52 protein-coding genes and 1 pseudogene (2 of these 53 running past the window's edge) are annotated in these 56,541 nt (G+C 72.2%); 25 read left to right on the top strand and 28 right to left on the bottom strand.

Annotation, left to right across the window (positions count from 1 at the left end):
• Nucleotides 1-401: the 5' portion of an SsgA family sporulation/cell division regulator gene (locus Phou_RS00505; protein WP_173164868.1), read on the bottom strand. The gene continues 4 nt to the left of window position 1, outside the view; 401 of the gene's 405 nt are visible here — the first part of the coding sequence; the start codon lies at nt 399-401; the stop codon falls past the left edge of the window.
• Between the two features lie 153 nt (nt 402-554).
• Between Phou_RS00505 and Phou_RS00510 the strand changes: the two genes are divergently transcribed.
• From Phou_RS00510 to Phou_RS00525, 4 genes are all read left to right on the top strand, one after another.
• On the top strand, nt 555-1,874 hold the full coding sequence (locus Phou_RS00510) for a radical SAM protein (protein ID WP_173052527.1): 1,320 nt from the start codon (nt 555-557) through the stop codon (nt 1,872-1,874).
• On the top strand, nt 1,871-2,497 hold the full coding sequence (locus tag Phou_RS00515; RefSeq protein WP_173052529.1) for a ThuA domain-containing protein: 627 nt from the start codon (nt 1,871-1,873) through the stop codon (nt 2,495-2,497). The genes Phou_RS00510 and Phou_RS00515 overlap by 4 nt, the downstream gene beginning before the upstream one ends.
• A 901-nt stretch (nt 2,498-3,398) precedes the next feature.
• Nucleotides 3,399-4,823: a M28 family peptidase gene (locus tag Phou_RS00520; RefSeq protein WP_173052531.1), complete on the top strand. Its 1,425-nt coding sequence runs from the start codon at nt 3,399-3,401 to the stop codon at nt 4,821-4,823.
• Between the two features lie 362 nt (nt 4,824-5,185).
• On the top strand, nt 5,186-5,740 hold the full coding sequence (locus Phou_RS00525) for a response regulator transcription factor (protein ID WP_173052533.1): 555 nt from the start codon (nt 5,186-5,188) through the stop codon (nt 5,738-5,740).
• A gap of 117 nt (nt 5,741-5,857) precedes the next feature.
• Here the strand turns inward: Phou_RS00525 and Phou_RS00530 are convergent, their stop codons facing one another.
• The 9 genes from Phou_RS00530 to Phou_RS00570 all read right to left on the bottom strand — a co-directional run bounded on the left by Phou_RS00530 (nt 5,858) and on the right by Phou_RS00570 (nt 17,417).
• Nucleotides 5,858-7,549 carry an ATP-binding cassette domain-containing protein gene (locus tag Phou_RS00530; RefSeq protein WP_173052535.1) on the bottom strand — a complete coding sequence of 564 codons (1,692 nt, stop codon included), beginning with the start codon at nt 7,547-7,549 and terminating at the stop codon, nt 5,858-5,860.
• A gap of 31 nt (nt 7,550-7,580) precedes the next feature.
• Nucleotides 7,581-9,239 carry an ABC transporter ATP-binding protein gene (locus Phou_RS00535; protein WP_246273097.1) on the bottom strand — a complete coding sequence of 553 codons (1,659 nt, stop codon included), beginning with the start codon at nt 9,237-9,239 and terminating at the stop codon, nt 7,581-7,583.
• 80 nt (nt 9,240-9,319) lie between these two features.
• The gene (locus tag Phou_RS00540; RefSeq protein ID WP_173052539.1) at nt 9,320-9,472 is read right to left on the bottom strand and encodes a SapB/AmfS family lanthipeptide; all 153 of its coding nucleotides are present in this window, start codon (nt 9,470-9,472) and stop codon (nt 9,320-9,322) included.
• A 17-nt stretch (nt 9,473-9,489) separates the two neighbouring features.
• A complete protein-coding gene (lanKC, locus tag Phou_RS00545) occupies nt 9,490-12,219 on the bottom strand; it encodes a class III lanthionine synthetase LanKC (protein ID WP_173052541.1) in 2,730 nt (909 codons plus the stop codon).
• A 171-nt stretch (nt 12,220-12,390) separates the two neighbouring features.
• The gene (locus Phou_RS00550) at nt 12,391-12,972 is read right to left on the bottom strand and encodes a response regulator transcription factor (RefSeq protein WP_173052543.1); all 582 of its coding nucleotides are present in this window, start codon (nt 12,970-12,972) and stop codon (nt 12,391-12,393) included.
• 158 nt (nt 12,973-13,130) lie between these two features.
• Nucleotides 13,131-14,756, bottom strand: a complete 1,626-nt coding sequence (locus Phou_RS00555) for an FtsX-like permease family protein (RefSeq protein WP_173052545.1) — start codon at nt 14,754-14,756, stop codon at nt 13,131-13,133.
• Complete coding sequence (locus Phou_RS00560; RefSeq protein ID WP_173052547.1) at nt 14,753-15,697, bottom strand: ABC transporter permease; 945 nt, start codon at nt 15,695-15,697, stop codon at nt 14,753-14,755. Before Phou_RS00560 ends, Phou_RS00555 begins: the two co-directional genes overlap by 4 nt.
• Nucleotides 15,697-16,452, bottom strand: coding sequence for an ABC transporter ATP-binding protein (locus Phou_RS00565; protein WP_173052549.1), 756 nt, complete (start codon nt 16,450-16,452; stop codon nt 15,697-15,699). The genes Phou_RS00560 and Phou_RS00565 overlap by 1 nt, the downstream gene beginning before the upstream one ends.
• A 110-nt stretch (nt 16,453-16,562) precedes the next feature.
• A complete protein-coding gene (locus Phou_RS00570) occupies nt 16,563-17,417 on the bottom strand; it encodes an LLM class F420-dependent oxidoreductase (protein ID WP_173052551.1) in 855 nt (284 codons plus the stop codon).
• A 143-nt stretch (nt 17,418-17,560) separates the two neighbouring features.
• Here Phou_RS00570 and Phou_RS00575 point away from each other — a divergent pair, with 143 nt between their 5' ends.
• Nucleotides 17,561-18,490, top strand: coding sequence for a DUF559 domain-containing protein (locus Phou_RS00575; protein WP_173052554.1), 930 nt, complete (start codon nt 17,561-17,563; stop codon nt 18,488-18,490).
• Nucleotides 18,491-18,696: 206 nt separating this feature from the next.
• Here the strand turns inward: Phou_RS00575 and Phou_RS00580 are convergent, their stop codons facing one another.
• Nucleotides 18,697-19,047, bottom strand: coding sequence for a DUF1801 domain-containing protein (locus Phou_RS00580; RefSeq protein WP_173052556.1), 351 nt, complete (start codon nt 19,045-19,047; stop codon nt 18,697-18,699).
• A gap of 82 nt (nt 19,048-19,129) precedes the next feature.
• On the opposite strand from Phou_RS00580, the gene Phou_RS00585 reads away from it, so the two are divergent.
• Both Phou_RS00585 and Phou_RS00590 read left to right on the top strand, forming a co-directional pair.
• Complete coding sequence (locus tag Phou_RS00585; protein WP_246273099.1) at nt 19,130-19,672, top strand: DUF1203 domain-containing protein; 543 nt, start codon at nt 19,130-19,132, stop codon at nt 19,670-19,672.
• Nucleotides 19,669-20,790, top strand: a complete 1,122-nt coding sequence (locus Phou_RS00590; RefSeq protein WP_173052558.1) for a glycoside hydrolase family 113 protein — start codon at nt 19,669-19,671, stop codon at nt 20,788-20,790. Before Phou_RS00585 ends, Phou_RS00590 begins: the two co-directional genes overlap by 4 nt.
• Here the strand turns inward: Phou_RS00590 and Phou_RS00595 are convergent.
• A complete protein-coding gene (locus Phou_RS00595; RefSeq protein WP_173052560.1) occupies nt 20,774-21,565 on the bottom strand; it encodes a PPOX class F420-dependent oxidoreductase in 792 nt (263 codons plus the stop codon). The two genes, Phou_RS00590 and Phou_RS00595, sit on opposite strands and share 17 nt — an antisense overlap.
• Before the next feature lie 67 nt (nt 21,566-21,632).
• Here Phou_RS00595 and Phou_RS00600 point away from each other — a divergent pair, with 67 nt between their 5' ends.
• Nucleotides 21,633-22,436 (top strand): SAM-dependent methyltransferase, encoded by an 804-nt coding sequence (locus Phou_RS00600; protein ID WP_173052562.1) that lies wholly within the window; start codon nt 21,633-21,635, stop codon nt 22,434-22,436.
• Nucleotides 22,437-22,460: 24 nt separating this feature from the next.
• Entirely contained in the window at nt 22,461-23,210 is a 750-nt protein-coding gene (locus tag Phou_RS00605) for a zf-HC2 domain-containing protein (RefSeq protein ID WP_173052564.1), read from the top strand.
• A gap of 166 nt (nt 23,211-23,376) precedes the next feature.
• On the opposite strand, the gene Phou_RS00610 is transcribed toward Phou_RS00605, so the two are convergent.
• Complete coding sequence (locus tag Phou_RS00610) at nt 23,377-24,696, bottom strand: glycoside hydrolase family 18 protein (RefSeq protein ID WP_173052565.1); 1,320 nt, start codon at nt 24,694-24,696, stop codon at nt 23,377-23,379.
• Between the two features lie 126 nt (nt 24,697-24,822).
• Here Phou_RS00610 and Phou_RS00615 point away from each other — a divergent pair, with 126 nt between their 5' ends.
• From Phou_RS00615 to Phou_RS00630, 4 genes are read left to right on the top strand one after another with little or no spacing between them, the layout of a single operon-like run.
• On the top strand, nt 24,823-26,163 hold the full coding sequence (locus tag Phou_RS00615) for an ABC transporter substrate-binding protein (protein WP_173052567.1): 1,341 nt from the start codon (nt 24,823-24,825) through the stop codon (nt 26,161-26,163).
• Entirely contained in the window at nt 26,163-27,011 is an 849-nt protein-coding gene (locus Phou_RS00620; protein WP_173052569.1) for a carbohydrate ABC transporter permease, read from the top strand. Before Phou_RS00615 ends, Phou_RS00620 begins: the two co-directional genes overlap by 1 nt.
• Nucleotides 27,008-27,823 (top strand): carbohydrate ABC transporter permease, encoded by an 816-nt coding sequence (locus tag Phou_RS00625; protein ID WP_173052571.1) that lies wholly within the window; start codon nt 27,008-27,010, stop codon nt 27,821-27,823. The genes Phou_RS00620 and Phou_RS00625 overlap by 4 nt, the downstream gene beginning before the upstream one ends.
• Nucleotides 27,820-28,893, top strand: coding sequence for an ABC transporter ATP-binding protein (locus tag Phou_RS00630; RefSeq protein ID WP_173052573.1), 1,074 nt, complete (start codon nt 27,820-27,822; stop codon nt 28,891-28,893). The genes Phou_RS00625 and Phou_RS00630 overlap by 4 nt, the downstream gene beginning before the upstream one ends.
• Nucleotides 28,894-28,906: 13 nt before the next feature.
• Here Phou_RS00630 and Phou_RS00635 read toward each other — a convergent pair whose 3' ends face one another.
• Nucleotides 28,907-29,551, bottom strand: a complete 645-nt coding sequence (locus tag Phou_RS00635) for a TetR/AcrR family transcriptional regulator (RefSeq protein WP_178134947.1) — start codon at nt 29,549-29,551, stop codon at nt 28,907-28,909.
• 97 nt (nt 29,552-29,648) lie between these two features.
• Between Phou_RS00635 and Phou_RS00640 the strand changes: the two genes are divergently transcribed.
• The 4 genes from Phou_RS00640 to Phou_RS00655 all read left to right on the top strand — a co-directional run bounded on the left by Phou_RS00640 (nt 29,649) and on the right by Phou_RS00655 (nt 32,658).
• A complete protein-coding gene (locus Phou_RS00640; RefSeq protein WP_178134948.1) occupies nt 29,649-30,611 on the top strand; it encodes a hypothetical protein in 963 nt (320 codons plus the stop codon).
• 237 nt (nt 30,612-30,848) lie between these two features.
• On the top strand, nt 30,849-31,574 hold the full coding sequence (locus Phou_RS00645) for a GntR family transcriptional regulator (RefSeq protein WP_218578571.1): 726 nt from the start codon (nt 30,849-30,851) through the stop codon (nt 31,572-31,574).
• Nucleotides 31,575-31,883, top strand: a complete 309-nt coding sequence (locus Phou_RS00650) for a cupin domain-containing protein (protein ID WP_173052577.1) — start codon at nt 31,575-31,577, stop codon at nt 31,881-31,883.
• Nucleotides 31,884-32,376: 493 nt separating this feature from the next.
• Nucleotides 32,377-32,658 carry a hypothetical protein gene (locus Phou_RS00655; protein ID WP_173052579.1) on the top strand — a complete coding sequence of 94 codons (282 nt, stop codon included), beginning with the start codon at nt 32,377-32,379 and terminating at the stop codon, nt 32,656-32,658.
• A 39-nt stretch (nt 32,659-32,697) separates the two neighbouring features.
• Here Phou_RS00655 and Phou_RS00660 read toward each other — a convergent pair whose 3' ends face one another.
• Nucleotides 32,698-33,261, bottom strand: a complete 564-nt coding sequence (locus Phou_RS00660) for a carboxymuconolactone decarboxylase family protein (protein ID WP_246273100.1) — start codon at nt 33,259-33,261, stop codon at nt 32,698-32,700.
• 177 nt (nt 33,262-33,438) lie between these two features.
• Here Phou_RS00660 and Phou_RS00665 point away from each other — a divergent pair, with 177 nt between their 5' ends.
• Nucleotides 33,439-33,834, top strand: coding sequence for an MmcQ/YjbR family DNA-binding protein (locus tag Phou_RS00665; protein WP_173052583.1), 396 nt, complete (start codon nt 33,439-33,441; stop codon nt 33,832-33,834).
• Here the strand turns inward: Phou_RS00665 and Phou_RS00670 are convergent.
• Genes Phou_RS00670 through Phou_RS00680 form a run of 3 tightly spaced genes read right to left on the bottom strand, consistent with a single transcriptional unit; the run spans nt 33,813 to nt 35,158 of the window.
• The gene (locus tag Phou_RS00670; protein WP_173052585.1) at nt 33,813-34,451 is read right to left on the bottom strand and encodes an SRPBCC family protein; all 639 of its coding nucleotides are present in this window, start codon (nt 34,449-34,451) and stop codon (nt 33,813-33,815) included. The genes Phou_RS00665 and Phou_RS00670 overlap by 22 nt on opposite strands.
• 34 nt (nt 34,452-34,485) lie before the next feature.
• Entirely contained in the window at nt 34,486-34,857 is a 372-nt protein-coding gene (locus tag Phou_RS00675; protein WP_173052587.1) for a VOC family protein, read from the bottom strand.
• Between the two features lie 25 nt (nt 34,858-34,882).
• Complete coding sequence (locus Phou_RS00680; RefSeq protein ID WP_173052589.1) at nt 34,883-35,158, bottom strand: hypothetical protein; 276 nt, start codon at nt 35,156-35,158, stop codon at nt 34,883-34,885.
• Between the two features lie 252 nt (nt 35,159-35,410).
• Between Phou_RS00680 and Phou_RS00685 the strand changes: the two genes are divergently transcribed.
• The 3 genes from Phou_RS00685 to Phou_RS52020 all read left to right on the top strand — a co-directional run bounded on the left by Phou_RS00685 (nt 35,411) and on the right by Phou_RS52020 (nt 40,720).
• The gene (locus Phou_RS00685; RefSeq protein ID WP_173052591.1) at nt 35,411-37,348 is read left to right on the top strand and encodes a pre-peptidase C-terminal domain-containing protein; all 1,938 of its coding nucleotides are present in this window, start codon (nt 35,411-35,413) and stop codon (nt 37,346-37,348) included.
• 631 nt (nt 37,349-37,979) lie between these two features.
• Nucleotides 37,980-39,677 carry an ATP-binding protein gene (locus Phou_RS52015; RefSeq protein WP_246273101.1) on the top strand — a complete coding sequence of 566 codons (1,698 nt, stop codon included), beginning with the start codon at nt 37,980-37,982 and terminating at the stop codon, nt 39,675-39,677.
• The gene (locus Phou_RS52020) at nt 39,656-40,720 is read left to right on the top strand and encodes a helix-turn-helix transcriptional regulator (protein ID WP_246273102.1); all 1,065 of its coding nucleotides are present in this window, start codon (nt 39,656-39,658) and stop codon (nt 40,718-40,720) included. Before Phou_RS52015 ends, Phou_RS52020 begins: the two co-directional genes overlap by 22 nt.
• Here the strand turns inward: Phou_RS52020 and Phou_RS00700 are convergent.
• Together Phou_RS00700 and Phou_RS00705 are read right to left on the bottom strand one after the other, a co-directional pair.
• Complete coding sequence (locus Phou_RS00700) at nt 40,622-42,007, bottom strand: YibE/F family protein (RefSeq protein WP_246273103.1); 1,386 nt, start codon at nt 42,005-42,007, stop codon at nt 40,622-40,624. The two genes, Phou_RS52020 and Phou_RS00700, sit on opposite strands and share 99 nt — an antisense overlap.
• Nucleotides 42,008-43,111: 1,104 nt before the next feature.
• On the bottom strand, nt 43,112-43,609 hold the full coding sequence (locus tag Phou_RS00705; protein ID WP_173052595.1) for a DinB family protein: 498 nt from the start codon (nt 43,607-43,609) through the stop codon (nt 43,112-43,114).
• Between the two features lie 128 nt (nt 43,610-43,737).
• Here Phou_RS00705 and Phou_RS00710 point away from each other — a divergent pair, with 128 nt between their 5' ends.
• Nucleotides 43,738-45,537, top strand: coding sequence for a VanW family protein (locus Phou_RS00710; RefSeq protein ID WP_173052597.1), 1,800 nt, complete (start codon nt 43,738-43,740; stop codon nt 45,535-45,537).
• 74 nt (nt 45,538-45,611) lie between these two features.
• Entirely contained in the window at nt 45,612-47,804 is a 2,193-nt protein-coding gene (locus tag Phou_RS00715) for a M6 family metallopeptidase (RefSeq protein ID WP_173052599.1), read from the top strand.
• Here the strand turns inward: Phou_RS00715 and Phou_RS00720 are convergent, their stop codons facing one another.
• Nucleotides 47,805-48,221, bottom strand: coding sequence for a winged helix-turn-helix transcriptional regulator (locus tag Phou_RS00720; protein WP_246273104.1), 417 nt, complete (start codon nt 48,219-48,221; stop codon nt 47,805-47,807).
• Nucleotides 48,222-48,398: 177 nt separating this feature from the next.
• Here Phou_RS00720 and Phou_RS00725 point away from each other — a divergent pair.
• Nucleotides 48,399-49,717 (top strand): annotated as a pseudogene (locus Phou_RS00725) (MFS transporter).
• Here the strand turns inward: Phou_RS00725 and Phou_RS52025 are convergent.
• The 3 genes from Phou_RS52025 to Phou_RS00735 are packed head-to-tail and all read right to left on the bottom strand — an operon-like array spanning nt 49,707 to nt 51,219.
• Nucleotides 49,707-50,222, bottom strand: a complete 516-nt coding sequence (locus tag Phou_RS52025; protein ID WP_246273105.1) for a zinc-binding dehydrogenase — start codon at nt 50,220-50,222, stop codon at nt 49,707-49,709. The pseudogene Phou_RS00725 and the gene Phou_RS52025 sit on opposite strands and share 11 nt — an antisense overlap.
• The gene (locus tag Phou_RS52030) at nt 50,174-50,668 is read right to left on the bottom strand and encodes an alcohol dehydrogenase catalytic domain-containing protein (RefSeq protein ID WP_246273106.1); all 495 of its coding nucleotides are present in this window, start codon (nt 50,666-50,668) and stop codon (nt 50,174-50,176) included. Before Phou_RS52030 ends, Phou_RS52025 begins: the two co-directional genes overlap by 49 nt.
• A gap of 5 nt (nt 50,669-50,673) precedes the next feature.
• Nucleotides 50,674-51,219 (bottom strand): NADPH-dependent FMN reductase, encoded by a 546-nt coding sequence (locus Phou_RS00735; RefSeq protein ID WP_173052601.1) that lies wholly within the window; start codon nt 51,217-51,219, stop codon nt 50,674-50,676.
• Between the two features lie 170 nt (nt 51,220-51,389).
• Here Phou_RS00735 and Phou_RS00740 point away from each other — a divergent pair, with 170 nt between their 5' ends.
• A complete protein-coding gene (locus Phou_RS00740) occupies nt 51,390-51,887 on the top strand; it encodes a phosphotransferase (RefSeq protein ID WP_486357955.1) in 498 nt (165 codons plus the stop codon).
• Here the strand turns inward: Phou_RS00740 and Phou_RS00745 are convergent.
• The 4 genes in view from Phou_RS00745 to Phou_RS00760 are tightly spaced (at most 53 nt apart) and all read right to left on the bottom strand, a layout consistent with a single transcriptional unit that may run on beyond the window.
• Complete coding sequence (locus Phou_RS00745; protein ID WP_173052603.1) at nt 51,839-53,059, bottom strand: DNA polymerase domain-containing protein; 1,221 nt, start codon at nt 53,057-53,059, stop codon at nt 51,839-51,841. The genes Phou_RS00740 and Phou_RS00745 overlap by 49 nt on opposite strands.
• A 12-nt stretch (nt 53,060-53,071) precedes the next feature.
• Nucleotides 53,072-53,812, bottom strand: coding sequence for a TapB family protein (locus tag Phou_RS00750; protein WP_173052606.1), 741 nt, complete (start codon nt 53,810-53,812; stop codon nt 53,072-53,074).
• Nucleotides 53,813-53,854: 42 nt separating this feature from the next.
• Complete coding sequence (locus Phou_RS00755; RefSeq protein ID WP_173052608.1) at nt 53,855-55,117, bottom strand: SGNH/GDSL hydrolase family protein; 1,263 nt, start codon at nt 55,115-55,117, stop codon at nt 53,855-53,857.
• 53 nt (nt 55,118-55,170) lie between these two features.
• A protein-coding gene (locus Phou_RS00760) for an AAA family ATPase (protein ID WP_173052610.1) crosses the window boundary here: on the bottom strand, nt 55,171-56,541 show its 3' portion. It continues 1,215 nt past the right edge of the window; the window shows 1,371 of its 2,586 coding nt (coding positions 1,216-2,586); its start codon lies off the right edge, out of view — the gene reads right to left on this strand; the stop codon is at nt 55,171-55,173.

Genomic DNA, 56,541 nt, shown 5'->3' on the forward strand with positions numbered 1-56,541 from the left:
GCGAGGAGCGAGCGCAGCTCGGCGTCCAGGTCGACGTGACCCGCCTCGCTGCCGCGCGGCACGATCGCCAGCATGTCTGCCGCGAACCGGCACAGCGGCAGCCGCGGCAGGTCTATGCCGAGCACGTCGCGCCCATTGCGCAGCACGACGCTCACCACCGTGCCGCCGGGCTGGAGCCCGACCAGCACGTCGCCCTGCCCCGCCGTGCCGGTGAGGCCGGCGATCAGCAGGTCACGCGCAAACACCCAGCACGATGCGGCTGTGGCGTCGGCACTGACGATCAGATGGACCGCGTACGGATCGTCCGCCGCATAGCCGAGCCCGACGCTGACCCTGCCGTCCACCGTCGCCGAGTACGCATGGCCCTCCAGGAGCTGCCATGCCGAGCGCTTCGTCGCCAACCCATCCTCCTCGTCGAAGACCTTATATGTACGTTGGCAACCGCGCTTCGGTTGAATCCGAAAAGACACCTGGGTAAAGCACAGCGTGATCGGGGGCACACGCGGGGCGGATGATCGCACGGGCATGCCGGGCGAGGTGGCAGTCTTGGGGTCATGCGGACGCGCACGGATCTTGTCGAAGACCTCATGGGTAGGTTCCCGCACATCCCGCGGGAGGCGGTGCTCAAGGAAGATCTGCTCCGCGGGGGCATGGCCTTCGATGACTCGGTGCTCACCGACGGCGACGGCGGCGAGGTCAAGCCGAAGTCGTACTTCATCTTCTCCTTCGACCACCGCACCCTCCCCGAGCTTGGCGCGGCCGCACTGCGCCGCCCGCCGGAGGAGGTCGTGCTCACCGGCGGGCCGTACGGACTGCGTCGCACCGTCGTGTCCGTGCGGGTCAATCCCGACAGCCCGTACCGAGTGATGGCGGGTGACGACGGCGTGGCGCGCCTCCACCTCGACGGGCGGCCCATCGCGGACGTCGGGTTGCCTCCGATGCCGGACTACTACCGCCACACGCTGGCGAACGGCAAGTCGGTCATGGAGGTCGCGCCCACGATCCAGTGGGGCTACCTGATTTATCTGACGGTGTTCCGGGTGTGCCAGTACTTCGGCGCCAAGGAAGAGTGCCAGTACTGCGACATCAACCACAACTGGCGGCAGCACAAGGCGGCGGGGCGCCCCTACACGGGCGTCAAGCCGGTCGACGAGGTGCTCGAGGCGCTGGCGATCATCGACCGGTACGACACGGCCGGCACCTCGCACGCGTACACGCTCACCGGCGGCAGCGTGACGTCCAAGGTGGACGGCCTGGCGGAGGCCGACTTCTACGGGCGGTACGCGAAGGCGATCGAGGAGCGCTTCCCCGGCCGGTGGATCGGCAAGGTGGTGGCGCAGGCGCTGCCCCGGGCCGATGTGCAGCGCTTCCGCGACTACGGCGTGCAGATCTACCACCCCAACTACGAGGTGTGGGACAAGCGCCTCTTCGAGCTCTACTGCCCCGGCAAGGAGCGCTACGTGGGCCGCGAGGAGTGGCACCGCCGCATCCTCGAGTCGGCCGAGGTCTTCGGGCCGCGCAACGTGATCCCCAACTTCGTGGCCGGCATCGAGATGGCCGAGCCCTTCGGCTTCACGACCGTGGACGAGGCGATTGACTCCACGACGGAGGGCCTGCAGTACTTCATGTCCCGCGGCATCCTCCCCCGCTTCACCACGTGGTGTCCGGAACCGACCACGCCGCTCGGCCGCACAAACCCGCAGGGCGCGCCGTTGGAGTACCACATCCGGCTGCTGGAGGCGTACCGCGCGACGATGGAGGCCAACGGCCTTTCCAGCCCGCCGGGGTACGGCCCGCCCGGCGCCGGGAACGCGGTGTTCTCGGTGAGCTCGTTCATGGACACGCTGCCCGCCGACGCGCCCGTCTCGGCGTGACCGTCCTGGTCTTCTCGCGGACGACGGGCTACCGGCACGAGTCGATCCCGGCCGGCGTGCAGGCCATGCGCGAGCTGCACCCCGCCGTGGTGGCCACGGAGGAGCCGGGAGCGCTGGAGGACCTCGCCGGCGTCGACGCCGTCGTCTTCATGAACACCAACGGCGAGGTGCTCACCGACGCCGGCCGCGCGGCGCTGGAGGCGTACGTGCGGGGCGGCGGCGGCTTCCTCGGCGTGCACTCGGCGGCCGCGACCGAGTACGGCTGGCCGTTCTATGGCGAGCTCGTCGGGGCGTGGTTCGACAAGCACCCGGCCGTGCAGCCCGCGACGATCGTCGTGTCCGATCCTGATCACCCGGCGACGGCGCATCTGCCGGCGCGGTGGGAGTGTGTCGACGAGTGGTACGACTTCCGCTCCCGCCCCGCCGCTCGTGTGCTGTTGCGGGTGGACGAGGCCACGTACGACGGCGGTGGGATGGGCGCGGACCACCCGCTGGCCTGGTGCCACGAGCGGTTCGGCGGGCGGTCGTTTTATACGGCGCTGGGGCATACGGCGGAGTCGTATGTGGAGCCGGCTTTCCGTGAGCACCTGTCGAACGCGCTCCGCTGGGTGACCGGCCACTAATCTATGGCTCGCCGGGTTCCCCGGCGAACCAGGCCCTGCCAGGCGCAGGGTTTCTGGGTCCGCCCGCCCAGCGGGCAGGCCCAGAAACGTTAGTGGTCACCGCAATAGGCGGTTCGTCTGCGATCAGGGTGGGCGGGGTTCTCGCCCGTCGCGGTGGCCCTTGTCCACGGCGAGCGCCTCGCGTTTCGTCGACCTTGGGGTTGGTCAGGCGGAGGCCCCGGAACCGCCACGGTGCCATCGGTGATCCTCAGCTGAATACCGACGCCCGGCCGTCAGTGTCCTCGACTTTCGGAGTTCTTCGTCGTCTGGAGTCCTTTCACGGCCGGGTGAGCCTTCTCCACGAGTCCGACCCCCAGTTAGATGTGAGCTGCCGCTATACCCACGGTAGGCGCCTCACGCTCCGCGGTCGCCCAGCTCAAACCAGGAGCCCGCTCCAGCAGATCTTGGCAAGTTGGCGTCGAAATAATGCGCAAACTCACCAAGATCTCGACGCTCACACCGCCTGCACCTGATCGACAGTCACAGACCGCGACGAGAGCAGCCTCCCGCACTCCCGCCTCGAAAAGATCTCCAGAAGCGCAGGTAGTGGAAGATCAGACAGCTGGATCTTGCATCCTGCCTGGTCAATGCCATAGCCCGTAAACCGGCTAACGCGGCGGAGACACCGCGAGCCGGGAAGACACGGAAGCTGTCGCAGGGAAGCAAACCCAACTCCGAAAGTCGAGGCGTTGAAATGGCGCCACAACTCCACTAGATCTCGAAGGTTGTGCCACTCACCGACGGTGACAGAGCGGCGGATCCCGGCAGCGCAGGTCGGGAAGGTCGGCGCGCGAGCCCGACGGTCTAACGCGGCCGCGACGGACCGTCATGATCAGCGCAAACCGGCATAGCATATCCAGACATGGGCATTGATGAGAGAACATCTCGACGGGCCTTCATGGCGTCCGCGTCCGCGGCCGCTGCTGTGCCGCTGATCGTCGGCGCGGCTCCGGCGTCGGCCGGCGGGCACGGGACACCACCCGGGCCGGGCCGCCCCATCCACCCCCAACGGCCGAGCCGCGCGCTGCGGGCGCTGCTCGACGACATCGACCGCCGCCGGATCGAGGCCACCGTGCGCCGCCTCGTCGCGTTCGGCACCCGGCACACCCTCTCCAGCCAGGACGACCCGGTCCGCGGGATCGGCGCCGCCCGCGACTGGATCTTCGACCAGCTCAGCGGGTACGCGGCGGCCTCCGGCGGGCGCATGACCGTGGAGAAGCAGTCGTACACGCAGGAGCCGGGACCGCGCATCCCGGTGCCGACCGTGATCTCCAATGTGGTGGCCACGCTGCGCGGCACCGCGTCGCCCGAGCGGGTGTACGTGATCTCCGGGCACTACGACTCCCGCGTCACCGACGTCCTCAACGCGACCGCCGACGCGCCCGGCGCCAACGACGACGCCTCCGGCGTGGCGGTGGTGATGGAGCTCGCGCGGCTCTTCGCCACGCGGCCGCCGGCGGCGACGCTGGTGTTCACCGCAGTGGCCGGCGAGGAGCAGGGCCTGTTCGGCTCGGGGTTCCAGGCCCGCCAGTACAAGGCGGCCGGCGCCGACGTGCAGGGCATGTTCAGCAACGACATCGTCGGCTCCAGCCTCGCCGACGACGGCACCCGCGACCCGCGCACGGTGCGGCTCTTCGCCGAGGGCGTCCCGACAGCTGAGACGCCGGCCGAGGCTTCGGTGCGCCAATCGGTCGGAGGCGAAAACGATTCGCCATCGCGCCAGCTCGCGCGCTTCGTGCAGGACGTCGCAGAAAACGACGCGACTGGAATGAATGTGCGCATTATCTATCGCCGTGACCGCTATTTGCGTGGAAGCGACCACATCTCGTACCTCCAGCAGGGTTACCCCGCGGCCCGCTTCACCGAGCCGAACGAAGATTTTCGCCACCAACATCAGGATGTGCGGGTCGAGGACGGCGTGCAGTTCGGCGACCTGCCCGAGTTCTGCGACTTCGGGTTCATCACGCGGGTCGCCAAGGTCAACGGCGCCGCATTGTGGTCGCTGGCCAACGGCCCGGGCACACCCAAGAGCGTCAACATCCTCACCGCCGCGCTCACCAACGACACGACTTTGCGCTGGCAGCGTGGCACGGACCCGGATCTGGCCGGGTACGAGGTGGTGTGGCGGGAGACCACCGCTCCGGAGTGGACACACGTGATTCCGGTCGGCGACGTCACCACGGCCACGATCGACTTGTCGAAGGACAACGTTTTCTTCGGCGTACGGGCGGTGGACCGCGATGGTCTGCGCAGTCCGGTCGCTTTCCCCACCCCCGCATCAAGCTGATTGGGCGGTTCCCGCCTATTCGGTCAGTTCAGGTTCTTCGGTGCTTTCCGGCCGCGCGAAATGCGCGGCCGGACCCATTTCTCCCTCACGCCGAGAATCATGTTTCCGACAGTCCACACTCTTCGTTGCGGGAACCCAGTGGAGATCATTGACGCCCGTTAAGATGACGCGCAATTCACCGCCGTGTTACGTATCGATTGCTATCTGTACGCAATGGACGCGGTGATGAGCGCGGCAGCGTGGCCGCGCCCATGCGGTGAGGTGGCGTCCTTTGGCGCCGCAGGCGCGAGCGAGGTGGCTGGTTGATCCGGGTCCTGCTGGGCCAGAGGGGCCGTTTGGTCCGCGAGGCACTGTCCGCTGTCATGACGGCCGAAGACGATCTCGAGGTCGTGGCTGAGCTCTCCCGCTCCGACGAGGTGCTCCCGATCGCCCGCCGGGACCATCCGCACGTCGCGGTGCTCGACATCGCCCTGCCCGGTCCTGTCGCGGTCACCGAGCTGTGCCCGACCCTCTGCGACGCGGTGCCCACCTGCGGCGTCCTGATCCTGCTCGACCGCCAGGCCGGCGCCGGAGTGGGCCGCTCGCTGGCCCGCCTCGCACCGCGCGTGGGCTTCCTCGGCGCCGAGACCTCGCCCTACGACCTTGTCGAGAGCGTACGCCAGCTGGCCCGGGGCGAGCCCGTGCTGGACGCCGAGGTCGCGGTCGCCGCACTCACCGCCAGCGAAAACCCGCTGACCGACCGCGAGTGCGAGGTGCTCCGCATGGCGCTCGACGGGGCACCGGCCAAGGAGATCGCGCAGAAGCTTTACCTCAGCGCCGGCACCGTCCGCAACTACCTGTCCCGCATCCTCGCCAAGACCGGCGCCCGCACCCGCATCGAGGCGATCCGCATCGCCCAGGACGCCGGCTGGATCTGATCTCGACCCATCAAAGATCCATTGAGCTACCGCGACGTCCGCCGTGGTCCGGACCGTTGCTCCCGCGGCCTCACCCTCCGCGTTTGGTCGCGCCAAGTGCAAACCCACTGCCGCGCCTCAGGGGGTGGGGGCCGGAGCGTCGGCGGCGGACCAGTGGCCGACCAGCTCGCGGTACAGCGGCGAGCTTTCCAGCAGGCCCTCGTGGTCGCCCAGCGCGGCACCCGTGCCGTCCAGGACCAGCACCCGCCGCGCCCTGAACGCCGAGCTGATCCGGTGGGCGATCACGACCAGCGTGCCCTCGCGGGCGGCGAACGCCTCCTCGGCCACCCGCTCCGCCGCCGGGTCGAGGTGGCAGGTGGCCTCGTCGAGCACCGCGACGGGTGCGGGTGAGAGGTAGGCGCGCACGAGCGCCAGCTGCTGGCGCTCCCCCGCCGAGAGCTCGGCCGGGCGCAGGTCGGCGTCCAGCCCGCCAAGGCGGGACACCAGCGCCGCCGCGCCGACGGCCTCGGCCGCGGCGAGGACGGTGGGATCGGGCACGTCGGGGCGCAGGTAGGTGAGGTTGTCGCGGACGGTGCCGGCGAACGCGTACGCCTCCTGCGGGATCAGGACCCGCGCCGACTCCGGCACCTCGACCGCGGCGCACCCGCCGACCAGCACGGTGCCGGCGTCCGGGCGGAGCAGGCCGCACACCAGGCCCGCGAGCGTGGACTTGCCGATGCCGCTGGGGCCGACGACCGCCAGGTGATCGCCTTCGGGCAGGTCGAGGTCGAGGCCGCGGAGCACGGGTTCGGCGTGCGGCCCGTACGCGAAGGTGACCCCGCGCAGCGCCACCGCGTAGCCGAGCGGGATGGCCGGCCGGGGTGGTGGGGCGGGCTGGTCGGCGGCGTCCAGGATCCGTCCGAGCGTCACCACGAAGCGCAGCCCGCTGCCGCCCAGGCCGGAGAAGAGGCGGGCGAGGGCGGGCTGGAGTCCGAACAGGACGTACGTCAGTCCACCCAGGACGGCGCCGGCGGTCACGCCCCCGTCGACAAGCCACGGTCCGGCGGCCAGCACGGCGACCAGGGGCAGCCACCCGCCGACCGCGAAGCACAGCGTGCGGAGCACGGCCAGCCACGCGAGGCCCCGCTCGGCCGCGGCCTGCTCGGCGATCGGCCCGGCGACCATGCGGGCGGCGTGCTCCTCGGCGCCGCGGGCGGCGATGTCGCGGGTGGCGGCGAGCACGGTACCGGCGGCGGTGGCGACCCGCTCGTCGGCCCGCACGGCGGCGCGGTAGCGGCCGGCGGCCACCCCGAGCGTGGCCAGGAACAGCGCGCAGCCCAGCAGGAACGGCGGCAGGATCAGCAGCGCGACCTGCGGCGCGATGGTGAGCAGGCCGGCCGTGGCGCCGACGACCGTGACGAGGAAGCCGCGGCAGACGACGATCAGGCCCGCGTACCTGTCCCGGACGATCTCCACCTGCCGGGTCAGCCGCGACACGGCGCCGTCGTCGGCCCGGCCTGCGGCCCCCGCCCGCAGCGCACCCGACACCACCCGCCGGACGAGGTCGTCGCGGACCGGTTCGACGAGGTCGCCGAGGGCGGCGAAGACCTGCCGCGCGCCGACCGCGCCCGCCAGCCCGGAGAGCAGGAGCGCGCCGAGCCAGGCCAGCCCGACCAGCGGGCGGCCGGCGAGGAAGCCGTCGTCGACCGCGTGCGCGACCGCCAGGCCGAGCACCGCGGAGGGCAGCGCCTCCGGCACCGACCAGGCCACGAGCCGGAGCAGCGGTCGCCGCCGCAGCCCCGTGACCGCGTACCGCAGCTCGCGCCTCATCGCGCCTCCCCCTCGGTGTCGGGGCGGGCGCTCACTGGAACACCTCGCGGTACTCCGGGTCGTCCCACAGGTCCGCGTGCCGGCCCATCGCGCGCACGCGGCCGCCGGCCAGCCACACCACCGCGTCCGCGCGGGCGGCGGTGGCCGCGCGGTGGGTGACCACCAATCGGGTACGGCCACCGCCCGACCCGGTCAGCGCGGCGGCGATCCGCACCTCGGTCGCGGTGTCCACACTGGACGTGGCGTCGTCGAGCACGAGCAGGCGCTCGGCGTGCCAGGCGCGGGCCAGCCCCAGCCGCTGCGCCTCACCGCCGGACATGGGCGCGTCGGCGAGCGGTGTGTCGTACCCCTCGGGCAGCCGGCTGACGAAGTCGTGTGCGTGGGTGGCGTGCGCCGCCGCGCGTACCCGGTCGCGGGGAAGGCCGAGCCCGACGGCGTCGGCGACCGTCCCACCCACCAGGACCGGCCGCTCGAAGGCGCAGCCGATCGCCGTGCGCAGCGCGGCCCGGTCGAGGTCGGGCAGCGGCACGCCGTCGAGGAGCACGCGGCCGGCGTCGGGGTCGCGCAGGCGGGCGGCGAGGGCGGCGAGGACCGACTTGCCGGAGCCGGACCGGCCCACCACCGCGACGGTCGCGCCGCCCGGAAGCACCAGGTCGACGCCGTCGAGCAGCGCGGCGCCGTCGTCACCGCGGGCCGCGACGCCCTGGAACTCCACGGTGCCAGGCCCGTCCGGCACCGCCGACCGTCCATGCTGGACAGTGGGTGTGTCGAGCACCTCGGCCGCGCGCCGCGCGCCGGCCCGGGCGCGCGCCAGCCCGCCGAGCACGCCGGTGAGGCTGCCGAGACCCGCCCCGATCGTCGCGTACCGGCTGGCGGCGAAGAGGTCACCCGCGCTGATCCGCCCGTCGGCGAGCGCGAGGCCACCGGCGGCCAGGACGGCCACCAGGACCAGCGGCCCCACGACGGCGGCCTGTGCGCTGGAGCGGGCCAGCACCCGCCAGGTGTCCGCACCCTGCCGGCGCAGTTCGTCGAGCGGGGCGAGCACGCGCCGCTCCTCGGCCTCGACGGTGCCGGCGGCCGCGATGGTGCGCACGCCCACGAGCGACTCGGCGAGGCGGGCGGCGAGGCGGCCCTGGGTGCGCTGGTACGCGGAGACGACCGCCGCCGTCTGCCGCGTGAACGCCCGCAGCACGAGCCCGACCAGCGCGAGCCCGGCCAGGAACACGAGGGCCAGCCAGGGGTCGATGAGGGTCAGCAGCACCAGCGCGCCGGCCGGCGGCAGCAGCGCGGTCGCGACGGAGATCGTTACAAGGCCGGCCTGTGCGGCGTCCGTGGCGTTGCTGGAGACGCGGCTGACGAGGTCGCCGGCGTCGAACGCCCGTCCGGCCCTCGGCCCGACCGCGAGCGTGTGCCGGACCAGGCGGTCGCGCAGCCACGCGGTGACGCCGGCGCTGTTGGCCGCGCCCGCGAACGCTCCGCCGACGTCGGCGAGCATGCTGAGCAGGATGAGTCCGCATGCGACAACGACCCAGCGTGCGGTGGACCCGTCACCGGCCACGACCGCGTCGATCGCCCGGCCCAGCACGACCGGCAGGGCGAGCGTGACGCCGGAGCCGACGACAGCGCAAAAGGCGATGACCGGCAGCCAGGCACCACCCTTTCGGACCAGCACGGCGAAGGTCGCCGACACATAGACTCCCTTCATAGAAAGCCCGCGGCCCGGGCGACCGACATTCGTCCGGGACCGCGGTTCTCACTGGTGCCGCTGGATCAGTTCTGGCAGAGCAGGACGCTCAGGTCGCTCTCGTGGCACAGCGTGACGCTGAGGTCACTTTCGGCGCAGCTCTTGCTGGTGCCGCTGTGGCCGCCGCCGCCGTCGGTCTCGAGTACCTGGGTCATCGCCTGCAGGTCGAGCAGAGCCATGGTGATTCCTCCCATTACTACGGTGTTACCTGACCCGCACCGGTCGGCGCGGGAGACTGTGGGGCCGAGCCGCCTTGCGCTCGCTCCGCTCGCTGAACGTCCAGGGCGCCAGCGCGATCCGGACTCGTCGCTTCGCTCCTCGGACCGGATCTTGCCGGCCCCTGGACGAAGCGCCGCGCGCCCGGGTGGAGCAGTGGTGCGTGCACCGGCTCGCCGTGCAGCGCGGCGCCGAGCGCCAGCAGCACGCCGGCGGTGCCGGTGGCGAGATCCATCGACAGGCGCATGAGCGACGTGCCGGGGAAGGCGAACCCGTCGCCGTAGGGCACGGCGTGCCAGCCCAGGTTGCGGACCTGCTTGGCCACTCGCGGGTCGGTGGCCGGGTCGGCGCTGCGGGCGGCCAGGTAGAGCAGGATCCCGGCGCGGCCCGAGAACAGGCCCGGGAAGACGTACATCGTGGACTGCGCGGCGAGCTCCGCACCCCGTGCCGCCTCGGCGAACTCGTCGTCGTGGCGCCGCGCGAGGTACTCGTCCAGCGCCAGCCCGACGCCCACGCTGCCCGAGTCGAGGTACGGCATCGTGCGCCACCCCTCGTTGACGTGCAGCTCGCCGGTCTCCCGGGTGACGCAGCGGCGCAGGTCCTGCCGCAGGGCCACGGCGGCGTGGTCGAGGTACGCCGGGTCGCCGGTGTCGTCGAACGCGCGGATCAGCAGCAGCGCCGGACCCGACGAACCCCGCATCAGCCCGGCCAGCGGGTTTTCCCGGCCGCTCGTCTCCGGTACGGAATCGACGGTGCCGAGGCGCTCGGCGACGAGCTCGGCGGCCCGATGCGCGGCGAGGCGCAGCGCCGGCTCGCCGGTGTGATCGGCGAAGTGCAGCAGGTTGAGCCCGATTCCCGCGAGGCCGCCCTGCAGGTCCAGGCCGAGCGACTGCCACTCCTCCCGCAGGCACAGGTCGACCGCGTCGAGCGCCGCCTGCCGGTGGCCGAGGTGGTCGAGGACGAACGCGGCGCCGTGCAGCCCGTCGAAGAGGCCGGGACTCGTCCCGCTCTCCGGCCGGCGCACCTTGGCGAGGAACCACTGCTCAAGCCGCTCGTCGCGGCCGGCGCCGGTGACCGAGAGCGCGTACAGCACGCCGGCGGCGCCGTGCGACAGGTTGATCCGGCCGCCTTCGGAGAACTGCTGGACGTCGCCGGGGAAGAGGCGGTCGTCGCGCTCGGGCGTGGCGCTGGCGAGGATCGCGCGGCTGAGGCTGTCGCGCAGGCTCGGCCACGTCGCGGCGAGGTCCTCCGCGCCGGCCCGCGCGGCCGGCCACGGCGCTGGTGCCGCCGTGCCGGGCGCGATCACCTCGACGCCCTCCGCCAGAAACTCCGGGGGCACAGGGTAGTGCTCGGCGATGACCTCGGCGTGGTGGTGCACCTTCGGCCGGTGCAGCCACACCATGTTGCTGAGCGGGAGGAACAGCGCGAAGCGCAGGCAGGCCAGGCCGTACCGGTCGACGTCGACGCCCTTGGTGCCGCGCGGCGGGCTGAAGCCCTGGTTGCCCAGTGCCGGCCGGGTCGCCTCCTCGATCGACGAGGCCACCTCGAAGTCGAGCAGGAAGGTGCGGTCGTCCTCGGTCACCAGCACGTTGAACATGTGCATGTCGCCGTAGACGAGGCCCCGCTCGTGGATGCCCCGGATCGTCTCGCTCACCTGCGCGTGGATGCCCAGCGCCCACTCGGTGTAGGCCGCCGCCTCCTCCGGACCGGCGTTGAGGTCGGTCAGCGGGAACCGCCGCACCACGGCCCGGCTCAGCGGCGTGCCGTCGATGTGCTCCATCGCCAGGAACCGGTGCTCGCCGACCCAGAACAGGTCGTACACCTCGGGGACGCCGGGGACGCCGGCGAGCCGCCGCAGCACCTCGTACTCCCACTCGACCCGGTCGGCCGCGTCCTTGCCACGGCCGTCGAGCCCGGCGTGCGGGCGGCCCTCCTTCAGCACCACCGAGCGGCCGGTCGCCTTTTCCGTGCCGACGTAGATGCCGCCGCCGTTGGAGAAGTGCAGCACCCGCTCGATCTCGTACGGCAGGTCGGCGATACTCACCGCGTTGCGGGCGGCGAGGTGCGGGGCGAGGAAGTCCGGCAGGGTCACCCACTCCGGCACGTGGAACACCGGGTCGCGCCGGTCCGGCACGAGGGTGCCGCTGGCGTCGGCGATGGCCGGCACGACGGTGCCCCTCGGCCCGACGCAGTAGCGGGCGGCGAAAGCGCCGTACCGCACGAAGAGGGGGCCGGCACCCCAGCGCAGGTCGCTCAGGATGTAGGGGTTGGGCTCGCCGTCGAGCTGCTCGCCAAGCTCGCGCAGGATCGTGTGGCAGGCGTCGTCGTCGACCGGGTAGATGGTGACGAGCTTGCCGCTGTAGCCGCGCGGCGCGTACTTGGAGACGCGGCCGAGCAGCGCGCCGGGCGAGCGGAGGAACTTGAAGTCGATGCCGCGGGGAACGCAGTAGTCCCAGACGGTGTCGAGGACGCGGTCCGCGTTGTCGAGGGTGGCGGAAACGTGGATCTTCCATCCCTGCGGCGGGAGGTCGGTCCGGCCGGAACCGCTACGACCCGGGGGTCGGAAGACCCACCAGTCGTCCTGCTCCTTGCGGATCCAGCCATCGGCGAGGGGGCGGTCGGCGGTACGAAACGATGCCTTCGTCGTGGAGTGGAGAACGTCGTAGAACAACGGACTCGCCATGCAGAACGCTTCGTATCGATCGTCCATCCGGCCACTCGCCTTCGTTCTTTCGTATTGGTGATGCTCATCCTGACGACTGAGCCGGGCCGCCTCTAGTGCAGACCGTCACCTCTGAACGATGAGGAAGGCGTTTGCTACTCGTGGGTTTTTCACACGCCGATAGTGGCATTCCCTATCACGCCAATAGGCGTTAGTCGATCAGATCCAGCCTGATTCCTGGGCGATTCGCACGGCTTCGATGCGCGTGCGCGCGCCGACCTTCGCCACTACGCGGGACAGGTAGTTGCGGACGGTGCCGGGCGAGAGGTGCAGCCGCGCGGCGATGTCCTTGGCCGGCGACCCGGTGGCCGCGATCTCCAGGATCTCGGTCTCCCGCTCGGTCAGCGGGTTGCTCCGGTTGAGCGCCGCGACGGCGAGGCGCGCGTCGGCGACCGGCTCACCCCTGGCCAGGCGACGCACACCGTCCACCACGCGCTGCGGCGCGACGTGGTCGCCGAGGAAACCGCACGGCTGCGCCTGCTGGCGTACCGCGGCCACGAGCCGCCGCGCCTGCTGCTGCGAGGCGAGGACGAGTGCCGGACAGGCGAAGCGGCGGTGCGGTCCCGCCATCACGCCGAGATCGGTGACGACCACATCGGGCCGGAGGGAGCGGATCAGGGCCGTGGCGTCGTCGCCGGTGTCACCCTCACCCACCACGTCGATATCGTCCTGCGCGGACAGGACGAACGCGAGCGCACCACGGACGAGCGCCCCATCGAGGATCAGCAATGTCCGAATCACGCATACCTATCTAGCACACGCACTTGACGACCGCTTGACAAGCGCACCACGCGTGCCTTTTCTCCCCGTTATCCCGCAGTTCGACCGCTACCGGGTTTCACGCTGAATGAAAGAGGCCCCGGGGTCTAAATACCCCCGGGGCCCCTTAAACAGGACGGTTACTCGTAGGCGATCGCCTGCAGCACGTTCAGCCGCGCGGCGCGCCAGGCCGGCCACAGCGCGGCCAGGACACCGGCGATCATCGCGACCACCACGAACACGATCAGGCTGACCCACGGGATAGCGACGACGGTGAGGAAGTCGCGGTCGATCAGCGCCGACGACAGCGCCGCGCCCAGCCCGACGCCGACGATGATGCCGAGCAGGCAGCCGAAGACGGCCATCACCACGGACTCGGTACCCACCATCCGCATCACGCCGCGGCGGTTGAGGCCGACCGCGCGCAGCAGGCCCAGCTCGCGGGTCCGCTCGAAGATGCTCAGCAGCAACGTGTTGAGGATGCCGAGCAGCGCGATGAGGATGGCGACGCCCAGCAGCACGTAGATGATGCCGAGCGCGATGTCGATGAAGCTGTTGAACTGGTCCAGCAACGCCGACCGGTCCCCCACCGTGACCAGCGGGTAGTCCGCCATGACCCGCTCGATGTCGCCGACCACCGTGTCCGGGTTCGCGCCGTCGCGCAGGCTGACGTAGCCCTGCAGCGCGAGCGGACCGGCGAAGCTGGCCACGGCGTCCTTCGGCAGGATCAGCGTGTCGGTCCAGATCGGCGTCGACTCGTAGACGCCGACCAGCCGGTACTGCTGCTCGCCGCCCTTGTCCAGCTTGATCGGGACGCTCTGCCCGACCTCCCAGCCGCGCGACTTGAACGTGTTCTCGTCGGTGACGAACTCGCCCGGCCCCAGCGTGCGCAGATCACCCTCGATCGTCTTCATCGAGAACATGTCGCGCGTCACGGCCATGTCGTCGGTCGAGAACGTGCCGCCGAACGGCGGCGCGCCGCCGTCGACCCGCGCTTCGAGGGAGATGTAGAGCGGCACGACCTCGGCCACGCCGGGCACCTGCCGCATCTGCTCCGTGGCGCGGTCGGGGAAACCGACCTCGCCGGGCGGGCCGGCGGTGGTGTTGGTCTGGACGATGACCTCGGCGCCGACCGAGGCGTTGATGGTCTGGTCGATCGTGCGGGTGAACGACTCGCCCAGCACGCTCGCCGCGCTCACCAGCGTCACGCCGATCATCAGCGCGGCGGCGGTGACCGCGGTGCGGCGGGGGTTGCGCAGCGCGTTGCGTACGCCGAGGCGTCCGCTCATGCCCCACCCGACCGCCTTGCCGATCAGGCCGGCGAGCGGCTTGGTCAGCAGCGGCGAGAGGATCACCACGCCGAGGAACGCCAGCACCGCGCCGAACAGCAGCGGGGTGAACGACGAGCCGATCAGGCCGAGCAGCAGCAGCGCGAGCCCCGGCACCGCGAACACGAGGCCGACGATCGTCAGTACCCGCAGCGGCTTGTCCGGGCGGTTGACCTCGCGCATCGCCGCGAGCGGCGGCACCGCGGAGGCCCGGATGGCCGGTACGAACGCGGAGACGACCGTGACCAGGATGCCCACCACGTACGCCAGGATCACCGGTGTGGCGCTCACCGTGATGCCCGCGCCCGGCAGCTGCGCGCCGATGAGCGCGGTCAGCGCGGCGCTGCCGGCGAGCCCGAGACCGATGCCGGCGAGCAGGCCGAGCGTGGAGCCGACCACGCCGACGAGCACCGCCTCGATCAGCACCGAGCCGGTCACCTGCCCCAGCTCGCGCCCATCGCACGGAAGAGGGCGAGCTCCGAGGCGCGCTGAGCGACCAGGATGTTGAACGTGTTGAAGATCAGGAAGACGCCGACCAGCAGCGCCACGATCGCGAACGGGCCGAAGAAGTACGTGGTGAGGGCCGAGAGCCCTTCCTGCACGTCGTTGGCCGCGTCCTCGTTCGCCTGGTCACCGGTCTTGGCCTCGAACCCGCCCGGCACCAGCGGCGCGACCTGCTCGCGCAACTGCTCCTGGGTGACGCCGTCGCGCGCGGCCAGGTACGCGCCGGAGAACAGCCCCTCCTGCCCGTAGAACGTGCGCTGCGCGAAGCCCTCCTCGAAGAGGATCAGCGTCTCGCCGGCGAGCGAGTCCCGGTCACCGTCGTAGACCACGGTGCCGGTGATGGTGAACTCGTGCGCCTCGTTCACCTCCGGCAGGAAGATCTTGAGGCGGTCGCCGGTGGCGGAGTGGGTCTGGTCCGCGGTGTACCGGGAGATCACGACCTCGTCGTCCGCGGACGGCCACCGGCCGTCCGCGAGCTGGACCAGCGCGAACGGGTCGTCGCCCTTGACCCCGCCGCCGATCTGCGGCGCGCCGGACGTGGTCGCCGGCTTGCCGTCCTCGCGGTCGAACGGGATGACACCCATCGCGCTCACGTCGCCGGAGACCGACTGGGCGCCGGGCAGCGCGCCGAGCGCGTCGATCTGCGCCTGGGTGAGCTTGGGCTGCGGGTCCTCGTCCTGGCCCTCGTCGTTGAGCGCCACCTGGACGTCGACGTTCTGGTTGATGCTCGTGAACAGGCGCTCGAAGCGCGCGCCGAGCGAGTCGGTCAGCACGAACGCGCCGGACAGGAACGACACGCCCAGCACGATCGCCACGATCGCGAGCGTGAGGCGCAGCTTGCGGGAGAAGAGGCTCTTCAGGCTGGCCCGCAGCATCAGACGCCGCCCGCCGTGACGTCGAGGTTCTTCAGCTTGTCGAGCACGCCCTCGGCGGTCGGCTCGACCATCTCGTCGACGACCGCGCCGTCGGCGAGGAAGACGACCCGGTCCGCGTACGACGCGGCGTTCGGGTCGTGCGTGACCATCACGATGGTCTGTCCGAAGTCGCGCACCGAGTTGCGCAGGAAGCCGAGCACCTCGGCACCGGAGCGGGAGTCGAGGTTGCCGGTCGGCTCGTCCGCGAAGATGACCTCCGGCTTGGCGACCAGCGCCCGCGCGCACGCCACCCGCTGCTGCTGGCCGCCGGAGAGCTGGCTCGGCCGGTGACCGAGGCGGTCGCCGAGGCCCACGGTCTCGATGACCGTCTTGTACCAGTCGGGGTCCGGCTTGCGGCCGGCGATGGAGAGCGGCAGCAGGATGTTTTCCTCGGCGGTCAGCGTCGGCAGCAGGTTGAACTGCTGGAAGATGAAGCCCACCCGGTCCCGCCGCAGCCTCGTCAGGCCGCTGTCGCTGAGCCCGGTGATCTGCGTGTCACCGATGAAGGCCTGTCCCCGGGTGAGCGCGTCGAGCCCGGCGAGGCAGTGCATGAGCGTCGACTTGCCCGACCCGGAGGGGCCCATGATCGCAGTGAAGCGCCCTTTCTCGAGCTCGACGTTCACCCCGCGAAGCGCGATGACCTGCGCCTCGCCGCTGCCGTATACCTTCCACGCGTCGACCGCCCGAGCGGCGATGTCCGTGGTCGTTGTCGTCATGCACACACGGTAAGGGCTGCTACGGTCCGATCCGTCCTACCTGAGGAGGGTGGTGCCCTCGGTCTGAGGAAGGTGGGCGACCCCCTCCTCGTGCGAACCCGGCCCTGTCTTTAGGCGAACGTGGCGGCCACGCCGGCCAGCAGCGCCACCGCGTTCGGCAGGTGCGGCTGGCGCGCCGAGAAGATGACCTGGTCGACGCCCTGCTCACCGAGCCGCCCCACGATCTCCTGGAGCTGGTCGGGCGTGGAGTCGGCGGTCAGCACCGAGAGGGCGGTCTTCTCGATGTCGCCGTACGGCCGGCCCTCCCGCGCGCAGTGCTCCCGCAGCACGTCCAGCTTGTGCGGCAGCTCCGGCGTGTCGAAGAGGTTGGTGGCGTCCGCGTACCGCGCGACGAGGCGCAGCGTCTTCTTCTCCCCGCCGCCACCGACCAGGATGCGCGGGTGCGGCCGGCTCACCGGCGGCGGCGAGTTGAGCGGCCGCTCCAGCTTGTAGTGCTTGCCGTCGAACGCGCTCTCGTCGCCGGCCCACATCTGCTTGGCCAGCCGCAGCGTCTCCTCCAACTGCTCGAACCGCCGCGCCACCGGCGGGAACGGCACGCCGAGGCCGGCCGACTCCTCCGCGTTCCACGCGGCGCCGACGCCAAACCAGGCCCGCCCGCCGGAAAGGACGTCGAGGGTGGTCACCGTCTTGATGAGGATCCCGGGGTACCGGTACACGACGCCGGTGACCATCGTGCCGAGCGTGATCCGCTCGGTGATCGCCGCCGCGTACGCCAGCGCCGAGTAGCCCTCCAGCATCGGCTCCTCGGCCGCGCCCACACCGCGGATCTGGAAGAAGTGGTCCATCACCCACAGGCTGGCCAGACCCGCCTGGTCGGCCTCGCGCACGACGCGCGCGAACGTCGGGGCGATCTGCTCCTGACCGCCGGGGTACGTGAAGCTGGGAATCTGAATGCCGATACGCACCCCGCCAACCTACTCGCGTCCGCGACCGCGTCCACGCCGTCGTCCTCGCCCACGAAACCGGCCTGGTCCGTCCGCACCCGTTCTTACCCACGCTTTGGCCGCATCCCCTTGCCGCCGGCCGGGGACGCTCACACACTTCCCGGATGCCGGTACCCGGACGCGCGGCGACCGCGCTGGAGTGGTTGCTCTTCGAGCAGGACGGCGTCCTCACCACCGCACAGGCCGCGGCCGTCGTCGGCACCGGCCGGGTCCGCACTCTGACCGCGTCCGGGCGGTGGCGCAGAGCCTGTCGAGGCGTGCTGATCGCTCACAACGGTCCGCTCACCGCTGGCCAGGCGTTGTGGGTCGCGGTGCTGGCCGCGGGCAAGGGCGCGCTGCTCGGTGGACTCACCGCCGCCCGCGAGGGTGGCCTGCGCTGGCCCCGCCCGGGCCCGATCCATCTCCTCGTCCGTGACCCCGGCCGGGCCGCGAGCCTGCGTGGCCGGATGCCGCTCGACATGCCCGCGGTGATCGTGCACCGGACCACGGTCCTGCCCGACCACCACGTACAGGTCGGGCGCCCGATGCGGACGACGATGGCACGTGCCGTGGCGGACGCGGCGCAGTGGGCACGCGGCGACGACGAGGCCCGGACCGTGGTCGCCGCCACCTGCCAACAGCGGCTCGTCACGCCCGCCGAGGTCCGCGCGGTGCTGTCCGACCTGCCCCGCGCCAGCCGCCGCCGGCTGGTGCTGGAGACGTTGACGCTGGCCGAAGGCGGGGCCACCGCACTATCGGAGATCGACTTTGTCAATCTGTGCCGCCGGCACGGGTTGCCCGTACCCGACCTGCAGGAGCGGCGGCGCGACCGGGCCGGGCGCATCCGCTACCTGGACGCCTACTGGCGGGAGCAGCGCGTGCACGTCGAGGTGGACGGCGCCCACCACATGGAGGCGGGCCAGTGGGAGGCGGACATGCGCCGCCAGAACGAGATCTGGATCCGCGGTGACCGCGTCCTACGCTTCTCCGCCTGGCAGGTCCGTCACCGTCCCGCCGACGTCGCGCAACAGCTGAGCGCAGCACTCGCCACGTGAGATCTCCCCCTCGTCGCGGTCCGCGACTGCCGATCAGCTGCAGACGGTGTGAGCTTCGAAATCTTGGCGAGTTAGCGCGTTATATCGACGCTAACCTGCCAAGATCTGCCGGGGCGGCTCCTGGGTTAAGCTGGGCGACCGCGGAGGGTGAGGCGGCAACCCGCATGGGTCTCCACTGTGGAGTGCTGCGCGGAGGTTGATGTGCGTCAGCCGGCGTGGACGGCGGACTCCATCAGTGCGCGCAGCTCGGGGCGTTCCAGGTCGGTGACGGCGCGGAGCTTGACGTGGCGATGGACCTTGCCCTTGCCCTCCATCAGGCCGGCCGGGTCGGGCAGCGCGGCGCCCCGGGCGATGCCGAGCGTCACGTGCGCGCGGTACGCGGCGACGGTGAAGTGCAGCCCTTTGTAGCCGGGCGCGGTACCAAAACCGACAAGGTCGTCGTCGACGGTCACGACCGGGTCGGGCAGCACGTCGGTGACCAGCGCGCACGCCCGCCGGGCCAGGTCGGCGGTCGCCGGCTCGGCGGCGGCCAGCCACCGCTCCAACTCATCGTCCATGTGCGCACTATGCCAGCGCGGCCCCCAACCCGACGTCCGAAACCCGCCAGCCAGGGGCGCGCTCGTCGGCCACCGTTGAGGCATGACGTACGAAATCCACGCGCTGCCGGCCGCCCTCCTCGACACCGTCCGCGCGAGCGGGCTGGACGCCTCCGGCAACCCCGTCGAGCGGGTGACCGCGACCGGCGGCGAGCCGGTGCGCTGCTGCCTGCGCGACGCCGCGGCGGGCGAGGAGCTGATGCTGTTCGGGTACGAGCCGCCGCTGCCGCCGAGCCCGTACCGCGAGGTCGGCGCCGTCTTCGCGCACGCCGAGCGCTGCGCGGGCCCGGACGCCGGTGGGTACCCGGAGGGCTGGCGGGGGCGGTCGCAGGTGCTCCGGGCGTACGACGCGCGGGCTGGATCCACCCGGCCACGCGCGTGCACGACGGCAGCGACCCGAGGCCGCGATCGCGAAGGTGCTCGCCGCGCCGGGCGTCGTGCGGGTGCACAGCCGCAACGTCGCGTACGGCTGCTACATGTTCACGGTCGTACCAGCGGTATAGGCCGCCTTCGACCTAAGTCGGCGCGCGGCCGACCGACGGCCCATGCGCGGCGGCGTGGGCGGCACCGACCATCGTGGACATGATGAGTCGAGCGGAGTTCCTGCGCGGCGCCGCGGCGGCCGGGCTGCTGGCGTCCACGGCCGCGCTGGTGGGCGGGCCGGCCGAGGCGGGGCCGCGAAAGCGCGGTCTCACGTACCGCGGCGTCACGTACGACACCGGCACCGCGTTCCTCGGCGCGCTGACCCGCCCGTGGTGGAGCGGGTCGATGCTCGCCCACGACCTGCGCGCCATCGACGAGCGGCTGCACTGCAACGCGGTCACGGTCTTCGGCACGCACGTGGGGCGCCTCGTGCAGGCCGCGACCGGCGCGCTGCGGCGCGGGCTGCAGGTGACGATCCAGCCGCGCCTGTTCGACCGGCCGCAGGAGGAGATCCTCGCGCACCTGGCCCGCACCGCGCGCGAGGCCGAGCGGCTGCGGCGGCGGTACGAGCCGGAGGTGATCCTCGCCGTCGGCTGCGAGTACCTGCTCTTCGCGCCCGGCATCGTGCCCGGGGACACGTTCCTGGACCGCATCCGGTACCTGCACGAGGAGGAGTACGACTTCGCCGTGTTCCTCCAGCGCCTCGACGCGCTGCTGGAGAGCGCGGCGGCGGTGGCGCGGCGGCACTTCGGCGGGCGGATCACGTACGGCGCGATCGCCGGCGTCGAGACGATCGACTGGACCCGCTTCGACATCGTGGGGCTCGACTACTACGACTACCACGAGGACGCGGCCGACCACGCCGCCGCGCTCGCGCCGGCCCGCCGGTGGGGCAAGCCGATCATGATTCTCGAGTTCGGCTGCTGCACGTACGAGGGTGCTCCCGAGCGCGGCGGCGAAGGGTGGGACATCGTCGACTGGGAGTCGCCGGTGCCGACGATCCCCGAGGGGTACGTGCGCAGCGAGCGGGTACAGGCCGACCACCTCGCCCGGATGCTGGACGTGTTCGAGGCGGAGGGCTTCCTCGGCGCCTCGCCGTACACGTTCGTCATGGCCGACTCACCGCACTCCCCCGATCCCCGGTACGACCTCGACATGGCCGGCTTCGGCCTGGTCAAGGTGATCCGCCGCGACCACCTCGACCCGGCCTCGCCGTACCGCTGGGAGCCCAAGCTCTCCTTCCACGCGGTCGCCCGGCACAACCTCACTCGGCGCCGGTAGCCGGCACGAGTTCGAAGTGGACGGTGCGACCGGTCCTGGAGCGGGCGAGCCGGTGCGTCAGCGGCACGAAGAACCCGTGCAGGAACGGGTGCTTGGCGCGCAGCATCCGCGCCGCGTGCCGCTCCTCCTCGCCGTGCAGCAGGCGCATGCGTGCCGGTACCCCGTCGCCGGTCACCCGGCCGCGGCCGGTGGACGGCGCGATCACCGCGCGCGGGTCGCGGCGCAGCCGCCGGGTCTTGAGCGACTTCTCGAAGCTCCGCACGAACGCGCGCTCGCCGTCGACCGCGATGCTCACCGGGCTGGCGCCGGGGCGGCCGTCGCGCCGGTACGTGGTGAGCCGCACCGTCTTCTGCCGCACGAACGGGGTGAGGGCGGGGCTTGCCGCCACCGACACCTCGCCGACCACCCATCCCAGCTGTCGCAGGCGTACCACCAGCGCGGCGCCGACCAGCACCGCCATCGCGCCGATCAGCCACGGGTCGGAGTCGCGGCCGCCGAGGTCGAGGTCGCCGGCGTGGTTGACGGCGTGTACCGCGTTCGCGACGAAGAAGCCGCCCAGCGCGGTGGCGAGCCCGTCCGCCCAGGTCAGGGCGAGCAGCAGCGACACCGCGAGGCCGAGCTGGAAGGCGCCCAGGTCGTGGACGAAGTGCGCGTGCCGCGGAAACTCCACGAAGTCGGCGAACGAGCCCGGCGCGACGAGGCACCACACGGCGGCCACGCCGGTGAGCACGGCGCCGAGGAGTGTGACGAGCGTGACGTACAGGCTTCTGGTCATGCGGGGTGGACGTACCGCGGCGGCGGATCGTGACAGTGCGCGTCCGGCCGGCGGCTAGGGTGGTCCGGTGACTAGGCCGGACTGGGCTCCGTACGGCGTTGATCTCGACCGGCCGAACGCGGCGCGGGTCTACGACTACTACCTCGGCGGCGCCCACAACTTCGCCATCGACCGCCAGATGGCCGCGCAGGCGCTCGCGGGGTGGCCCGAGCTGCCGCTGATCATGCGGGCCAACCGGTCGTTCCTTCGGCGGGCGGTGCGCTTCCTGGTGAGCTCGGGTGTGCGGCAGTTCCTCGACCTGGGCTCCGGCATCCCGACGGTGGGCAACGTGCACGAGGTGGCGCGGGCGGAGGACCCGGCGTGCCGTGTGGTGTACGTCGACATCGACCCGGTCGCCGTCGCGCACAGCCGGGCGATCCTCGACGGTGACCCGCAGGTCACGGCCGTGCAGGCCGACCTGCGCTCGCCGGCGAACGTGCTCGATCTCGCCGAGAAGGAGGGCGCGCTCGACCTCGACAAGCCGGTCGCCGTCCTGATGGTGGCGGTGCTGCACTTCGTGCCGGACGCCGACGACCCGGCCGGCGTGATCGCGCGCTACCGGCAGGCCACCGCCCCGGGCAGCGCGATCGCGGTGTGCCACGCCACCGCCGACGGGCAGGGCGGCAGGGCCGACGAGCACCGCGCGCTCTACGCGCGCACGCCCACCCCCATGACCATGCGCTCGCGTGCCGAGGTGGACCGGCTGCTCACGGGGTACGACCTGGTCGAGCCGGGCCTGGTGTACATGGCGCAGTGGCGGCCGGACGAGGACGAGCTGCCCGAGCGGCCGGAGGACTACCCGGGGTACGCGGCGGTCGGGTTCCGCCGGTAACCCCGATGGAACTCGCCAGGCCTCGTGACCGACTATCCCTATGTGGGGTGCGATGAGTTTCGCGAGGCGCTGTCGGCGCGCCTCGACGGGGAGGACGATCCGGCCGAGCGCGCGGTGACCGACGCGCACCTGGCCGGCTGCGCTGCGTGCCGGCAGTGGTGGGACGCCGCGGCGCGGGTGACCCGCGTGGTCCGCACCAGCGTGGTCACACACGAGGTCACGGTGAGTGACGAGGTGCTCGCTGCCGCGCCCGGTCCGGCCCGCGGCCGCCTGGTCCGCGCGGTGCGGGTGGCGCTGGGCGCGCTGGGCGTGGTCCAGTTCCTGCTCGGCGCGGCCCAGATCGGAGGCTTCGCGGCCGGGCGGCACCTGCACACGTTCGGCGTGGGTCCGGACCACCTGTGGCACGAGTCCGCCGCCTGGAACGTGGCCATCGGCGCCGGCTTCGCCTGGATCGCGTTCAGCCGCGGGCCGGGCTCGGGGCTGATCCCGACGCTGACGGCGTTCGTGGCCGCGCTCAGCCTGCTCACCGCGAGTGACGTGATCGCCGGCCGGGTCGACCTCGACCGGGTGCTCAGCCACGCGTTCATCCTGGTCGGGTACCTGCTGGTGCTCGTGCTCTCCCGCCTCCAACCGGCCCGCGGCGGCCCGGCCGGCGGCCAGCGCCCGCCCCGCCCGGCGTGGCGGGCCCGCTTCGACGAGCTCGACCAGCCGGCGAGCCGCCCGGCGCTGCGCCTGGTCCGTGACCGCCCGGCTCAGGCCCGCCGCGCCGCCTGACCCGGCCCGGCGGTCCCTGCTCGGAGCGGGGAAACCGGAACCCCCCGGCCGAAAGGCCGGGGGGCGGCTCGCCCGACGCGGACGGTGAGGCCGCGGGAGCGACGGTCCGGACCACGACGGGCGTCGCGGTAGCTCACCTCTCTGTCTTGAATGGACGGTACGCGCGCTAGCGCAGTCCGAAGTGGATGGTGCGGGTGAGGGTGGCGCTGTCGTCGTCGCCATCCAGTGACCACATCATGGCGCCGCCCAGCCCGCGGGTGCGGATGTAGAGGACCTTCTGCAGCACCAGCGCGGGGTCGTCGTACGTCCAGAACGTCGTGCCGTCCCACAGCCACGCGTGCCCCGCCCGCAGGTCGCGGTGGACCGTGAAGCCGGCCGACGGCAGCGTCTTCAGCTTCTTGTAGTCCTCGCTGCCCGCCTCGAACGTGGCCGGCGCCGGGCCGGTCGCGGTGCCGAAGAGGCCGTTCTGCCCGCCGGTGACGCCGGTCCAGCCGCGGCCGAAGTAGGGCACGCCGAGCACGAGCTCCCTGCGCGGCGCGCCGCGGTCGACCCACGCCTGGATGGTGGAGTCCACGGAGAAGTCCGGGTTGTCGGGCGCGCCGGCCGGCACCCGCAGCGCGGACTGCTGGTTGGCGCGCTGCTCCCAGGTGCCGTGGAAGTCGTAGCCCTGCACGGTCGCGAAGTCCAGGTACTTGAAGATCTTCTTGACCTCGAAGCCGGCGTCGATGGTGGCCGGGTTGGCGGGTACGAACGCGGTCAGCTCGTAGTGCTTGCGGCTGGTCCGGCCCAGCGCGTCGAGCTGCGTGCGGAACTCGGCGAGCAGCTTGGTGAAGTTCTGCTTGTCCTCGGGGCGCACCACGTTGCCCGGCTCACCGTTGGAGCCCGGCCACTCCCAGTCGAGGTCGACGCCGTCGAAGACGCCGGCGAGCGAGCCGGGTCCGCCGGCGCTGCCGTCCGGGTTGGGCAGGTTGCCCTTGAGATAGAGGTCGATGCAGGATGCGACGAACTTCTTGCGCGAGGCGTCGGTGAGCGCCGCGTTCGAGAAGTACGTGGACCAGCTCCACCCGCCAAGCGAGATGAGCACCTTCAGGTTCTTGTGCTTGGCCTTGAGCTTCTGCAGCTGCCCGAAGTTGCCGTTGAGCGGCTCGCCCCAGGTGTCCGCGACGCCGTCGACGCTCTCCTCGGCCGGCACCGGCCGCTGGTAGTCCGCCCACGCGTCGCCCTCGCCGGGTCCGCCGTCCACATAGCAGCGACCGTCCTCGGACACGTTGCCGAACGCGTAGTTGATGTGGGTGAGGCGGCTCGCCGCCCCGGAGGTGTCGAGCTTCTTGACCGGGAACGCCCGGCCGTAGATACCCCATTGGGTGAAATAGCCGACCCGGACGAAGCCGTCCCGGTGGGAGCCGGCGCTGGCGGCGGCCGGAGCGGCGGCCGCGCCGGCGAGAACGGTGGTTATGGCTATGGCGATGCCGAGCAGTCTCCGCATGGGGGAACAGTAAAGAGTCCTTCCTGTTCTGGCAAGAGTGATGGATTTGAGTCCGGCGAGATCCACGCGGATCAAATACATTAACTCTCACGTATCGGTGCCGACATCAGTACCTGGGGAGTAACGATGACGAACCGCATAAAGCTCCACTCCGGAATCTCCCGCCGCGGCCTGCTCGGACTCGGCCTCGGTGTCGCCGCGGCGCCCGCGCTGACCGCCTGCGGCGGCGTCTCGACCAGTGGCGCCGACGGTGGCGAGGGCGCGGTCAACTTCCTGTCCACGCAGTTCACGCAGGTCGAGGAGAGACAGCGCTTCGAAAAGATCCTCGGCGCCCGGGTGAGCAGTCCGAAGGTGGCGTTCAACCCGGTCGACGCGCCGACGTTCGCGACCACCGTGAAGTCCCAGTTGGACGCCGGAAAGGTGCAGCTCAGCCTGCTCGGCGGCCTGCACGGCGACCTCGCCCCGCACGCCGAGCGCCTCACCGACCTCGGCGACGTCCTCGGCTCGCTCGGCGACCGCGGCTTCTCCTCCGACCTCACCGACCTGGCAAAGCTCTCCGGCGACACGACGAGGTACGTGCCGTGGATGCAGGCCACCTACGTCCTCGCCGTCAACAAGAAGGCGCTCGAGTGGCTGCCCAGCGGCGCCGACGTGCAGAAGCTGACGTACGACCAGCTGCTGTCCTGGATGACCTCGGCCCGCCAGGCCAACGGCAACAAGCCCGTCTTCGGCTTCCCGGCCGGCCCGAAAGGCCTCTACCACCGCTTCTTCCAGGGCTTCCTGCTGCCGAGCTTCACCGGCGGGCAGATCACCACGTTCCGCGGCCGGGACGCGGCGGTCGCGTGGGACTACATGAAGCAGCTGTGGGCGCAGACCGTGCCCGCCTCGACCAACTACGACAGCATGCAGGAGCCGCTGCAGCGCGGTGAGGTGCTTGTCGCGTGGGACCACGTCGCCCGGCTGCGCGACGCGCCCGGCGACAAGCCCGACGACTGGCTGATGGTGCCGGCGCCGAGAGGCCCTCGCGGCCTGGGCTACATGCTCGTCGTGGCCGGCCTCGCGATCCCGGAGGGCGCGCCCGAGGCCGACAAGGCCAAGGAGGTCATCAAGGCGCTCACCACCGGCGAGGTGCAGGCCGACGTGCTGCGGGAGAACGCGTTCTTCCCGGTCACCGGCGCCGAGATCCCCGCCGACCTCCCCGGCGCGGTCAAGCTCGAGGCGGGCGCGGTGAAGGCGCAGCAGGAGGCGGACGGCGCGATCGTGTCGCTGCCGCCGGTCGGCGTCGGCGCCCGCGACGGCGAGGTGGGGCAGATCTTCAAGAACGTGTTCAAGGAGGTGTGCCTCGACGGCAAGCCGGTGCAGGGCGTACTGGACGCGCAGGCCACGCAGCTCAACGCGATCCTCGACGAGCTCAAGGTGCCGTGCTGGCGCCCCGACCCCGGCGACAACCCCTGCCGGGTCGTCTGATGCCGCGTAGGAGAGCCCGCGTACCGGCGGCGGTGCTGCTCATCGCGCCGTCGCTGGTCGTGATGACCGCGCTGTTCGCCTGGCCGCTGCTCGTCGGCGTCAGCCAGGCGTTCAGCGGGCCGGACGGGCCGACGACGTCCTATGTGGAGCGGATGCTCGACGACCCGTACTTCTGGCCAGCCGTGCGCAACACCGCCCTGCTCGTCGTGGTGCTGGTGCCGCTGCAGTTCGCGTTCGCGCTCACGATGGCGCTGCTGCTGCGCGAGCGGCCGCGCTTCGCCGGCGTCCACTTCTTCATCTGGGTGATCCCCCTGGCCATCAGCGACCTCGCCGCCGGCCTCGTGTGGCTGTCGGTCTTCGCCGACCGCGGCTACCTCAACTCCACATTGGACCGGCTGGGGCTCGACGGGTACGCGTGGCTGTCGTACGAGAACACGACCTCGATGTTCCTCACCGTGGTTGTCGCCGAGCTGTGGCGCTCCACCTCGCTCGTGCTGGTCATCGTCGTCGCCGGCCTCCAGGGCATCCCGAAGGACTACGACGAGGCGGCCGAGGTCTTCGGCGCCTCGTACTGGCAGCGGCTGCGCCACGTCGTCCTCCCCCAGCTGCGGCCCAGCCTGCAGGTCGCGCTGATCCTGCGCACGATCCTGGCGCTGGAGACGTTCGCGGTGGCGCAGGCGCTGACCGGGCGCAACCTGCCGCTGCTCGTGGGCGAGACCTACGAGTGGTACAACGTGCTGCAGAACCCCAACGTCGCCAGCGCCATCGCGCTCGTCGTGCTGGCCGTGTCGATGCTCGCCGCGATCGGCTACCTGCGGCTGCTGCGCGACCGGACGGTGGCCCGATGAACGCCCGCCGTCGTGGCAACCGCGCCGCGGTCCAGGCGGCCTGCGTGGCGATCACCCTCTTCATGGGGGTACCGCTCTACCTGATCACACTCGCCGCACTGTCCAGCCGCGACTCGCTCAACCGCTTCCCGCTCCCGCTGCTGCCGACCGACCCGTCGACCGAGACGATGTCGACGTTCCTGCGCTCCACGGGCGTGACCGGCGGCTTCATCAACTCGGTGACCGTGGGGCTGGGGACCGTCGTGCTGGCGCTGCTCGTGGGCGTGCCGGCCGGGTACGCGGTGGCCCGGTACGCCTTCCGCGGCCGGGACACGTACCAGCTGTTCCTGCTGCTCATCCGCGCGCTGCCGATCGTCGTGCTGTCGGTGCCGCTGGCCCGGATCTTCCTGGACGTGGGCATGTACGACACGACATACGCCGTGATGCTCATCCACACCGCGCTGGCCCTGCCGACCACCGTGCTGATCACCGCGGCGATCTTCGTGGGCGTCTCCCGCGAGCAGGAGGAGGCCGCGATGATCTTCGGTGCCTCGGCCCCGCAGGCGTTCCTGCGCGTGGTGGCGCCGCAGGCGCTGCCGGGCATCGCGGCGGCGGCGATGTTCGCGTTCATGCTGTCGTGGAACGAGGTGCTCGGCGCCACCGTGCTGACCCTCAACCAGCGCACGCTGCCCGCGCAGGTGCTCACGACGCTGTCCGACTCGCCGCTGGCGTACCGCTTCGCCGGCGGCCTCGCCCTTGTCCTGCCGGCCGTGGTCTTCATCGCCGTGATGCGGCGCTATCTGCTGAACATGTGGGGGACGACACTGCGATGAGTGCTGTGGTGATGGAAAGCCTCGTGAAGACGTACGCGTCGGGCGGCAAGCGCGCCACCGACGAGGTGTCGCTGGAGGTGGCCGACGGCGAGTTCCTCGTGCTCGTCGGGCCGAGCGGCTGCGGCAAGACCACGCTGCTGCGCATGGTGGCCGGGCTGGAGACGCCGGACAGCGGTCGGGTCAGCATCGGCGGGCGGGACGTCACCGACCTGCCGGCCCGCCAGCGCGGCCTGTCGATGGTCTTCCAGTCCTACGCGATCTTCCCGCACATGAAGGTGCGGCAGAACATCGGCTTCGGCCTCACGATGCGCAAGGTGCCCAGGGACGAGGTCGAGCGGCGGGTCAAGCACGCCGCGGAGCTGCTGCACCTGGAGGAGTACCTGGACCGCTACCCGGCCCAGCTCTCCGGCGGCCAGCGGCAGCGGGTCGCGGTGGCCCGCGCGATCGTGGTGGACGCGGACGTGCTGCTGATGGACGAGCCGCTGTCCAACCTGGACGCCCTGCTGCGGCTGCAGTTCCGCGCCGAGCTGAAGCGCATCGTCGGGCAGCTCGGCACCACCACGCTCTACGTGACGCACGACCAGGCCGAGGCCATGTCCCTCGGCGACCGGGTGGCGGTGATGCGCGAGGGCAAGGTGGCACAGCTGGGCACGCCGCTCGCGGTGTACGACCGTCCGGCCGACCGCTTCGTCGGCGGTTTCCTCGGCTCGCCCCCGATGAACTTCCTGACCGCCCATGTCCGCGACGGCGCCCTGGCGGTCGGCGACGCCACGCTGCCCGCCCCCGACGAGCTGTCCACGTGGGAGGGTCGCGACGTGCTGGTCGGCGTCCGCGCGGAAAACATCCAGGTCGACGCGTCCGCCCAGCCCGGCTGGGTGCCCGCGCAGATCGAGGTCGTCGAGCCCACCGGCGCGGCGCTGCTGCTGACCGCGAGGCTCGGCGACGAGCAGGTCAAGGTCCAGGCTCCCACCACGTTCCCGGCCGAGCCCGACCAGCACGTCTACCTGCGCGCCGCACCCGAGTCCCTGCGCCTGTACGACCCCGCGACCGGCCTCGCCCTCGCGACCTGACCTCGCCGGTTGATCAGGGACTTCGTGGCGCGGCGCGCCGCCCGACACGCCCACCAGGTCCCTGATCGACAGGCGGGAGGAGCGCGCGAAGGCCGGCCACCACGGTGCGGCGCTCGGGCTCGCCGGTCAGCAGCCGCTGCACCGCCCACCCGGGCACCAGTGCGAACAGCGCCGCCCCCACGGCCGCCACGTCCGCGTCGGGTCGCAGCTCGCCGCGGTCGCGGGCACGGCGGGCGAGCGTGACGAAGCTGTCCCGCATCGGCGCGTACCGCGCGGCCATCAGCGTGTGCAGCGCCGGGTCGCGGGCGGCGCCGGCCCACACCTCGACCGCCAGCGGGAACGCGCCGCCCGGCCTGGTCTCCATCTCGGCGCTGGCCAGCGCGCGGTCCATCGCCTCCAGCAGCGGCACCGGCGCCGGGTCCGCCGCGACCCGGGCGAACGCGCCGATCACCCGGTCGGTGGCGTCCTCCGCAATCGCCGCGATGATCTCGTCCTTGCCGCGGAAGTAGCGGTACACAGCGCCGACAGACAGCCCCGCCTCCTCGATCACCTCCTGCATGGACGTGGCGTGGAACCCCTTGCGCAGGAAGCACGTCCGGGCGGCGTCGAGGATCTGGCGCCGGCGGGCGGCGAGGTGGGCTTCGGTGCGGCGTGGCATGGCACACATCGTAAAACGAATGCTCGTTCTTGACACCGGACGGCGGTCGATGGCAGCCTGATTGCAAGAGAACGAGTGTTCGTTTTGAGGAGTTGTCATGGCACAGCCGGGAGTTGGCACCACCCGCCGCCGCCCCTCGCCCGCCGCCCTCGCCCTGGTGATCGCGGTCGGCGTGGTCGCGCTGCAGGCCCTGCTCGTACCGCTTTTCAGCGCCCCCGCGGCCCACCTCGAGCCGCGCGACCTGCCAGTGGTCGTCGCCGGCCCCGCGCCCGCCGCGCAGGGCTTCGCCGGCCAGTTGGAGGCCGCCCGGCCGGGCGCGTTCGAGGTCACCACGCTCGCGGACGCCGCCGCGGCGGACGAGGCGCTGCGCGACCGCGACGCCTACGCCGCGTTCGTGGTCGGACCCGACGGGCTCACGCTGCACACCGCGCCGGCCGCCAGCCCGACCGTCGCGACGCTGCTCACCCAGGCATCCGCCCAGCTCAACGGCGGCCAGCCCGTGCGCACGGTCGAGGTCGTGCCGCTGGACCCGGACGACGCGCGGGGCACCGGCTTCGCCAGCGGGTTCCTGCCGCTCGCGATCACGTCGCTGCTCGCCGGCGCCGCGATCTACCTCACCGCCCGGGGTCGCCGCCCGCGCCTGGCCGGCCTGCTGGGGTTCGCGGCCCTCGCCGGCCTCACCGCGGCCGCGGTGCTGCAGTTCTGGCTCGGCGTGATCCCCGGCACCTACCTGCTGAACGCGGCCGCCATCGGCCTGTTCACCCTCGCCGTCGCCTCCTCGGTCGCCGGGCTGGGCGCCGTGCTCGGCGAGCGCGGCCTGGCGCTGGGCGTGCTGGTGGTCTTCCTGGTCGGCAACGCGCTCTCCGGCATCGCGGCCGCCCCGGAGCTGCTCCCCAGCCGTGGGGCGAGGTGGGCCAGTGGCTGCCGGTCGGCGCGGGTGGGACACTGCTCCGCTCGACCGCCTACTTCGACGGGGCGGGCGGCTGGCAGGCCGCTTGGATCCTGGCCGGGTACGGCATCGTCGGCCTCGTCCTCGTGGCACTCGGCCGCTCCCGGGTGAGCCCGGCGGCGACCGGGACGCCGGCCGGGACCGCGGAGCCGATCCCGAGCACTGTCTAAACGGGAATGTCACCAGTGGATCCCGCCCCGGCCCGCGCCGGGGCGGGATCTTGGCTGCTCATGGTCAGGATCCGTCCAGGCTGCGCCGGTCGCCGTCCGGGACCGGCGCGGCCCGGCAAGATTTTTCGAAACGGTGCCCAGCGCGACATGATGTAGCATCGGGCCGCTTGGGCAGTGCGTGACAACTCCCCTTCTGATAGTTGCTGTTTCGAGGAGGCTCGATGCCGACGGGCCGGCCGGCACCCCCACCCACCGGACGCTCGCCGACGCCGCCACCGCGCAGCTGCACGAGGCGATCCTGGCCGGCGATCTCGCCGCCGGGTCTGCGTTGCGCCTCACGGATCTCGCTGAGAGCCTCGGCATGAGCATGATGCCGGTCCGCGAGGCGATCCGGCGGCTGGAGTCGCTCGGCCTCGTCGAGGTCGTGCCGCACAAGGGCGCGTGGGTGCGCGAGCTCACCCTCGACGACGCGCACGACACCCACGAGATGCGGCTGCTGCTGGAGATCACCGCGATCGAGCGGGCGGCGCCGCGGTTTACCGACCGCGACACCGAAAAGGCGCGCGCCGCGCTCGACCGCCACGTCAGCGCCAGCCAGCTCGGCGACCAGGCCGCGGCCCGGCAGGCGCACACCGACTACCACTTCGCGATCTACGCCGCGGCCGGCTCGCGCTGGCTGCTGCGGGCGCTGGAGCCGGTGTGGCAAAACAGCGAGCGGTACCGGTTCGCCGGCACCCGCAGCCCCGAGGCGGCCGCCGAGCGCCACCGCGAGCACCAGGCGATCCTCGCGGCGTGCATGGCCCGCGACGCGGTGGCCGCGGCCGACGCGCTGCGCGTGCACATCCACAACTCCCGCTCCCGCGTCATCCAGAAGATGACCCGGCTGGACGACAAGGACGCGTAGGTGACGGAGCAGCAGCCCGAGCTCGGACCGGTCGGATACCGCATCATCCTGGAAAACGACCTGGTGCGGGTGTGGCAGGTCATGCTGGGCCCGGGCGAGACGCAGGCGCTGCACCACCACGAGCACCCGTACCTGGTGATCGCCGTCGAGGGCGCCATCAACCTCGTCGAGACCGTCGACGGCCAGCTGCGCGACGCCCCCGAGCCGACCGGCAGCGTCGTCTTCCGCCCCGCCGGCGACACCCACACCCTGACCAACGTCGGCGAAACCCGCTACGTGGCCCGCATAGTCGAGCTCAAGACCGCTTAGAGCCGCGCGCGGGCCCGCGCGGTCGGCGCCCGCCCGGGGGCGGGCGCCGCGCGGTTGATCAGGGAGTTGGCGGGCGTGCCGCCCGGCGTGTCCACCCACGAGGTCCCTGATCAACGGGGCGAGGCGGCCCCGATAGCGCTCAGGCCAGCGCGAAGTAGAGGAACGCGCCCACCAGAGCCGCGAAGGCTAGCAGCAAGCCGCCCACCAGCAGGGTTTCGCCCGCGCCGCTGCCTTCTCCGCTGGACTTCCGGTCGCTCACGATTCCACTCCAAGGTTTGATATCTGATCAAATCTCGGTTTCGGAGCATAGCGGGCTGTTGCGATCTTGGGAAGGCCGGCACCGGGCGGGTCGTGTGCGGGCGGAACTGTCGAATTTCGGCCGTACTTGACGGCGTGTTGGAGCCTCTTGTGTATAGAAAAAGTGTCATACCTGAAGGCGACACTCTGGTTGACGGAAGGGTCATGACGGAAGGCGCATTGGTGGGAAGTAGCCATGTATCAGGTGGATCTGGCATGCAGGTGCGAGGCGCTCTTCGCATCTGACCTCCAACACTCACAGCACCCCAATCCGATCGACGTGCGCGCGGCCGTGGCGCGCACCATCTCCCGGCTCGGCGAGACGGCATGCCTGGCCCGGATGGCGCAGGAGTTCGGCGACCACCCGGAGGCGGCCGCGGCGCGCATGCGCTGGGCCCGCGAGGCGGTGGAGTCCGCCTTCGCCGAGTCACGCGGCATCCCCACTCCGCGCGGCCCGCTGACGGCGGCCACACCCTAGCGGCGCAGGAGCACGGCCGCTAGCGGTGGCGGAGGATCGCTAGCGGTCGACCTGCGACGGGGCTGCGACGTCCTCGAAGCGAGTCAGCCCGGGCTCGGGCTCCACGCGGGCGGCGCGCACGATGAAGCTGACCGCGTGATACCAGCCGCAGAGGGCCAGCAGGTCCAGCAGCTGCCCCTCGTCGAAGTACACGAGCAGGTCGGCCCAGAGCCGGTCGTCCACATCGGAGTCGTGGTGGAGCTGCTCGGCGAGCTCCATCAGCAGGCGGTCGCGGGGCTCGTCCCAGCAGGCGTCCGCGCTGGAGCCGTGCGCGATCGAGCCCATCTGCGCCTCGGTGAAGCGGGCCCGCTCCGACCAGACGGCCATGTGCAGGCCCCACTGGTACTCGCATCCGCACAGCGCGCAGGTCCGCCCGATGATGATCTCGCGAGCCCGCAGGTCGACGCTGAGGGCGGTGCTCAGCTCGTACCCCATCCACTCGGTCATGGCATGCGCCATCTGGCGGTTGCGGGCCATGGTGCGCAGCACCCGCAAAGGCGGCAGCCCTGGCGGGATCATGCGCGCGAACAGGGCCTCGATCTTCGGTGGATACGGCTCCTCCACCGGCGCGATCCTCACCAAACCGCCATCGCCTCCCAAGGACCGCCCGGCATCAGCGGAAACATCCAGCTATGACGATATACCCCTAGGACCCCCAAGAGCCCTAACGTTCACCCCCATAACCACCCTCGGCCGCCAGACCACGCACAACCGCCGAAAAGATCCTCTAGGGTTTGCGCCATGGCGAGCTGGGAGGACGTGCGGCGGCTGGCGCTGGAGCTGCCGGAGACCGACGAGCACGAGTCCGGCGAAGGGCACCTGACCTGGCGGGTGAAGGAGAAGGGCTTCGTCTGGGAGCGGCCGCTGCGCAAGAGCGACCTGGCCGCGCTCGGCGACGCCGCCCCGGACGGTCCGGTCCTCTGTGCACGCGTGCCCGACGAGGGCGCCAAGCACGCGCTGATCGCGGACGACCCGGCGGTGTACTTCACGACGCCGCACTTCAACGGCTACCCGGCCGTGCTCGTCCGGCTCGACCACATCGAGGTGGCCGAGCTGGAGGAGCTGGTGGTGGAGGCGTGGCTGACCCGGGCGCCAAAGCGCCTGGCCAAGGAGTATCAGGCGGGTTCCGGAACGTAGAACTTGGTCGTGGCCTCCACGGCCGCCGCCACCCGCTCCGGCTCGGCGCCCGAGGCCAGGTGGGCCTCACCCCACGCCGCGGCGCTGCGCCGGCTGAACTCGCGGGCCTCCGGCGACGCCTCGAACTCGCTCGCGTCCTTGATCTCGGCGCCGACCAGGTGCTGCGCGAGGCCCATGAGGGCGAGGTCCCAGCCCACGCCGGTGGCGCCCGGCCCGTACGTCGCCATGAACTCCTCGTCGACGATCGCCGTGTGCGTCAGCGCGAAGTCGGTGCCGCCGCCGGCGCCGGGCGAGAGCCGCACCTCGACCTCGCTGGTACCCCGCTGGGCGTCCTCGCCGTAGAGCCACGAGACCCGCAGCAGGCGCGGCGGCTGGCACTGGAGGATCTCGCCGGCGGCGTTGCCCTCCAGTTGGTACGTGCCGCCCAGCCGCAGGTCACCACTCACCGGCAGGAACCACCGGCCCACCCGCTCCGGGGTGGTGATGGCGTCCCAGACGTCCTCGACGTCCGCGTCGTAGTGGCGTCGCAGCACGATGGCGTCGCCCTCGCCGGCCGGGAGCGGCCCCTTCCCCACTTCGCGGTGCGTGGCGGCGAGCTCGTCGAGTACGTCCGTCATGTCTCATCCTTCCGGAGGCGCCGGCCCGGCTGCCTCAAGACCCTTGCAACACCGAGAGGACATTGCCAGCCGGGTCGGTGAACCACGCGATCAGCGGGCCTTCGCCCCGACTGATGCCCTTCTCGTCCTGCGGGAAACCGTCGTAGCGCGTCATGGACACGCCGCGGGCGGCCAGCCCGTCCACGGCCTTGTCGATGTCGTCGACCGGGAAGTTCAGGATTGTGAACGTCGCCGGGGTGTGGTTCTCCTTCGGGTACACGAGGATGTCACCGCCGCCGTCGATGTGCAGCGTGAGCATGCCGTGTTCCTCCGTGACCCGCAGGCCGAGCGTGTCGGCGTAGAACGCCTTCGCGGCCGGGATGTCGTCGACCGAGAAGCCGCTGAACGCCGTCGTGCTCCCGAACATGGTGAGTCCCTCCTGCCAATGTGACCTATCTTGCCCCGGATGGGGCACATGTGCTCCGGGATCCGTACAGCTGGTCCACGACGCACCTCGCCCACCGCATGCGCGGGGCGGCGGTCTCGGGGTGGTCGCCGTACGCCTCGGCCACGTCCGCGGCCACTCCACGTGTGCCCCCGCGTGCACGAATCGCGGTACGGATGGCCGCGTCGACGTCCGCGTAGGACGGGTTTCCGGCGGCGGACAGGTGGCTGGTGAAAAGGGCCTCGGCGCGGGCGGCGGTCAGCAGGTCGGCGGTGCTTTTCATCGGTCTCTCCTCCTCGCGAACGTGCCTTTGAGGAGTAGGACCGCCCGGCCGCCGAGAACTCATCGGACCGCGCGATAAAAAGTCGACGGAAATCCGACGGTCATTCATGGATCTATCTATTCGCCTCCGTTGTAGGTAGGGTCGCCGGTGCCGGCGGGGCGGGGGCCACGCCGGTCCGATTTTCGGGCGCTGCTCACGCGTCGCGCACACGCGAGGCCGCGTGCGGCGCCGGAAGACCTCAGAGGGGGAACCATGCGTCGAACCATCGCGATGGTTGCTGCCTGCTTACTGGCGGCGGTCACGATCGCACCGGGCGGTGCGTCCGCGCGGGCGAAACCGGACGTGGACACCAAGAAAGCACTCTCGAACGGGCTCCAGGTCGCCCCCAAGGCGACCGCGAAGAGCAAGACGGCGAACGCCAAACCGGCGGGCGCCAACCCTTACCTTTCGCTGCTGCCAGACCCCGCCGCGGCGGACCTGTCCGGCTGGGACCGTTACCTGGCAGCGAAGGGCAAGGAGCGGGCCAAGGCGCGCACCACCCAGCAGAAGGCCCTGGCCGTCCAGCCGCTCCTCGTCGACGAGGACGAGCCGGTCGGCGTGCGCGGCTCCAACGACACCGCCGCCACCGCGCAGCGCGTGCCGGGCTTCGGGACGAACACCGGCCAGAACCCCAAGGCCCGCGTGCTCGGCACCCTCTCGCCCGAGCGTGTGACCGCCGTCGACACCGAGCCGAACGCGGAGGACGACGGCTCGATCCCCCTCGCCGGCGAGACCGGCATCGGCGAGACCGTCGACGGCATCACGACGACCGGCGTCGTGGGTGACGGTCCGCACGGCAGCGCGGGCTCGGGCTCGGGCGACTTCGACGTGTACAAGCTGACCGCGCAGGCCAACGAGAGCCTCACGGTCGACATCGACACCCCCACCGGCAGCGAGCTCGACTCGATCCTGCTGCTGTTCGACGCCGAGGGCGAGCTGATCGCCACCGCGGACGACGACGGCGACAGCCTCGACAGCCTGCTGACGTTCCAGTTCAGCGAGGCGGGCGACTACTACCTGTTCGTCACCGGCTTCCTGACCCTGCCGAACGACCCGTTCGACTCCGCCAGCGGCACCGGCGCCGAGACCGAGGGCCCGTACGGCGTCACGATCACCGTCGGCGCGGCGGACGTCGACTTCTTCGCGGTGCGCCTGCGCAAGGGTGACGTGCTCGGCGCGACCGTGACCGGCGCCGCGACGCTGCTGTCCGTGTGGGACACGGTGCCGCGCGAGGTGCAGGGCTCGGCGCAGGACGCCTCGTACCTCTTCCCCGCCACCACCCCGCTTCCCGGCGGCGGCAACGCGGTGGTCGACCACGTGGCCGAGAAGGCAGGCTGGCACTACGTCGCGGTCTCCTCCGGCGGCGGCTCGTACGACATCACCGTCGAGGCGTACCGGCCGGCGCTGGAGAGCGAGGCACCCCCGGTGCAGACGCTCTTCCTGGACTTCGACGGCGCGCGGCTCAACACCGCCATCTTCGGCGGTCCGGGCGTGCGGACGCTGAGCCCGTTCAGCGCGTTCCTCGGCCGGTGGGGCCTGACCCGCGCCGACGAGGACGCGGTGATCGACGCCGTGCTCGCCACCGTCGAGGAGAACCTCAAGACGGACCTTGTGGCCAGCGGCCTCAACGGGCGCTTCCGGATCCAGATCAAGAACAGCCGCGACCACCGCGACACGTTCGGCCAGACGAACGTGAGCCGCATCGTCGTCGGCGGCACGATCGACGAGTCCGGCATCCCCACGATCGGCGTCGCGCAGACCATCGACCCCGGCAACTTCGAGACCGAGGAGAGCGCGCTGGTCCTGCTCGACGTGCTGAGCGACCCGGCCGGCGACGACGCCTCGCTGAACACGTACATCACGCCGGCCAGCGACAAGGTGGCCTTCGTCGGGCGCGCGCTCGGCAACGTGATCGCGCACGAGGCGGGGCACTTCTTCGGCGACTGGCACGTCGACCAGTTCAACGACGTCCCGAACCTCATGGACCAGGGCGGCAACTTCCCGGTCATGTTCGCGGTGGGTCCGGACAACATCGGCGGTACCGGTGACGACATCGACGTGGACTTCGGCGAGGACGAGTTCAACCCCGGTGAGGGCTTCACCGGCACGGAGGACACGCAGAGCCGCGTCGTGCTCGGCGTGACCAGCTAGCCCATCTGTCGGGCCCGGACGGCGTCGCGGTGGACGCCGTCCGGGCCCGCACCTTGTCCGCCCCCGGTCCGTTGCTCCCCGCGGCCGGCTGCATCGGGCCTGTTGTGTGACCGCGCCCACGGCCCGGCAGGTGTGACCGACCGGTCCAGCCGCCCACATCGGTCACCGCGGCGCACACCGCGTCGTCCGCGATCACCAGCCGCGGCCCGGACCGGCAGCCCCGGCTCGGCGACAGCTACCCACACCGTATCGACGACCACAGCCACAGTGCCTACACCGACCCCCTGGCGGACCGCACCCAAGGGTCGCGATCTAGGTATACCTAGTGGCTCCTTACGCCCCTCACCGGCGCCGCCTAAGCCCCTCTGAGCGGCCAAGATACGAAAGCGCTCCCGATGTGGCGGACCCACCTGCCGGCCGACGATGGACACATCGCAGGGGAAACCACAAGGGAGAGAACAATGTTGATGCACCCGGATCTCGGTCTGGCCATGGCGAACGACCGCCACCGCGAGCTCGTCGCCGAAGCTGACCGTGAGCGTCTGCTGGCCACCGCGCGGCGGTCGTGGCGTGCGCGACGCGGGCCGAAAGCGGCGCCCGTGCGCGGCCAACCCGCCGGTACGCTGGCCTCGTGCGAGCCGTCCGTGGCAGTGCCAGCCCGGTGATGATCGGGCGCGAACGCGAGCTGCGTCGACTGGCGCAGCTCGCGTCGGCGCGCGTGCCGGCGGTGGCTGTCGTCGCGGGCGAGCCCGGCATCGGCAAGACGCGGCTGGTGCAGGAGTTGCTCGACGCGTTGCCGCCCGAGACGGTGGTCCTGGTCGGGCAGGCGGAGCCCGGCTCGCTGTCGCGGCCTTACGAGGTGCTGCTGGACGCGATCGACGGGCGGGCCGAGGTCGACGATGAGCATCTCGCCGCGCTCGCCGACCCCAAGCGCAGCCCGGTCGAGCGGCTGCACACCGGCCTCGCGATCCTCGCCGACCTGGTCGGCGACGCGCCCGCCGTGATCGTGTTCGAGGATCTGCACTGGGCCGACTCGGAGAGCGCCGCCCTGTTCGAGCGGATCGCCGACCAGCGCGGGCCGCGCCTGCTCGTCGGCACGTACCGGCCGGACGAAGTGACCCGCCGCCAGCCGGTGGCCGGCCTCCTCGCCCGCCTGGAGCGGCGGCACACGGTCACGCACGTGCGGCTCGACCGGCTCAGCACCTCGCAGACGGCGGCGATGCTGGCTGCCGCGACCGGCGGCCCCGTGCCCATGCGCGCGGCCACCGCGCTGCACCACCGCACCGGCGGCAACCCGTTCTTCCTGGAGGAGCTGCTGCGCAGCATGCCCGGCTGCCAGCTCGACGACCTCGTCGACCAGCCGCTGCCGTGGAGCCTCGCCGACCTGCTGCGCCGCCAGACCGACGACCTCGACCCGGTCAGCCACCGCGTGGTGGAGGCGGCCGCGGTGCTCGGCCACCGGATCCCGTTCGACCTGCTCGCCGGCGTCACCGGCGCCAGCGAGGACGAGCTGATCCGCGTGCTGCGCGACCTCGTCACGCGCGGTGTGCTCGTGGAGTCCGGCGAAGACGAGTTCGCGTTCCGGCACGCGCTGTTCCGCGAGGCGATCGCCGACCAGATGCTCGGCCGCCAGCGCCGCCGGCTGCACGAGGCCGCGCTCGACGTGCTCCTGCACGGCGGCTCGTCCGACCCGGCCATGGTGGCCCACCACGCGCGCGGCGCCGGGCGGTACGACGACATGGTGGCCGCCACCCGCCGCGGCACCGCGCTGTACCTGTCGATCGGCTCCGCCTACCAGGCCCTCCAGCTCGCCGAGATGGGCCTGGAGGAGGTGCCGGACGACCCGGAGCTGCTGTCCGCCGCCGCCCGCGCGGCTTGGCTGGCCGGGCTGCTCGACGACGCCGTGCGGTACGGGCGGCGCTGGCGCGACGGCGCCCCCACCACCACCGACCGCGCCGAGTCGCACTACCTGCTGGTCCGCCTCGCGTGGGAGTCGCGCGAGTGGGACGAGATGGCCGACCTGACGCGCGGCATCGAGGCGCTGATCGAAGAGCTGCCGCCCGGCGCCGACCAGGCCCGCGCGATGACCGCGGTCGCGCAGTCCTCGATGCTCCGCGACGACCTGCCGGCCACGCTGCGCTGGACCGAGCGGGCGATGGCGCTCGCCGACGAGTTCGACCTGCCGCAGGTGCGCCTCGCCGCGCTGGTGGAAAAGGGCTCGGCGCTCGTCGAGGTGCCGGCCCGCGCGGCCGAGGGCGGGCGATCCTCTCCGGCCTCGTCGACGAGGCGGAGAAGGCCGGCGAGTGGGTGCTTGCCGCCCGCGCGCTGAGCAACCTCGTGCAGGGCGAGCCGCCCGAGTCGCCGGCCGAGTTCGCCGAGGTGCTGGAGCGGATGCGCACCGACGCCGAGCGGGCCGGTTTCGAGTCGCTGGCCGTCGCCGGCTACTTCCAGGGGCGGGCCCGCCTCGCCATGCGCGCCGGCGACCTCAAGGCCGGCATCGAGGCGCTGGAGGAGGGGCGGGAGCAGGACCGAGGCTTCCTGCGGCGCGGCCGGTGGGCCGACTACCACGGCGTCTTCCTGGCCGGGCTGTACCTGGAGGCCGGCGAGCTGGACAACGTCGACCGGGTCGTCGCCGAGCTCGCCGCCGTGCCCGGCGTGCCGCGCACCTCGATGCTGGGCCTCAGGTTCCATCTGGCCTGCCGCCGCGGCGACCGCGCCACCGCCGAGTCCACTTTGGACCTGCTGCTGACCGAGACGGCCGAGCAGGGATGGCGCAGCGGCTCGATGGCGCACGACCTGATCTCCGCCGGGCTGGAGCTGGGCCTCCCGCTCGAACGGCTCGACCAGATGGCCGCCGGCCTGATCGACGACAGCAGCTGGGACGCCTACCGCACGCTCGTCGACGCGCAGCTCGCCGAGGCGCGGGGGCGGCACGCCGAGGCCCTCCCCGCGTACCTGTCCATCGTGGACGCCGACATCCTCCCGCCGCCGACCCGCGGCACGGTGCGGCTCGGCGCCGCCCGCTGCCTGCTCGCCGCCGACCGCCGCGACGAGGCCACCGCACAGGTCGACGCGGCCGCGGGGGTGCTCGCCGGGTGGGGCGGGTGGCGGGTGGCCCAGCTGGAGCAGGCGCGGGCGATGCTCGGCCTGGCACCGGCCGACGCGCCCGCGGCGGTCACCGGGCCGGCGGCGCTGACCCCGCGCGAGCGCGAGGTGGCACTGCTGATCAGCGACGGGCTGACCAACAGCGAGCTGGCCCGCCGGCTGTACATCTCACCGAAGACCGCCGCCGTGCACGTCTCCAACATCCTCCGGAAACTGGGCGTGTCGTCCCGGACGGAGGTGGCCGACGTCGTCGGCCGCGCCGGGTAGCCAGTCGTCGCTGGTGACGTCGATGCCACGCCGCCGGCGCGGCGCGGGCGGCGTGGGTGCGGCGGCCGGCGCGGCCGGCTTGGACTTGGGCTTGCGGGTCGCGGCGAAGGCGGCGAGCGCTGTCGTGATCGGCACCGCCGCGATCAGGCCCATCGTGCCGACCACGCTGCGCACGATCTCCTGGGAGAGCATCTGCGACGTGAGCGACTCGCCGAGGCGCGCGTTGCCGGCGGCGAGCAGGATCAGCAGCGGCAGCGAGGCGCCCGCGTACGCCAGCACCAGCGTGTTGATGACCGACGTGATGTGCGCCCGCCCGACGCGGGCCGCCGCGCGGTAGAGGCGGGTCGCCGACAGCGCCGGGTTGGCGTGGGCCAGTTCGCTGACCGTGACCGCCTGGGTGACCGCCACGTCGTCGAGCACGCCCAGCGAACCGATCAGGATGCCGGCCAGCAGCAGCCCCTGCATGTTGACGTCGGAGTACGCGATCGTCAGGAAGTTCGTCTCCTCCGTGCCCACCCCGGTCAGGTGCAGCGCGGCGGTGGCGGCGGCCGCGAGCAGGCCGGTGAGCGTGAGGCTGGCGAGCGTGCCGAGCACCGCCACCGTCGTCGGCACCGTGAAACCGTGCGTCAGGTACAGCACCGACAGCATGATCGCCGTCGAGCCGACGACGGCGACAAGCAGCGGCGAACGCCCGTCCAGGATCGCCGGCACGATAAAGAACAGCAGCACCCCGAACGTGATCGCCAACCCACCCAACGCCGCCAGCCCGCGCAGCCGCCCAAACGCGACGACCGCCAGCGCGAACGCCACCACCAGCACCCACAGCCCATTGCCGCGCTGGTGGTCAAGGATCTGGTAAGCCACGCCACTGGCCGTACCCTCGGTGTGGATCAGCGTGAGATGGTCACCCTCACCCACCTCCGGCGAGCCCGGGCCGCGCGGCTTGTCCGTCTCGATCTGCTGCCCCTTGTCGGGCCCGGACGTGAGCTTGATCGTGACGGTGCCACACTCCTGCGGCCCTCCGCGCGGCACGACCTGCGGGCTGTCGGGCAGCTCCGGGCAGGGCGTGATGGCGACCGCGACCACGTCGCCCGTGACCTGCGCCTCCCCCGCCGCCTGGTCGCCGCCCACGTCACCACGCGGCCACAGCAACGCCATCGCCGCGACAGTCGCCGCCGCCGCGACGGCGAGCACGATCAGCGCCGTCCGCCCCGCCCGCTGGTGGTGCGGCCGGTCGCCGCCGTGCGTGTGCGAGTGGGCGTGGCCGCCGGGTCCGAGATCAGCCATCGCGCAAAACTATCGTCCCGCGCCGGGGTGAGGCCGCGGGGTCGGCGCCGGGCCGCGTTCCTTTGCGGGTATTTTGCCCCGGTCCGTGCCAGCTGCGGACCGTTCGCTCCCGCGGGCACCGCTCCGACCGGCGGCGAGCTTGGCGCTCGCCGAGACCCCCGGCCTCCACTGCCAGCCCCGCGCGACAAGACCCCACGCGTCGCCGGCCTTGCTCGCGCCACCGAGCGGCGGGGTGCCTGCTTTCGCGAGTGAGATACGGGGGTGCGCCCGGTCCGTGCGCGGGTGTAGGCGCCCGCGGAGCGAGGTGCGGTTGCCGGCTGCGGTAACCCCGATGCCGTCGGTGTCGAGGTCGGTGGGCCCGTTCACGGCGCGGCAGGTCGCACCCCGGGCTGGGCACGGCCAAGGCGCCGTCGAAGATCTCCCGAACGGTTACCGCCCCGGGGCCAGCATGAACAAGATCTAGACCAGCACCACGACTCGGTCTGTCCCCGCGAGCGCTGAGGAGTGATGCGCTCCGTTGCACGGTCTCGCCACTCGTCCTTCGCCGTCGCCCCTGGGGGCTTCGGCCTGGCTCAGCGCGGGACGCGGCGCGCGCAGCACCCCAGCAGATTCCTTGATCAGCGGCGGCGCAGGAGGGAATCGAAGAGATCGTGGACGGCCACTGCCCCTCCAGGGGCAGCTAACGACCACGATCTCGACGCAACGGCCTCGATCAAGGAAGTGGCACGCGGTCCACGGCTGGGTCTGTCCCCGCGAGCCCGGCAGCGCAGGTGGTCCGGTCCGGGCCGCCGGTAGGCCGACAAGCTCACCAGGCCGACCGAGTCCTCACATGTGATCATGGTTAAGCAAGAACAAATCACCCAAACTGCCGCGCAGGCCATGGCCGACGCAGCTGAGGCCATGATCACGCCTGGGCGGCTCGCATCGAGAGGTGACGAGGTGTGCGAGGGCGGTCAGCGCAGCGAGGCCACGCAGGGGCAACGGTCTCGGTGCGGTGACCGGGGATGTGGACCGTGGTGGCCACCGCACCAGGCCCTTTCGAGAGTCCCGTGCCGGGTTGTGCCAGGCCCGGCAACGGCTGTGGCGCGCCCGTTGGAGCAGCGGCTAGTCGCGGTGGTCGCCGGTAGCGCCGTCCAGCAACTCGCGGACGATGTCCATGTGGCCGGCGTGGCGGGCGGTCTCCTCGACCATGTGGAGCAAAGCCCACCGCATCGTTACCGCCTCGCCGAACCACGCCGTGCCGGTGTCCTCCAGCTCGACCTCGGCGATCACCTTGTCGGCCGCGGCCCGGGCGCGGGCGTAGAAGGCCAGCACGTCGGCGGTGGTCTCCCCCGGCTCGATCCGCAGGTCGGCCTCGGGGTCGGCGTCGTCGAACGGCAGCGGCTCGGTCTCGCGCCCGAAGGTCTCGCAGAACCACGCGTACTCGTTCGCCGCGAGGTGCTTGACGAGGCCGAGCAGGTTGGTGCCCGACGGTGTCAGCGGGCGCCGCAGCCGCTCGTCGTCGAGGCCCTCCAGCTTCCACAGCACGACCTCGCGGTGGCGGTCGAGGCTCGCCTGGAGGCTTTCCTTCTCACCGCCGGTGAACGGCACACGGATGACCATGCCGCGGACCGTAACACCCCCGACGACACTCTCCCGCGGGTTTCGTGGTGTGACCCGCCGCTCACCGCCCGTACTCCATCGATGCACGTCGCCCCGTGCGGGGCGCGGGTCGCGTACCATCTGCCGGCGTGACCCAGCCACCGAGACAGTTCGCCGACGAGGCGCCGACCGTGCAGTTCGCCCGGTTCGGCGGTCCGGCCGCGCCGGGCGGGGCCGACCCGCTCGGCCCGCCGCAGGCACCGGCCCGGAGCCGGAAGCGGATCTTCCTCGCGGGCGGGATCACCGCCGCCGTCCTGGTCGCCGTCGGCGGTTCGGCCGCTTACGGGTACGCGGGCGAGGTGCCCCGCGGCACGACCGTGCTCGGCATCGAGCTGGGCGCGAAGAGCAAGGCCGACGCCGCCTCCGCCCTCCGCGCCGGCCTCGCCGGCAAGTCCGACCGCCTGGAGGCGCCGCTGCCGGTGCGCCTGGGCGAGCGGGTCGTGGAGGTCAAGCCGGCCGACGTGGGCCTCACGGTCGACGTCGACGCGACGGTTGCCGCGGCGGCGGACAGCGGTGGCGGGCCGTTCAGCCGGCTCTTCGGCTCGCGCGAGGTGGCGCCGGTCGTCGCCGTCGACGCGGCCAAGGCCGACGAGGTGCTGCGCGGCGCGCTCGGCAAGGACGCGCAGGCGATGAAGATGCCGGCCGTCACGTTCTCCGGCACCACGCCGAAGGCGACCTACCCCAAGCCCGGCAAGGGCCTCGACGCGGAAAAGTCGGCGCAGGCGCTGCGCGAGGGCTGGTTCGGCATCCACCCGGTGGCGGTGCCGCTGGTCGAGGTGCACCCCGTGACCACGTCCGAAGAGGTCGACAAGCTCGTCGCCGACCTGGCCCGGCCGGCGGTCGCGGGCCCGGTCACGGTGACGACCGAGCGCGGCGCGGTCACGATCCCGGCGAGCGCGATCGCGAAGAGCCTGGTGCTCACCGCCGACAAGAGCGGCAAGATCAACCCGAGGGTCGACGAGAAGAAGCTGCGCGCCGCGCTCGCCGGCCCGCTCGCCAAGGTCGAGGTCGCCGCCAAGGACGCGACCATCGCGCTCAAGGCGGGAAAGCCCGCGGTCGTGCCGGGCGTCGACGGCCACCGACTCGACACCGCCGCGCTGAGCAAGGATCTGCTGTCCGTGCTGCCCAAGGCCGACGGCCGTACCGTCGCCGGCACGATGACCACCGCGAAGCCGAAGGTCACCGAGGAGGCCGTCGCCAAGCTCGGGGTCAAGGAGAAGGTCTCGACCTTCACCACGAAGTTTCCCGGCGGCCTCTCCTCGCCCCGCAGCCAAAACATCGTGCTGGTCTCCAAGGAGACCAAGGGCGCGTTCGTGATGCCGGGCGCCACGTTCTCGCTGAACACGCACACGGGCGAGCGCAGCTACCCGCAGGGGTACAAGGACGCGCCGACGATCGTGGGCGGCAAGCTCGTGCCGGGCGCGGGCGGCGGGGTGTCGCAGTTCGTGACCACGCTGTTCAACGCGACGTACTACGCGGGCCTCGAAGACGTGGAGCACAAGCCGCACTCGTACTACTTCAGCCGCTACCCCGCGGTCATCGAGTCGACGATCTACCCGCCGCACCTGGATTTCCGCTTCCGCAACAACACGCCGTACGGGGTGTTGATCGACACGTCGTACACGTCGAGCACGATCACCGTGTCGATCTGGAGCACGAAGATCTACGAGAGCGTCAAGACCGAGTGGGGGCCGCGGCGCAACATCACCCAGCCGCAGACCAAGTACCTGGAGCCCGGCCCCGACTGCATCGAGACGAGCGGCCTGCCCGGCTTCAGCCAGGACGCGTGGCGGATCTTCCGCAAGGACGGCAAGGAGACGAAGCGGGAGAAGTTCAGCTGGACGTACCAGGCAGAACCACGCTTTATCTGCGCCAAACAACCCGGTTAGACCATATCGGACATACGCTGAAATAAGATCTCCCACCGTGACGATCCACTCGTCCGGTCTTCAAAGGGGGATCCATGGCCCGCCGCCGCCTGGTCGCAGCCGCCGCCATCGCCGTGCTCGTACCGCTGTCGGTCCTTCCCGCGGCGGCCGGGCCGGCGCGTCCTGAGGCGAGCCCCGGGGTGCCGGCGGGCAGCGACGTCCGGGAGCTGACCCGCGAGGACTTCACGCTCGACGGCCGGCCGGTGCGCACCCCCGGCCGCTACGACGCCAAGGCCCGGGCCCGCTCCGGCACGAGGCCCGCCGCGGACACGCCACCGGTCGGCACCCGGCGGCAGTGGCTGGGCATCGACGACGTCGAGGGCAAGATCTACCGCAAGGACTACACGCTGCGCGGCGTCGGCCGGCACATCGAGGTGTGGGTCGCCGACGACCTCGCCTTCCCGGACGGCGACTGCCGCGCCCGCGTGCCGGGCAGCACCGAGGTCACCGGCGCTCAGGTGGCCGACCTGGTCGCGCGGTTCGACACGAACATGTACCCGAAGGAGACCGCCGCCTTCAGCACGCCGCCGGACCGCGACGGCACCGCGCCCCGCCTCGGCCCCGACGCCAGCGGTGACGGCGGCGTCTACACCGGCGCCGGCGACCGCACCGTCACGCTCGTCGACAACGTGCGCGACGCCAACTTCTACGACTTCCCGGCCGCGCCCACATACGTCGCCGGCTTCTTCTCCGCGCAGCTCAACGACCTCTTCGACCGCAACGTGATGACGATCGACGCGTTCGACTGGGCACACCGCACCGGTGCCAACCCGCCGAGCGCGCCGACCGGCGACCTGTGCACCAGCCGGCCGGCCCGCCCCCACCTGTACGAGGGCACGTTCGCGCACGAGTGGCAGCACCTGCTGCAGCACTACACCGACGCGGTCGAGAGCACGTGGGTCAACGAGGGCCTCTCCGACTTCGCGCAGACGCTCACCGGGTACGCGGACGCGCGCGCCACCGTCGCCCAGCGCGGCGCCGACGGCCACATCTTCTGCTTCCAGGGCTTCGGCACGGTCCGCACCGACTTCAACACCAACCCCCGCGACTGCGGCGGCCCGGAGAACTCCCTCACCCTCTGGGACGAGAGCCCGAACCCGAACGCGACGCTCGCCGACTACGGCAACGCGTACTCCTTCATGCTCTTCCTCCACGACCGCTACGGCACCGGCTTCATCTCGCGGCTGCACCGCGACGGCGAGCGCCAGGGGCTGGCGAGCGTGGCGGCGGCGCTGAAGGCCGAGGGCGTACGCGACCTGTACGAGGTCGTGCACGATTACCAGTCGATGGTGCTGCTCGACCGGCTCGTGCCGCGGTGGCGGGTGCTCGGCGTCGCGAAGAGCCGCGTCACCACCCGCGGCCTCCGCTCGACCGTCAACACCGCCAACCCGGCGATCAACGCCACGCCCGGCGCCGCGCCGAACGGCGCCGACTACGTGCCCCTCACCGTGCCCGGCCGCGACCTGCGCTCGGTGCGCTTCGAGGGCGCCCGCACGCTCCCGCCGCTCCCCCTCACCTGGAGCGTCGTCGGCGATGCCCCGGACCGGCCGGGCGACGCGGTGCTGTGGTCGGGCGACGGCGACAGCCTCGACAGCGCCGCGGTCACCCGGGTGAAGGTGCCGGCCCCCGGGGCGACACTGCGGCTGCTGGCCAAGTACGGCGCCGAGAAGGGCTTCGACCACGGGTACGTGACGGTCTCCACCGACGGCGGGAAGACGTACACGCCGGTGGCCGGGGACAAGACCGTCGAGGGTCCGCTGGGGCCGGCCTTGACCGGGACGACCGGCGGCTTCGTGCCGCACACGTTCGACCTTTCCCGGTACGCCGGCCGCACGGTGCTGCTCGGCTTCCGCTACGTCAGCGACGGCGCCGTCGACGAGGGCGGCCTGCGCATCGACGACGTGCGGCTCGGCGGCGCGTTGGTCAGTGACGGCGCGAGCGTGGCCGGCTTCGACTCGCCGACCGAGGTGCGGGCGACCGCCGTGCACAACTGGAACCTGCGCCTGATCGGCCTCGACGGCGAGCGCGAGATGGCGGTGCAGCTGGAGATCGACGGCCGTCACTCGGTCGACCTGGACCCGGCGCGGCTCGCGGCGCTGCGGCCGTTTCCGCGGGTGGTCGCGGTCGTCGCGTACGACGAGCCGACGGAGCGGATCGGCCAGTACGCCCCGTACACGCTGACGGTCAACGGCGAACGCCAGCCGGGCGGCCAGAGCGCGGCCGGCTAGCTACTGGTCGGCGGCGCGGCGGTCGTACGCAACGCGGGCCGCGGCGATCTCCTCCTGGTGCTCCTCGGTCCAGGTGACCAGCGACTTGATGGTCTCGTGCAGCGTGCAGCCGAGGTCGGTCAGCGCGTACTCCACCTTGGGGGGCACCACCGGGTAGACCGTGCGCTCGACGAGGCCGTCGCGCTCGAGCTGGCGCAGCGTGACGGTCAGCATGCGCTGGCTGATCCCGTCGATCTTGTGGCGCAGCTCCGTGAAGCGCAGCGTGCGCCGCTCCAGCAGCGCGATCACCAGCAGCGACCACTTGTCGGCCACCCGGTCGAGGATCTGGCGGACCTCGCAGTCCTCCCGGGTGTCCCACTGGAAGGGGTCGGAGTCGCCGGCGTCGTCGGTGACCTCGCAGCGACTGAGTGACTTCAAAGTGCCTTCTTCCACGACTCCTGATGTTGCCGCAGGATTCTCATGGTTACAAGAGGGAACCGACAAGCATTCGAGTAACTGGGAGCGGGACACGTGACGACACAACCGACAAGACGGGCCTGGGCGGTCCTCTTCGTCCTCTGCGGCGCCATCTTCCTGGAGGGCATCGACGTCTCGATGCTCGGCGTCGCCCTCCCGTCCATCCGCGCCGACCTGGGCATGTCCACCGGCGCGCTCTCCTGGGTGGTCAGCGCCTACGTCCTGGGGTACGGCGGCTTCATGCTCCTCGGCGGCCGCGCGGCGGACCTCTGGGGCGCCGGAGGGTCTTCCTCGTCTGCCTCGGCGTGTTCATCCTCTTCTCCGGCCTGGGCGGGCTGGCGCAGGAAGGGTGGGTGCTGATCACCGCCCGGTTCGTGACCGGGGTCGCGGCCGCGTTCATGACGCCGGCCGGCCTCTCGATCATCACGACGACATTCGCGGAGGGGCCCATGCGAAACAAGGCCCTCCTCGTGTACGCGGGCACCGCGGCCGGCGGCTTCTCGCTCGGCATGTTCGTCGGCGGGCTGCTGACGGCGGCGAGCTGGCGGTGGGTGTTCTTCGCGCCGGTGATCCTGGCCACCGCGATCCTCGTCGCCGGTGTGCGCCTCATCCCCCGCGTCGCCGCCACCCGCGGGGACCGGCGCGAGGGCTTCGACCTCGCCGGCGCCGTCACCATCACCGCCGCGATGCTGCTGGTGGTACTCACCGTCGTGCGCGCGCCGGACGTGCACCTCGGCTGGACGGCCACCACGCTGGGCGCGAGCGCGGCGCTGCTGCTCGCGTTCGTGGCGATCGAACGGCGCTCCGCGGCGCCTCTGGTCCGCCTCGGCCTGCTGCGCTCCGCCCCGCTGGTGCGCGCCAACCTGGGTGCGATGGCGCTGACCGGATCGTTCTTCGGGTTCCAGTTCGTCACCGTGCTGTACCTGCAGGAGCTGCGCGAGTGGTCCACAGTGGAGACCGGCCTCGCGCTGATGCTCGTCGGCATCGACTCGGTGCTCGCACCCACGCTCACGCCGCGGCTGGTCGAGCGGTGGGGCAACGTGCGCGTGATCTTCGGAGGCTTCCTGCTGGCGGCCGTGGCGTACGCGCTCTTCCTGCCGCTGGGCACCGACTGGACGTACCCGATGATGCTCCCGACCCTGATCCTGACCGGCCTGGCGTTCGCGCTGGCCTACGGTCCGCTGACGATCGCCGCCACCGACGGGGTCGCGGAGGCGGAGCAGGGCGTGGCCGGCGGGCTGCTGAACTCGTCCTTCCAGTTCGGCAGCGCGCTCGGCCTCGCCCTGGTCACGGCCGTCAACGTGGCGGTCACCGAGCCCGGCCGGGAGCTCGACGGGTACCGCGCGGCCCTGGTCGTGCCGGTCGTGGCCGCACTGGCCGGCGCGGCCGTCATGGCGGTCGGGCTGCGCCGCCGCGCTCCCCGCACGCAGGAGGAGCGGGAGGCGGTCATGGTATGAGCAGCAGCTTTCCGGTGGTGCGCCGGGACTCGAGGTCGGCGTGGGCCCGCGCCGCCTCGGCGAGCGGGTAGCGTGCGCCGACGGTCACCTTCAGGGTGCCGTCGGCGACCCATCGCAGCACGTCGCCGGCGCGGCGGCGCAGCTCCTCCTCCGTGGCGACGAAGTGCATCAGCGACGGCCGGGTCAGCGACAGGGAGCCGCCGGCCTGCAGGCGGTTGACGTCGAAGGGTGCGGGCGGGCCGCTCGCGTACCCGAACAGGACCAGCGTCCCGCGCACCCGGAGGCTGGCCAGGCTGTCGTCGAAGGTGTCCCGCCCCACCCCGTCGTACACGGCGGCGACGCCGGCGCCACCGGTCAGCTCGCGGACCCGCTCGGCCACACCCCGGTACCCGATGACCTCCGCGGCGCCGGCGGCGCGGGCGAGCTCCTCCTTCTCGGGCGTGGACACGGTGCCGATCACCCGCGCGCCGAGGCTGGTGGCGAGCTGGGTGAGCAGCAGACCCATGCCCCGGCGGCGGCGTGCACCAGCACCGTGTCGCCGGCCTTGACCGGGTAGCTGTCGTACAGCAGGTAGTGGGCGGTCATGCCCTGCAGCAGCACGGCCGCCGCCTGCTCGTCGGTCACGCCGTCCGGGACCCGCACGGCGCGATGCGCGGGCGCGAGCGCGAACTGGGCGTAGGCGCCGGCGAGGTTGGTGGAGACCACCCGATCGCCGATCTTGGGCTCGGTGACGCCCGGCCCGACCGCCTCGACCACGCCGGCTCCCTCCGAGCCGGGCACGAGCGGCAGCTGCACCGGGTAGAGGCCGCTGCGCTGGTAGATCTCGACGAAGTTGACGCCGACCGCGCTGATGCGCACCAGGACCTGACCGTCGCCGGGCTCGGGCGTCGGCAGCTCAGTCGGTGTCAGCACCTCGGGCCCGCCCTGCGCGGCCAGCTGGATGGTGTCCATAGTGGTCAGCCTAGTGACGCGGCGACGCCGAGAGCGCCCGCGACCGCGGCGGCGTGCTCCTGCGCCCAGGCATCCGCCAGGTCGCCCGCGCCACCGTTGGCCGCGAGCGCCGACTCCAGCACCGCGAACGGCGGCACCGGCAGCCGCGCACCGAGCTCGCCGAGCAGGTCGGCCAGGGCGGCGGAGACCGAGCCCAGGTGCGCCGGCGACGCGGCCACCGCGACCGGCACGGCCACGGCACCGGACAGCGCGCCCGCGGCGAACTGGTCGAGGAAGACCTTGAGCAGGCCGGTGTAGGTGCCCTTGTACGCGGGTGTGGCGACCACGAGCAGCCGCGCCTCCCGCACCACCGCGAACGGGTCCTCGACCGCCCCCGACCCCCGCGCCGGCTCCGCGGTGAACGTCACGCCGACCAGGTCGGCCAGCTCCAGGACGGCCCGCCCGGACAGCGGCGCGAGGCGGGCGGTGAGGGCGTCGGCGGCGGCCTCGGCCAGGGTGCGGGTCCGCGACGCGGGGCGCGGATTGCCGACGAGAACAACAAGCTCAGCCATGCTACTTACTCTATCGGATAGATAGGAGATTCGAAGAGGCGCGCCACCGACCTCCAGCCTGGCCGGACCGCGGTCCTAGGCTGTACCGCGATGCGCAAGCCCGACGTCGCCACCGAGGCGGTCCCGGCTGGCCGCTCACCGGGCAGCACCCGGACCACGGCGCGTACCTCGTGGAGTTCCTGCCGCGACCGTGGCCCGGCCCGCTCGGCGCGCTTTTCAGTGACGGCACGCTGCGCGCGATCGAGGCCCTGATCGACGAGGAGCGGGGACAGCCCTTGCCACACGCCGTCCTCGCGCACGGCGACTTCGACCCGACCCACATCTTCTGCGCCGGCGGCGGCTACAGCGGCCTCATCGACTTCGGCGAGATCCGGGGCGCCGAGCCCGCGTTCGACCTGGGCCACTTCCTGCTGTACGACGAGGCGAGCCTGCTGCCCGCCCTGCTGCGCGGCTACGGCCGGGTAGAGCCGCTGCCCGACGGCCACGGGCGGTCCATCATCCGCAGCGCGGTGCTGCTCGGCCTGCGCCAGCTGTGCCGCTGTCTGGGCCCGCCCCGGCACCGGCCCCTCGACGCTCCCGGCGTGCTCGCGCGGGCCCGGCGCCTCACCGCGCTGGTCGGTCAGTCTTCGGCGGAGCCGGGCGGGCGCATGCCCTCCCACGGGTCGTAGTCGACCTCCAGCGGCTCCTGCTCCGGCCGCTCCCCCTCCGGCACGTGCTGGAGGTTGACCCGGATCCGGTACCACAGCGAGCTGCGGCCCCGCATCCCGTCGACCAGCACGTCCGCCGGCTCCAGCTTGTCCACTGTGGACCGGTGGCGGGCCTTCCACCGCTCCAGGCCCGCCAGGGCCTCGTCCTTCGTCTTGGCGCGCGCGATCTCGATCAGCGGCATCGTGGACTGGCGGCGGCCGGTGCCCTTGGGCGGCTTTTCCGCCGGTCCCAGCCGCTTGGCGAGGTCGAGCAGGCCGTCGAGCCTGCCGTACGCCGTGTCCATGCCCTGCCACGGGTCGCCGCCCGCCGCGAACCGCTCGCGGACCACCGGCAGCGTAAACCGCTCCGGCCGGCAGTCCGGCACCTCCTCCCAGGCCAGCGGCGTGGAGACACGCGCGTCCGGCACGGGGCGCACCGAGTACGCCGAGGCGACCGTGCGGTCCTTCGCGTTCTGGTTGAAGTCGACGAAGACGCCCTGCCGCTCCTCCTTCCACCACTTGCTGGTGGCCAGGTCCGGCGCGCGGTTTTCCACCTCGCGGGCCACGGTCTCGGCGGCGAGGCGGACATCCCGGTACAGCCAGCGCGGCTCGATGCGGGCGTTGATGTGGAAGCCGCGCGAACCCGACGTCTTGGGCCAGCCGGTCAGCCCGTGGTCGGACAGGACCTCCTTGACCACCATCGCCACGTCGACGATCTGCCGCCACTCCACGCCCGGCACCGGGTCGAGGTCGATGCGCAGCTCGTCGGGGCGGTCGAGGTCTTCGGCCAGCACGGGGTGGGGGTTGAGGTCGATGCACCCGAGGTTGATGACCCAGGCCAGGCCGGCGGCGTCCCGGACGACGACCTCCTCGGCGGAACGGCCCGAGGCGTACTTGAGCTCGGCCACCTCGATCCAGTCGGGCCGCTTGGTCGGCGCCCGCTTCTGGAAGAACGCCTCCTCGTCGATGCCCTTGACGAACCGCTTGAGCACCATCGGCCGGCCGAGCACGCCGCGCAGCGCGCCGTCGGCCACGGCGAGGTAGTAGTGGACCAGGTCGAGCTTGGTGTGGCCGCCGGCCGCGAACACCACCTTGTCGGGGTGGGTGATCGTCACCTCACGGCCGGCGACCTCGATGACCTCGGGCTTCGCCATGTCACCACTCTCTCAGAGCGGGACGGAGGACTTCGCCAACTCCGCGGTCAGCGTCAGGCCCGAGATCGTGACCTCCTGCTTGACCAACCCGAAGCCGGGCTTGAGCCAGAACGTCCCGCTCGCCGTCGTCACGCCCGCGAATCCCTTGCCGAGGTCCAGGTCGAGCGTGATCGCGTACGCCTCGGTGGTGCCGGCCGGCACGGTGACCGACTCCGTGCCGGTGCCGGTCACCGTGTACGACACCTGGTGCTCGCCGGCAAGTCCCGGCCCGCTGACCTCCACCGAGGTGCGGCCGGTGCCCTTCTTGCCGGCGTCCAGGTCGGCGACCGGCGGCACCGCCACGTCTTCGCCGCTGCCCTTGACGGTGAGGCCGGCGGCCGACGCGCCGAACGCGCCGACGTCGACGATCAACCCGCCGTCGCGCCGGGTCACGAACGTCCGCTCGGCGGCCGGCCCGCTCCCCTTTTCGGTCACGGTGACGGTGCGCCCGCCCTCGCCGTCGGTGACGCTGTCGACGGTCACCGAGTTCGTGCCGGTGACCAGGCCACCCAGCGTGTACTCCAACGTGGCCCCCTCCACCGGCGGGTAGAAGTAGAGGCCGGTGTCGGCGGGCGCGGCCGCGGACGGGGGTGCGGTGGTCGTGACCGGCTGGTTGCCCGCCGGGGCCTGCTCGGCCGAGTCACACGCGGTGACCGGCAGGGCCAGGACCAGCGCGGCCGGCAGGGCCAGCCAGCGCCGTGAGGGCTTGAACACGCCGCATCCTCCGTACGCGAGGGGCTCCGGACTCAGGCAAGGCTACAGCTGGCGCAGGTCGACCGCCTCGGCCAGCGCGCGCATCCCCGCGTCGTTCGGGTGGAGGCCGTCGCCCGCGTCGAACTCCGCGCGCATCCGGTCCGGGTCGGCCGGGTCGGCGAGCGCCCGGTCGAAGTCGAACACCGCGTCGTACTCACCGCTGGTGCGGATCCAGTGGTTCAGCGTGTCCCGCACGCTCTCGCCGCGCGCCGTGTCGTACCCCGGGTAGGGGCAGCCCTTCGTCGGCGTGACCGTGGCCCCGATGATCCGCACCCCGCGCCAGCGTGCCGCCCGGATGAGCGCCTGGTGGCCGGCGATCAGCTGCGCGGCGGTGACCGGGGTACCGGCAGCCTCGCCGGCGCCGATGTCGTTGACGCCTTCGAGGACGATCACGGTGCGCACGCCGGGCTGGCCCAGCGCGTCCCGCCGGAACCGCTCCACCGCCGCCGCGCCGAAGCCCGGCATGCCGGTGAGCACCTTGTTGCCGCCGATGCCCGCGTTGACCACGCCGGTCGGCCGCCCCGCCGCCACGAGCCGCTCGGCGAGCTCGTCCGGGTACCGGTTGTCGGCGTCAAGAGTGGTGATCGCACCGTCGGTGATGGAGTCGCCGAACGCGACCACCGTGCCCCCGCTCCCCTTCGTCGGCCCGCTGATGTCGAGGCCGGACAGGAAGTAGGAGGCGGTCGAGGTCTCGCCGTAGGCGGCGCCGTCGGTGTCGAAGCGGTGGTCGCCGCCGGCCCGGTACACCGTGGAGAGGGCGAGCGGGTGGAACGCGACCGGCCCGGTCGGCCCGTCGAAGTAGAGCGTCACCGTCAGCCGCTCCAGCGGCGAGACCCGCAGCCGCACCGCGTCCGACGCGGCCTCCCGCCCGGCCGGGATCACCGTGGAGCGGTGGCCGCGGAACGTCAGCGGCCGCACCGACCCGGCCCGCACCGCCGCGCCCTCCGCCGCGCGGCCGATGGTGGCACCGGTGAGCCGCAAGGGCCCATCACCATACACATTGGACAGCCGGATGCGGACCGTCGAGCCGCCGCGGCTGACCCGCACGACCTGGCGCACCGAGTGGTTGTCGAAGCCGCCGGACCAGTTCGGCTCGCCGAAGAAGTCCGGGAACGGCGCGATGAGTGAGGTGCCCCACCCACCGGCCCACCGCACCGGATCGCGCTGCTGGTGTGCGGCGGTCGCGGGTGATGCGGCGGCGGTCGTCGCGAGCACTGTCGCGACCGCGGCCGCCGGCAGTGCCCGATAGATACCCCGAAACAACATGCCGCCCAGATTAACGAGCACCACCGTCAATACGGCGTCCTAGGAGGCTAGGCCTAATGGCCGAGCAGGGCGCGCACCTCGGCGCGGCTGGAGATGCCCAGCTTGGCGTACGCCCTGGCCAGGTGGTTGTTCACGGTCTTGACCTCCAGCCCCAGGCGCTCGGCGATGTGCCGGCTGCTGTGGTGAGCGGCCATCAGCACCACCTCCCGCTCTCGGGCGGTCAGCAGCTCGGCCACCTCGTCGTTGACCAGCAGCGGCGTGCGGGCGGTCGCGCAGCGGGCGCGGGGTGCCGCCGAGCGGCCGCGTACCAGATGCGCCTGCCCCCGGCGTCCCGCGCGGCGGAACAGGCGGGCGGCGGCCGCGCCCGCCTCGGCGGCCAGCAGGTCCTGGCCGAGGCCCTCGAACAGGTCCGCCGCGCGGGCCAGCGGCGTGCCGTCGGCGCGGGCGAGCCCCTGCCCGGCCAGCGCCAGCGCCTCCGCGAACGGCGTGGACAGCCGCGCGGCGAGCGCGTCCAGGCGCTTGCGGTCCACCCGGCCGCCCAGCCGCGCGACGTCGTAGAGCGCGGCGGCCTCCACGGACGGCAGCCCAGCCTCGCCGGCCAGGTCGGCGGCGTGCCGCGCGGCTTCCACCGCGTCCGCCTGCGCGCCGCGGGACATGGCCACCCAGGCTCGCGAGAGCTCCAGCCACGGCCGGAAGACGCGGTTGGGTCCGGTGCCCGCACCGTCCACTTCGGACAGCCAGGTCGCGGCCTCGTCCGGTTCGCCGGCGAGCGCGCAGACGGCGGCGAGCGCGGCGGCGCAGTGGCGGCGGAAGCGGAACGTGTCGTTCTCCTCGAAGCCGGTGACCGCCTCGCGCAGCAGCGCGCCGGCCGCGTCGAGGTGCCCGCGCGCCGCGGCGACGAGGCCGCCGAACAGAGCCCAGCCGCTGACCATCATCGGCACGCCCGCCTCGACCGCCTGCCGGTAGCCCCGGTCGGCGACCGCACCGGCGCGCAGCAGGTCACCGGCGGCGAGGTTGGCGAGGCAGTCGGCGATCTCGATCTCGTAGACGCCCCACGGCATCGGCGCCTGGTGCGCGTACGCCACCGGCAGGCCGCGGTCGCGGATCGCGGCCGACTCCGCCAGCCGGCCGAGGAAGCCGGCCGCCGCGGTGCCGCCGGCCGCCGCCCAGATGACGCCCTGCGGGTGCGCCTCCCGCTGGGCGAGCACGCGGCCGGCGGCGTCCAGGGCCTCGACGCACCGCCCGTCGAACATGAGGATCCAGGAGAGCGTCCCGTCGGCCAGGTCTCCCCGCCCGGCCAGCACCCGCTCCGCGGCGGCCGCGCTGCCCAGTCCCCAGTAGAGGGTCTCGGCGCGGGTCACCGCCCACATCACCGGATCGGGGGTACCGGGCGGCGGCTCGTCGGCCAGCAGCGCGATCGCCTC

Origin of the sequence: Phytohabitans houttuyneae, assembly GCF_011764425.1 — a bacterium.
GTDB classification, from domain to species: Bacteria; Actinomycetota; Actinomycetes; order Mycobacteriales; family Micromonosporaceae; genus Phytohabitans; species Phytohabitans houttuyneae.

Bases quoted from the DNA above. Each gene is read 5' to 3' on its own strand.
- Phou_RS00615 (WP_173052567.1), top strand. From the start codon at position 24,823: ATGACGAACCGCATAAAGCTCCACTCCGGAATCTCCCGCCGCGGCCTG.
- lanKC (WP_173052541.1), bottom strand. From the start codon at position 12,219: ATGGACGATCGATACGAAGCGTTCTGCATGGCGAGTCCGTTGTTCTAC.
- Phou_RS00705 (WP_173052595.1), bottom strand. From the start codon at position 43,609: ATGGTCATCCGTGTGCCGTTCACCGGCGGTGAGAAGGAAAGCCTCCAG.
- Phou_RS00595 (WP_173052560.1), bottom strand. From the start codon at position 21,565: ATGACCAGAAGCCTGTACGTCACGCTCGTCACACTCCTCGGCGCCGTG.
- Phou_RS00525 (WP_173052533.1), top strand. From the start codon at position 5,186: ATGACGGCCGAAGACGATCTCGAGGTCGTGGCTGAGCTCTCCCGCTCC.
- Phou_RS00640 (WP_178134948.1), top strand. From the start codon at position 29,649: ATGGCACAGCCGGGAGTTGGCACCACCCGCCGCCGCCCCTCGCCCGCC.
- Phou_RS00620 (WP_173052569.1), top strand. From the start codon at position 26,163: ATGCCGCGTAGGAGAGCCCGCGTACCGGCGGCGGTGCTGCTCATCGCG.
- Phou_RS00630 (WP_173052573.1), top strand. From the start codon at position 27,820: ATGAGTGCTGTGGTGATGGAAAGCCTCGTGAAGACGTACGCGTCGGGC.
- Phou_RS00700 (WP_246273103.1), bottom strand. From the start codon at position 42,007: ATGGCTGATCTCGGACCCGGCGGCCACGCCCACTCGCACACGCACGGC.
- Phou_RS00520 (WP_173052531.1), top strand. From the start codon at position 3,399: ATGGGCATTGATGAGAGAACATCTCGACGGGCCTTCATGGCGTCCGCG.
- Phou_RS00610 (WP_173052565.1), bottom strand. From the start codon at position 24,696: ATGCGGAGACTGCTCGGCATCGCCATAGCCATAACCACCGTTCTCGCC.
- Phou_RS00755 (WP_173052608.1), bottom strand. From the start codon at position 55,117: ATGTTGTTTCGGGGTATCTATCGGGCACTGCCGGCGGCCGCGGTCGCG.
- Phou_RS00635 (WP_178134947.1), bottom strand. From the start codon at position 29,551: ATGCCACGCCGCACCGAAGCCCACCTCGCCGCCCGCCGGCGCCAGATC.
- Phou_RS00510 (WP_173052527.1), top strand. From the start codon at position 555: ATGCGGACGCGCACGGATCTTGTCGAAGACCTCATGGGTAGGTTCCCG.
- Phou_RS00625 (WP_173052571.1), top strand. From the start codon at position 27,008: ATGAACGCCCGCCGTCGTGGCAACCGCGCCGCGGTCCAGGCGGCCTGC.
- Phou_RS00680 (WP_173052589.1), bottom strand. From the start codon at position 35,158: ATGAAAAGCACCGCCGACCTGCTGACCGCCGCCCGCGCCGAGGCCCTT.
- Phou_RS00560 (WP_173052547.1), bottom strand. From the start codon at position 15,697: ATGCTGCGGGCCAGCCTGAAGAGCCTCTTCTCCCGCAAGCTGCGCCTC.
- Phou_RS00735 (WP_173052601.1), bottom strand. From the start codon at position 51,219: ATGGCTGAGCTTGTTGTTCTCGTCGGCAATCCGCGCCCCGCGTCGCGG.
- Phou_RS00670 (WP_173052585.1), bottom strand. From the start codon at position 34,451: ATGACGGACGTACTCGACGAGCTCGCCGCCACGCACCGCGAAGTGGGG.
- Phou_RS00590 (WP_173052558.1), top strand. From the start codon at position 19,669: ATGATGAGTCGAGCGGAGTTCCTGCGCGGCGCCGCGGCGGCCGGGCTG.
- Phou_RS00530 (WP_173052535.1), bottom strand. From the start codon at position 7,549: ATGAGGCGCGAGCTGCGGTACGCGGTCACGGGGCTGCGGCGGCGACCG.
- Phou_RS00575 (WP_173052554.1), top strand. From the start codon at position 17,561: ATGCCGGTACCCGGACGCGCGGCGACCGCGCTGGAGTGGTTGCTCTTC.
- Phou_RS00565 (WP_173052549.1), bottom strand. From the start codon at position 16,452: ATGACGACAACGACCACGGACATCGCCGCTCGGGCGGTCGACGCGTGG.
- Phou_RS00655 (WP_173052579.1), top strand. From the start codon at position 32,377: ATGTATCAGGTGGATCTGGCATGCAGGTGCGAGGCGCTCTTCGCATCT.
- Phou_RS00665 (WP_173052583.1), top strand. From the start codon at position 33,439: ATGGCGAGCTGGGAGGACGTGCGGCGGCTGGCGCTGGAGCTGCCGGAG.
- Phou_RS00675 (WP_173052587.1), bottom strand. From the start codon at position 34,857: ATGTTCGGGAGCACGACGGCGTTCAGCGGCTTCTCGGTCGACGACATC.
- Phou_RS00580 (WP_173052556.1), bottom strand. From the start codon at position 19,047: ATGGACGATGAGTTGGAGCGGTGGCTGGCCGCCGCCGAGCCGGCGACC.
- Phou_RS00745 (WP_173052603.1), bottom strand. From the start codon at position 53,059: ATGGCGAAGCCCGAGGTCATCGAGGTCGCCGGCCGTGAGGTGACGATC.
- Phou_RS00715 (WP_173052599.1), top strand. From the start codon at position 45,612: ATGGCCCGCCGCCGCCTGGTCGCAGCCGCCGCCATCGCCGTGCTCGTA.
- Phou_RS52030 (WP_246273106.1), bottom strand. From the start codon at position 50,668: ATGGACACCATCCAGCTGGCCGCGCAGGGCGGGCCCGAGGTGCTGACA.
- Phou_RS00585 (WP_246273099.1), top strand. From the start codon at position 19,130: ATGACGTACGAAATCCACGCGCTGCCGGCCGCCCTCCTCGACACCGTC.
- Phou_RS52025 (WP_246273105.1), bottom strand. From the start codon at position 50,222: ATGGGTCTGCTGCTCACCCAGCTCGCCACCAGCCTCGGCGCGCGGGTG.
- Phou_RS00540 (WP_173052539.1), bottom strand. From the start codon at position 9,472: ATGGCTCTGCTCGACCTGCAGGCGATGACCCAGGTACTCGAGACCGAC.
- Phou_RS00685 (WP_173052591.1), top strand. From the start codon at position 35,411: ATGCGTCGAACCATCGCGATGGTTGCTGCCTGCTTACTGGCGGCGGTC.